The following is a 54,984-nucleotide window of genomic DNA, read 5'->3' as shown; positions in this document are numbered from 1 at the left end:
GCAGCACGCTGGCCAGGGTGGGGGCCGGTACGCCGCCGGGCGCGCGGCCGGCGGCCCGCTCCGCCTCGATCATCGCGGCGACCACGGGCACGAACGACTCGCGGTCGGCGTCCCACAGCTCGCGCACCGCCGGGCTGGAGGCGCGGGCCTCCAGGGTCGCGCGGCACAGGTGCTCGTGGCGGTCCCAGCTGGCGAAGAGGCCCCGGATGGTGGCCTCGATCCGCTCCTGGGGGGTGCCCTCGCCGGTGAGGTGCGCCGCGGCGGCCGCCGTGTCGTCGTACATCTGCTCCATCAGCGCCGCGACCGCGGCGGCCTTGTTCTCGAAGTAGAAGTAGAACGCCGAGCGGGTCACCCCGGCGCGCCGCGAGATCTCCGAGATGTTGATGGCCTCGAGCGTGGAGTCCTGCAGCAGCGCGTCGAGGGCCCCGAGCAGCGCCGTACGCCGCTGGTCGCCGCGCGAGGTCGCGGTGTCCAGGGCGTTCACCGGGCTCCCGCCAGTACGCTGCCGCCGAGACGCTCGGCGCGCCGCAGGCCCGCCGGGATCTCCTTGGTGCGCATGTCGTGCTCGTAGATGAAGTAGTCGAGCTGCTGGGTGTGGCGGGGCCGGTCGAGCACGTGGCCGGTGTACTTCTGCTGGTCGGCGTCGATGACCTGCTCCATCGTGGCGACGTCGGGCAGGCGGTAGCGGCCCACGGCGTACGCGCCGAGCAGGCGGGCCTGGCACTCCACGAAGGGGAACAGCGTCGGCGTGGACTGCGCGAGACCCATGAAGACCAGGTCGTCGCGACCGGGCAGGAACATCCGCTTGAAGAGGCGGATCTGGTTGCCGGGGGCGCTGACCACGTCGGGGTCGAAGAACGGGAAGGTGATGTTGTAGCCGGTGGCGTAGACGATGACGTCGAACTCCCCCGACGTGCCGTCCTCGAAGTGCACGGTGGAGCCGTCGAGGCGCGAGACGTCGGGCCTGGGGGTGACGTCGCCGGAGCCCAGCCGCAGCGGCAGCTCGACCGACTGGGTCGGGTGCGCCTCGAAGAACTTGTGGTTGGGCTTGGGCAGCCCGTAGAGCTCGGGGTTGGACCCGGCCATGAACTGCATCTTCTGCAGCACCTTGCGCTGCCACGACAGCGGCAGGTACGGCGTGGTCACGTAGTACTTGTCGGCCGGCAGCCCGCCGGTGTACTTCGGCACGATCCAGGCGCTGGAGCGGGTGGAGAGGGTGACCTCGTTCTGCAGGCTGCGGCTGGAGAGCTCGACGGTGATGTCGGCGGCGCTGTTGCCCAGGCCGACCACGAGGATGCGCTTGCCGGTGAAGTCGAGCGGGTCGTGCGGGTCGACGTAGTGGTGGGAGTGGATCTCGGTGCCGGTGAACTCGCCGGGGAAGTCGGCCATCCGTGGATCCCAGTGGTGGCCGTTGGCCACCACCAGCAGGTCGACGTGGCGCTCCTCGCCCGACTGCAGGCGCAGGTCCCACCCACCACCGGGGGCGGGGTCGGCGTGCTCGACGCCGTTGCGGAACTCGATCGGGTCCAGCAGGCCGAACGCCTCCGCGTAGGAGTCGAGGTAGGCCTTGACCTGCGTGTGGTGCGGGAAGTCGGGGTAGTCCTCGGGCATCGGGAAGTCCTTGAAGGACAGCCGGTGCTTGGAGGTGTCGATGTGCAGCGAGCGGTATGCGCTGCTGTGCCCGTTGGGGTTGCCGAAGGCCCAGTTGCCGCCGATCCGGTCGGAGCTCTCGTAGCAGGTGTAGGGCACCCCGTAGTCGCCGAGCATCTTGCCGGCGGTCAGCCCGCTGATGCCGGCGCCGATGACGGCGGTGGTCGGCAGGGTGGATGCAGGCACGGGGCCTCCCGGGCTAGGAGCGGAGCCGGCCGGACTGACCGGCCGGTGTGACGCGGGCCACGTTAGGGCGGTGAGTTGACACGCGTCAACAGAATCGTGCGACCCCCCTGCTCGCCCGCCCGGCCGTACGCTTCGCCCGTGCCCACCTCCCCGCGCCGGCGCGCGCGCCTGGCCTCGTCGCTCGCCCTCGCACTCGGGACGGCCGTGGCGCTGCTGCCGGCCGCACCGGCCGGGGCGCGGCCCGCCGGCGACACGCTCTTCACCGACCAGGGCAACAGCGGCTACCAGGTGCGGGTCTACGACGTGACGATGGACTACCAGCCGCTGACCAACCGGGCCACGGCGCGGGTGCTGGTGCGGGCGCGCGCCGCACGGACCCTCGACTCCTTCCACCTCGACTTCTCGGGGCCGCGCGTCACCGAGGTGCTCGTCGACGGCGTCGCGGCACGGCACCGGCGCACGGGCGCGCACGAGCTGGTCGTCACCCCCGCCGAGCCGGTGCGCCGGGGCCGGTTCACCGTCGCGGTGTCGTGGCGGGGCGAGCCACCCGAGCACACCGACGCCGACGGGAGCACCGAGGGCTGGGTGCGCACCTCCGACGGGGCGGTGGCCCTGGGCGAGCCGGTGGGCGCGATGACCTGGCTGCCCTCCAACAACACCCCCGGCGACAAGGCCCGCTTCCGCTACGCGATCACGGTGCCGACCGGCTACGAGGTGGCCGCCAACGGCGACCTCGTCGGCCGCGACGAGAGCGCCACCTCGACGACCTGGCGCTGGGACGCGCGCGACCCGATGGCCACCTACCTGGCGATGGTCGCGATCGGGCAGTTCGACGTGCACGAGTCGACGACGACCTCGCTCGACGGGCGCACCATCCCCATCTGGTCCTTCACCGACCCCACCACCGGGTCGGCGGCCGAGGCCCGCGCGGCGCTGCCCGAGATCATCGCCTTCAACGAGCGGCTCTTCGGGCCCTACCCCTTCACCTCGGCCGGCCTGGTGGTCGACGACGCCCGCGTGGGCTACGCGCTCGAGACCCAGACCCGCGCCTTCTACCCGCCGGGTGCGGCGACCACCTCGACGGTGGTCCACGAGGTCGCCCACCAGTGGGTCGGCAACGCCGTGACCCTCACCGACTGGCACGACATCTGGCTCGCCGAGGGCTTCGCGGTGTACGCCGAGTGGCTCTACGCCGCCGAGCACGGCGGCCCCCGCCCCGGGCAGCGCTTCGACGCGCTCTACGCGCGCCCGGCCTCCGACGACCTCTGGAGCCCCGCCCCGACCCGGTTCACCGACAGCGCCGACCTCTTCGGGGAGCCGGTCTACCTGCGCGGCGCGATGACCCTGCACGCGCTGCGCCAGCGGGTCGGCGACGACGACTTCTTCGCGATCCTGCGCGCCTGGGTGCGCCGCCACGACGACGCCAACGTGCGCACCCGCGACCTGGTGCGCCTCTCCGAGCGGGTCTCGGGCGAGGAGCTGAGCGGGCTGTTCCGCGAGTGGCTGGTGCGCGACGGCAAGCCGCGGGGCTACTGACCGGGCGCGTCCCTCGTGCGCGGGGCGCGACCGTGGCGCCTCGTCAGCAAGCAGGTCGTAGTCGAACGGGCACAACGACCCTTGGCGCCGCGCGCTCCCGCGGAGCGCCGGGGTCCGGACGGCCGGACACGGGCGTTGTGCCCGTTCGGCTACGACAGCGCGACGCCGCCACGGTAGACCGCGCGCACCAGCGGCACCCCGGGCCGGTAGGCCAGGTGCACGTGGCTGGGGGCGTCGAGCACGACCAGGTCGGCGCGCCGGCCGGGCACCAGCGCGCCGACGTCGTCGCGGTCGAGGGCCCGGGCGCCGCCGAGCGTGACCGCGCGCACCGCCTCGGCGGGCGTCATCCCCATCTCGCGCACCGCCAGCGCGACGCAGAACGGGATCGAGCTGGTGAAGCACGAGCCGGGGTTGCAGTCGGAGGCCAGCGCCACCTCGACGCCGGCGTCGAGCAGCCGGCGCGCATCGGGGTAGGGCTGGCGCGTCGAGAACTCCACCCCGGGCAGCAGGGTCGCGATGGTGCCGCTGTCGCGCAGCGCGTCGACGTCGGCGTCGTCGAGGTGGGTGCAGTGGTCGACGGCGACCAGCCCGAGCTCGCAGGCCAGCTGCACGCCCGGGCCGGGGCCGAGCTGGTTGGCGTGCAGCCGCCCGCGCAGGCCCGCGGCCGCGCCCGCCGCCAGCACCGCGCGCGCCTGGTCGGCGTCGAAGGCGCCCCGCTCGCAGAAGGCGTCGATCCAGCGGGCGTGCGGCGCGGCCGCCTCGAGCATCGGACCGGTGACCAGGTCGACGTACGCCGCCGGGTCGTCCGCGTGCTCGGGCGGCACCACGTGGGCGCCGAGGAAGGTGGTCTCGTCGGTGAGCTCGCGCGCGACCGCGAGCGAGCGCGCCTCGTCGTGCACGCTCAGGCCGTAGCCGCTCTTGATCTCGACGGTGGTGGTGCCCTGGCGCCGCATCTCGGCGACCAGCCCGGCGGCGTGGGCCAGCAGGTGCTCGTCGGTGGCGGCGCGCGTGGCGGCCACGGTGGTGCGGATGCCGCCGGCGGAGTAGCTCTCGCCGGCCATCCGGGCCGCGAACTCCGCCGACCGGTCGCCGGCGAAGACGAGGTGGCTGTGGCTGTCGACGAAGCCGGGCAGCACCGCGCGCCCGCCCAGGTCGACCGCGGCGTCGGCGGCCGGCGCGGCGGCGGCCGCCCCGACCCAGGCGACGCGGCCGCCCTCGATGACGACGGCCGCCGCGGGCACCAGGCCGAGCGGGTCGGCCGCGGTGGTGCGGGCCGGGTCGTTGGTGGCCAGCTCGGCGATGCCGGTGAGCAGCAGGGAGGTCATCAGGCGTCCTTCCACAGACGGTCGATGGCGGCGGCGAGGTCGCGCCCCACGTCGGGAGCCCGGTCACGGGTGTGCACGAGCCGGCCGTCGGCGACCACGCGGGTGACGTCGGCGCCGGTCGCGGCGAAGACGGCCGTGTGCTCGTCGGCGCCGGTGCCGGCGGTGCGGGGGCTGCTGGTGTCGAGCGTGACCAGGTCGGCGCGGGCCCCGACGGCGATCCGGCCGGCGTCGGCGAAGCCGAGCGCGTCGTGGCGCAGCCCCGCCTCGAGCAGCTCGGCGGCGGCCCAGTGGCCCCGGCTCTCGGCGACGAGCCGCTCGTCGAGCTCGACGGCACGCATCTCCTCGAGCAGGTCGACCACGGCGTGGCTGTCGGAGCCGAGGGTCAGCGCGCTGCCGGCCTCGTGCAGCGCGCGGCTCCGGCCCACGCCGTCGCCGAGGTCGCGCTCGGTGGTGGGGCAGAAGCAGGCGTGCGTGCGGCTGGCGCCGAGGGCCAGCACGTCGGCGTCATCGAGGTGGGTCGCGTGCACGGCGCTGGTCAGCGGGCCGAGCACCCCGGCGTCGGCGAGCACCTGCGTGGGCGAGGCGCCGTACGCCGCGTGGCAGGCGTCGTTCTCGGCGCGCTGCTCGCTGAGGTGCACGTGCAGCGGGCGCCCCCGGGCCGCCTCGACCACGGTCGCCAGCTGCTCGCGCGGCACCGCGCGCACCGAGTGCACCGCCGCCCCGACGACGACGTGGTCGGCGCCGGCCACCGCCGCGTCGAGCGCCTCGACGCGCTGCGCCCACCGCTCGGCGTCGCCGTCGCTGTAACGCTGCTGCGCACCCTCGACCGGCGCGCCGAAGCCCGAGGAGAGGTAGCAGGTGTCGAGCAGGGTGATCCGGATCCCCGCTCGCCGCGCCGCCTCGACCAGCACCAGCCCGGTCTCGTTGGGCTCGGCGTAGGCCCGCCCGCCGGGCGCGTGGTGCAGGTAGTGGAACTCCCCCACCGTCGTGATCCCCACCGCCGCCATCTCGCGGTAGAGCGCCGTCGCCAGCTGCAGGTAGTCGTCGGGGTCGAGCCGCTGCGCCAGGTCGTACATCTGCTCGCGCCAGGTCCAGAACGTGCCGCCGCCGCGCTGGGTGCGCCCGCGCAGCGCCCGGTGGAAGGCGTGGCTGTGGTTGTCCGCCAGGCCGGGGAGGGTCAGGCCGGGGACCCGCTCGACCCCCGGCACGCCATCGGCGGCGGGCTCGACCCGGGTGAACCGGCCGCCCTCGACCTCGACCAGCACGTCGTCCTGCACCCGGCCCGCGACCCACGCCCGCTCGAGCAGGTACGCCGTCACGTGCCCACTCATCGGCCCCGTCACGTGCACAGCCGCTCGAGGGTGTCGGCCAGCGCGTCGACGCTGGCCAGGCAGTCGGGCAGCTCGGCGTGCTCGGCCGGGGAGTGGGAGACGCCGGTGGGGTTGCGCACGAAGAGCATCAAGGTCGGGATGCCGGCGGCCGACAGCACGCCGGCATCGTGGCCGGCCTGGGTGGGCAGCACCGGCCAGTCGCCCCCGGAGTGGTCGGCGGCGACGCGGTGGGCGAGGTCGGGGTCGAAGAGCACGAGGCCCGAGACCGACTCGGCGACCACCCGCACGGTGGTGCCGTCGGTCTCGGCGCGCCGGGTCGCGGCCTGCTCCAGGGCGGCGACCAGGTCGCTCACGGCGTCCTCCGACTCGGCCCGGGCGTCGAGCCAGGCGGTGACCCGCGAGGGCACCGCGTTGGTGCCGTTGGGCACGACCTCGACCCGGCCGAAGGTGGCGCGCGAGCCGCGCAGGCGCGCCTGCTCGTCGGCGGCCAGCGCGGTCGCCGCGTAGGTCAGCATCGGGTCGGCGCGGTCCTGCATCCGGGTGGTGCCGGCGTGGTCGGCGGTGCCGGTCAGCTCGAAGCGGTAGCGCCCGTGCGGCCAGATCCCGCTGGCCACCCCGATGGCCCGGCCCAGGTCGACCAGGGCCCGGCCCTGCTCGACGTGCAGCTCGACGAAGGTGGTCACCCCGGCGAGCAGGTCGGGGTCGGCGGGCCCCGGCCCGGGCAGGCCGGCGGCCTCGAGGGCGTCGGGCAGCGCCACGCCGTCGCGGTCGCGCAGCTCGCGGGCCCGCTCCCACGACATCGACCCGGTCAGGAGCCGCGAGCCCAGGCAGGCCAGCCCGAAGCGCGAGCCCTCCTCCTCGACGAAGACCGAGACCCCGACCGGGCGGGCCGGCACGACGCCGCGCTCGCGCAGCCGGTCGATCGCCGCGAGCGCGGAGACGACGCCGAGGGGGCCGTCGTACGCCCCGCCGTCGAGCACGGAGTCGAGGTGCGAGCCGGTGAGCAGGCGCTCGTCGGGGCGGGTCGCGTGCTCCTCGCCCCACCAGCCGACGAGGTTGCCCAGGCCGTCGCCCACGACGCGCAGCCCGCGCTGGGCGCAGGCCTCGACGAACCAGGAGCGCAGCTCGCCCTCGGCGCTCGCCCACGGCTGGCGGAAGTAGCCACCGCTGGCGGCCGAGCGGCCCACCGGCGCCAGCGTGCTCCACATCGCCTCGAAGTCATCGGCCACCGGGCCACCCGCCTCTCGCCTCGCGCTGCTGGTGCCCCGACCGGTCGCCATACTCGACCCCATGGAGTTCCAGGACGTCGTACGCCGCCGCCGCATGGTCCGCGACTACGCCGACCGGCCGGTCGCGCGCGAGCAGGTCGACCGGATGCTCGACAACGCCACCCGCGCGCCCAGCGCCGGCTTCAGCCAGGGCTGGTCGTTCCTGGTGCTCGACACCCCCGACGACGTGCGCCGCTTCTGGCGCGCGACCTCCGACGACGTCGACGAGCCGGACCGCTGGCTGGCGGGGATGATGCGCGCGCCGGTGGTGGTCGTGCCGTGCAGCAGCCGCGCGGCCTACCTCGAGCGCTACGCCGAGCCCGACAAGGACGGCACCCGCCGGCGCAACGGCGCGCCCGCCGGCGACCCGTGGACGGTGCCCTACTGGCACATGGACGCGGCGATGGCGAGCCTGCTGATCCTGCAGACCGCGGTCGACGAGGGCCTGGGGGCGTGCTTCTTCGGGCTGCCGCCGCACCGGGAGCCCGAGGTCCGTGAGGAGTTCGCGGTGCCCGACGACGTCGACCCGGTCGGGGTGATCACGATCGGCCACCGCGCCGAGCGCACCGGCGCGAAGGGCTCGCCCGCGACCCGCCGGCGCCGTCCCGTGGACGAGGTCGTGCACCGGGGCGGCTGGGCCTGACCCGGCCGGGAGAGATGGGGTGTGGGGCACGCCCCCAGTCCAGCCAGCGCGGCCCCGCGGGTCAACGACCCGCACCGCCCCTGCTGTCTCGGATGCGAGACCTGACGTTCCGCCCCGGCGGGCCCGCCCGGACGCGTAGCCTGCGCCCGTGACCTTGAGGGAGGGCGCGGAGCACTCGCGCGCGGTGGGCAAGCTGCAGGCGCTGGTGCGGATCCCGACGGTGAGCCACCGCGACCCCGCCCTGGTCGACACCGCCGCCTTCGACGACTTCCTCGCCGAGCTCGAGCGGCAGTTCCCGCTGCTCCACCAGCACCTGGACCTGACCCGGGTGCACACCCACGGCCTGCTGCTGCACTGGCGCGGCGCCGACGACGCGCGGCCGGTGGTGCTGATGGCCCACCTCGACGTGGTGCCCGTCGAGGGCGAGTGGCAGCACCCGCCCTTCAGCGGCGCGATCGCCGACGGCAGCATCTGGGGCCGCGGCACCCTCGACGACAAGGGCTGCCTGGTCGGCATCTGCGAGGCCGTCGAGACCCTGCTCGAGGCCGGGCACACCCCGGCCCAGGACGTGTGGCTCTCGTTCGGGTGCGACGAGGAGGTCTTCGGCCACGCCGCCCCGCTCGCGGTCGACGAGCTGCGCCGGCGCGGCGTACGCCCGTGGTTCGTGCTCGACGAGGGCGGCGCGATCGCCTCGGAGGCCTTCCCCGGCGTCGGTGCGCCGATCGGCGTCATCGGGGTGACCGAGAAGGGCACCACGTCGGTCGAGCTGCGCGCCGAGGGCCGCGGCGGGCACGCCTCGACCCCGGCCCGCAACGGCCCGACCGCGCGGATCGCGCGCGCCATCACCCGGCTGGAGAAGGCGCCGCTGCCGGCGAGCCTGCCCGCACCCACGATCGAGCTGTTCCGCCGCCTGGCGCCGCACGCGCCGCTGCCGCTGCGCCCGCTGATGGCCAACGCCGAGCGGCTGCGCCCCGCGCTGACGCGGGTGCTGCTGGCCGCCGGGCCCGAGACGGCGGCGATGGCGCGCACCACCGCCGCGGTCACCACGCTGTCGGGCTCCCCCGCCCTCAACGTCATCGCCGGCACCGCCAAGGCCGGGGTCAACCTGCGGCTGATGGTCGGCGACACCGTCGAGGAGGTGCTGGCCCACGTGCGGCGCACCGTCGGCAAGGGCGTCGAGGTCGACGTGCTCGAGAGCGGCGAGGCCAGCCCGGTCTCGCCGTACTCCACCGTCGACGGGCGCGGCGGTCACGCCACGGTCGACGAGGCCTTCGCCCTGCTCGAGGAGACCATCACCGAGGTCTTCCCCGACGCCGTGCCGGCGCCGTACGTGATGATGGCCGCCACCGACTCGCGCCACTTCACCGCGATCTGCGAGCGGGTCTACCGCTTCGCGCCGTTCCGGATGACCAAGGCCCAGCGCGAGTCCATCCACTCCTACGACGAGCACATCGGGGTCGAGGCATTCCTCGACGGCGTCGACTGGTACCGCCGACTCATCGAGAGGCTCTCGTGAACCGCTCCCTGCCCCCCGCCGTCCGTGGCCTGGCCACGATCGTCGGCTTCCTGGTCGTCGTCGAGCTGGCCAGCGGCGTGCTGCAGGGCTACTACACCCCGATCTTCAGCGACATCGCCGACCACCTGGGCATCCAGGACGCCGACGTCAACTGGTTCGAGGCGGCCCAGCTGCTCGTCTCGGCGCTGTGCGTGCCGCCGCTGGCCCGCCTCGGCGACCTGGTGGGCCACAAGTTGGTGCTGCTGGTCTCGACCGCGGTCACCGCGCTCGCCTCGTGGGGCGTCGCCTTCGCGCCGTCCTTCGAGACCTTCCTGGTCGCCTGGGCGCTGCAGGGCTTCTACGTCGTCTGGCTGCCGCTCGAGGTCGCGATCATCTACCGCCGCACCGCCGGCTCGGGGCGCCAGGGCGTGCTGACCCGCCGCTCGGCCGCGGTGCTGGTCGGCGCCCTCGAGCTGGCCGTGATCATCGGCGCGCTCACCTCGGGGATGCTCGTGGAGCGCACCTCGATGACGGTGCTCCTGTCGCTGCCGGCCGTGGTGGTCACCGCCTGCCTGCTGATCATCTGGGTCGGCATCGACGACACCCCCGGCGAGGCCACCGGCGGCTTCGACTGGCCCGGCCTCGGGCTGGTCACCGCCGCGCTGCTGCTGGTGATGGGCGGGCTGATCGCGGTGCGCCTGCAGGGCCCGGCCAGCGTGCTGCCGTGGCTGCTGGTCGCCGCCGGCCTGGCCGTGCTGGTCCCCTTCCACCGCGTCGAGGCCGCCCGCGCGGACCCGATGATCGACGTGCGGCTGCTCGCCACCCGCGGCCAGTGGCCCGTGCAGCTGACGGCCTTCCTCTTCGGCATCTCGGTGCTCGGCGCGCAGATCCCGCTCTCGACCTTCGCCCGCACCGACCCCGACGTCGTCGGCTACGGCCTCGGCGCCGACGCCGCGTTCGTCTCCACCCTGGTCGGCGTGTACGTCGTCTTCCTCGCGGTCGGCGCCTTCACGCTGCCACTCAGCGCCCGCCTGCTCGGCCCCCGCGGCGCGCTGGTGGCCGGGGCGCTGCTGGTCGCCCTGGGCTACGGGCTCTTCCTGCCGCTGCACGACTCCACCACCCAGACCTTGGTGAACATGGCGATCGCGGGCGTCGGCTCCGGGGCCCTGGTCGCGGCGCTGCCGGCGACCGCGGCGGCCGCCGCCCCGCCCGACCGCACCGGCTTCGCGACGGGGATGACCAACGCGACCAAGACCGTGGGCGGTGCCTTCGCCAGCTCGGTCTTCGCGATCGCCCTGGCCTCCACCGGCTCCCTCGACGAGCCGGGCGCCGGCCAGGCCCCGCTGTCGGGCTACCTCACCGTGTGGGCCATCTGCTCGGTCTCGGCGGTCGTCGCGGCCGCGGTGCTGCTGATGATGCCGCGCACCTTCGAGGACGTTCCCGAGACGCCGGTCGAGGCCGTGCCGGTGCCCTGAGCACCGATCTGGGTACGCGGGCTCACGACTGGAGCCGTCGACGCGGGGCAGGCTGTGCCCATGAGCTCCCCCACCGGCCCCGCCCCGACGTCGTACGGCGCCACGGCGGCGGTCGCCACCTCGCCGCGGGTCGCCACGGGGTACCGGATCGCCGCCCGGGTCGTGCTGGGCCTCAGCGCCCTCGCGGCGGTCGGCGTGGTCGCCCTGTGCGTGGCCGGCGCCACCGACCCGGGCGGCTACGCCGGCTTCTGGTACCTCTTCGCCATCCTCCTGGCGGCGCCCGTGCTCGTGGCGCTGGCGCTGCTGTGGGCGGCGCGCTGGCTGCGGCCCCGCGCCCCGAGGGCCTCGCTGGCGCTGGCCTGCGTCGCGGCCGCGGGCATGACGTGGCTGGCGTTCGGCGCCCTGGCCGTGCTGTGGCCGTTCTGACCGATCTCCCGCAACGACCACGCCGGCGGAGCCCGGAGAGCAGGATGTGCCCATGACCACCGACCTCGCGCCCCGAGCGGTCGCGCCACGTCCCTCGGCCCTGATCTGGCTGGCGCGCGTCGTGCTGGCCCTCGACCTGCTGGCCCTGGTCGGCTGCCTGGTGCTGGCCACCCTCTCCTGGAACGACACGAGCTCCTCGACGGCCTCGCTGGGGGTCGCGGTCGCGGTCGTGCTGGCGGTCCCGGTCCTCGTCTCCGCGGCGCTGGTCGTCCGCGCCCGGCGGGTGCGGCTGCGCACCGACGCCTGGACGCTGGTGGTCCTCGGCTCGGTCATCACCTTCGGCCTCCTCGGCCTGGTCTGCCTGCAGCTGCTCTTCGGCTCCTGACCACCCGCCCGCCTCGGGCGGGCTGCCTATCATCGGGGCGAGGGAGGTGGCGACATGTCCGAGGAGCCCCGCCGCCGCGCCGACGCCGCGCGGCCCACCGACGAGTCCCAGGCCGCCGACGAGGTCGAGCGCCGCAAGCGCAGCGGCGAGAGCATCGCTGCCGCCCGGATCGCCAACCAGGCCACCTGGGTCGACCAGCAGGTGCGGGTGGCGATGGCCAAGGGCGAGTTCGACGACCTGCCCGGCAGCGGCCGCCCGATCAAGGACCTCGGCTCCGAGCACGACCCCGACTGGTGGGTCAAGCGCCTCGTCGAGCGCGAGCAGATCACCGGGGTGCTGCCCCCGAGCCTGCAGCTGCGCAAGGACGACGCCGAGCTCGACGCCCACCTCGACACCCTCGCCGTCGAGCGCGAGGCCCGCCGCGAGGTCGAGGACTTCAACGCCCGGGTCATCCGCGCCCGCTACACCCCCGCCGACGGCACGCCGCCGCTGATCACCATGCCCCGCGACGTCGAGGCCACCCTCGCCGCCTGGCGCGAGCGGCGTACGGCGCGCGCGGCCGCCGCCCGCGCCCAGGTGCAGGCGCAGGCCCCGGAACCCACCGCCCGCCGGCCCTGGTGGCGCCGCCGCTGACGCACGAACGGCAGCCTGGACCACTCGTTGCTGTCAGATCCGTCATACCCACGGGTAATGCTTCGCTGCTACTTTCGCGCGCATGCCCAGCTCGAGCCGCAGCGCCAAGGACTTCTTCCGCCCCCTCGCCGTGGGGGCACCGACCCCGCCGAGCGAGATCCCGGCCCGCCCCAGCAGGGCGATCCACTTCTTCGACCCCAGCAACGCCAAGATGGCGGCGAAGGTCCCGCAGATGGTCGGCACCGTCGACGTGCTGCTCGGCAACCTCGAGGACGCCGTCAAGGCCGACAACAAGGAGGCCGCCCGCGACGGGCTCGTGCAGATCGCGACTGACACGGACTTCGGGCCGACGCAGCTGTGGACCCGCATCAACTCCCTCGACAGCCCGTGGGTGCTCGACGACCTGACCACGCTGGTGCCGGCGATCGGGCACAAGCTCGACGTGATCATGGTGCCCAAGGTGCAGGGCGCCGAGGACATCCACTACGTCGACCGCCTGCTGGCCCAGCTCGAGGCCAAGGCGGGGCTCGAGAAGCCGATCCTGGTGCACGCGATCCTCGAGACCGCGCGCGGCGTGGCCAACGTCGAGGAGATCTGCGGCGCCAGCCCCCGCATGCAGGGCCTCTCGCTGGGTCCGGCCGACCTGGCCGCCGACCGCCGGATGAAGACCACCCGCGTCGGCGGGGGCCACCCCGGCTACCTGGTGCGCCAGGACCCCGACGGCTCCGGCGAGGAGGCGGTCAACGCCGCCCGCACGACGTACCAGCAGGACCTGTGGCACTACACGATCGCCCGCATGGTCGACGCGTGCGCGATGCACGGCATCTACCCCTACTACGGCCCCTTCGGCGACATCGCCGACGTGGTGGCCTGCGAGGACCAGTTCCGCAACGCCTTCCTGCTCGGCTGCGTCGGAACCTGGAGCCTGCACCCCAAGCAGATCGCGATCGCCAACCGCGTCTTCAGCCCCAGCGTCGAGGACGTCACCCACGCCCGGCGGGTCGTCGCCGCGATGGGCGACGGCACCGGCGCGGTGATGCTCGACGGCAAGATGGAGGACGACGCCTCCCTCAAGCAGTGCCTGGTGATGGTCGAGCTCGCCGAGGAGCTGGCCGCGATCGACCCCGACCTCAAGAAGCAGTACGACGCGATCACCCTGGGCGACCAGCCCGGAGAGAAGGCCTGACATGACCGACGTGACCCCGCTGCGCAGCGTCCTCTACATGCCCGGCTCCAACGAGCGCGCGCTCGAGAAGGCCAGGTCGATCGCCTGTGACGGGCTGATCCTCGACCTCGAGGACTCCGTCGCCCCCGACGCGAAGACCGCGGCGCGCGAGCAGGTGGCCGCGGCCGCCTCCTCCGGCGCCTACGGCCGACGCACCGTGGCCATCCGGGTCAACTCCATCGGCACCGAGTGGCACGACGACGACATCGTCGCCGCCGCCCAGGCCGGCCCCGACGGCGTCGTGGTGCCCAAGGTCAACAGCGCCGACGAGGTGCGCGCGCTCGTCGCGAGCCTCGAGAAGGCCGGCGCCCCCGACCGCACCCGGCTCTGGGCGATGGTCGAGACCCCCGAGGCGATCTTCGACGTGCGGGAGATCGCGGCCGCCTCCGAGCGCCTCGCGGTGCTGGTGATGGGCACCAACGACCTGGTCAAGGAGCTGTACGCCGAGCACGTGCCGGGCCGCGCGCCGCTGCTGACCTCGCTGTCGCTGAGCCTGCTGGCCGCCCGCGCCGCGGGCGTGCAGATCCTCGACGGCGTCTACAACGACGTCAAGGACGCCGAGGGCTTCCTCGCCGAGTGCGCCCAGGGCCGCCAGATGGGCTTCGACGGCAAGACCCTGATCCACCCCGGCCAGGTCGCGCCGGCCAACGAGCAGTTCGCACCCTCGGCCGAGGCGGTCGAGGACGCCCGCGGCCTGATCCGGGCGTGGGAGGACGGCCAGGGCACCGGCGTGGTGACCTACAAGAACAAGATGGTCGAGAACCTGCACGTCGAGTCGGCCCAGCGAACCCTGGCCATCCACGACGCCGTGCAGGCGCTCGAGGCCTGAGCCGGGCTGAGCGGGGCTGAGCCGGGGCTGGGTACGCCCTCACCCGCCGTCGAGGCGCGCCACCCGGCGCGCCCCGGCGGTGCGCCGGTAGGACGCGTCGAGCAGCTCGGCGACCTCGTCCCAGTCGCTGCGCTCGAGGTCGAGGTCGAGGCCCAGCCAGCCGGAGGGTCCCAGGTAGGCCGGCACGAAGACCCGTGGGTCGTCGACGAGCGCCGCCCGGTCGTCGGGGTCGGCGAGCACCATCACCGACCGCGGGTGCTGCACCCACTCGCCGCCGGCCTTGAGCGCGCCGCCGTAGTAGGCGAAGACCTTGGTGGTGAAGAACGCCGGGCGCCCGTGGCTGACCTTCTCGGCCGCGTCGGGCAGCGCCAGCGCGAGGGCGCGCACCCGCGCCAGGACCGGGTCGTCGTCGTCGAACATCCGCGGGTGGGCCACGGGCACAGACTGCTCGACGCGCGGGGTGGCGTCCAGGCTCCGGCGCTCGCGGGGGCCACCATGGGCGCGTGCGAGCCGTCATCCAGCGAACCCTGCATGCGCGCGTCGTCGTCGACGGGGAGGTGGTGGGCCACACCGACCGGCCCGGGCTGCTGGTCTACCTCGGCGTCACCCACGACGACGGCCCCGCCGACGTGACCTGGACCGCCCGCAAGATCTGGGAGCTGCGGGTGCTGCGCGAGGAGCGCTCGGCCGTCGACGTCGACGCACCGGTGCTGGTGGTCAGCCAGTTCACGCTCTACGGCGACACCCGCAAGGGCCGGCGCCCCTCCTGGTCGGCGGCCGCCCCCGGCCCGGTGAGCGAGCCGCTCTACGAGGCGCTCTGCGCCGAGCTGGAGCGCCTGGGCGCCCACGTCGAGCGCGGCCGCTTCGGCGCCGACATGCAGGTCGAGAGCGTCAACGACGGCCCCGTCACGATGCTGCTCGACAGCCCCCGCTGAGGCGCGGTCAGCCCCAGAGCTCGCGCACCCGGTCGACGTACGCCGCCGCCTGGGCGTGCCCGGCGCGCGCCGAGCCGGGCCGGGCGGCGGGGTCGAGCACGTTCTTGCCGATGGCGGCACGGGAGGCGTCGTCGGGGGTGATCACCAGGTGCGGCACACCGAGCTCCTCGAGCTGCTGCCGGGCGCTGCGGATCGGGCCGAGCGAGCGGTCCAGCGGCGAGAGCACCACCACGCGGTCGCAGCCGGCCGCGAGGTCGGCGTTGGCTCCCGAGCGCATCCCGCCGTCGACGTAGGTGCGTGGGCCGATCGGGATCGCGGGGTAGACGCACGGCACCGCGCAGCTGGCGTTGACGGCGTCCTCGAGGCCCACCTCGCCGCCGGGGCGGAAGGCGGCCAGCTCGCCGGTCTCGGCGTCGACGGCCGTGACGACCAGGTCGCGCTCCGGCCACTGCGTGGTCGTCAGCCGCTGGCGCACCTGGTCGTAGCGCTCGGCGATGCTCGGGGTCCGCCCGCGCGCGGCCGCCCGCACCGCACGGGCGCCCAGCAGCCGACCGAACCGCTCGACGTCGCCGCGGGCGCGCAGCATGGCGAGGGCGTACGTCGCCAGCACCCGCGGGCCGATCGCCGCCAAGGGCGCCTCCGTCGGTCCCTCGGGGTCGCCGGGCTCGAGGAGCTGTCGTCGGTAGAGCTCGTCGAGCGGGGTGTCGCTGGTGACCTGCGAGCCCACGATCGAGCCGGCCGAGGTCCCGATGACCCGGTCGGCCCCGGCCAGGTCGGCGCCGGCCGCGGCCAGCCCGGTGAGCAGTCCGGTCTCCCAGGCGATGCCGGTGATGCCGCCGCCGCCGAGCACGAGTGCCTTCATGGGCGTCAGTGTGTCGTACGGCTGGGCGGCGCGAGACTTGACCGACCGGGTGAGGGAAAACGCCACGCGCGGCGCCGAGGATCGGCACACTGGTACGTACCAGCACCATCCCCACCCCTCGTGCACCGCCCCCCACCGACCACGCGGAGTCCTTTCTCGGGACCGGGCTCCCGCGTCGAAGGAGTCTCATGTCCCTCAGCAAGCCCGTCCCCCTGGTGGCCAGCCTGGCCACGTCTGCGGCCCTGGCGTTGAGCCTGGCCCTGGCCCCGACCGCCGGCGCTGCCGAACCGGCCCCGCGCGAGGAGTCCACCGCAGCCACGGCGTCTGCCCCCACCGTGCTCGAGAAGCGCACCCGCACCCCCTTCGTCTTCAAGGGCAACGGCTACGGCACCTCCGTCGAGGGCGGCGAGCTGCCCGTCGACTCCGGCCGCCTGGCCCTGAGCTCGATGGCCTGCACCACCATCGCCGGCAAGCAGAACCGCAACTTCGTCGAGGAGAGCGAGATCCCCGGCCTGGGCACCGTGCGCGGGGTCTCCTCCAAGGTGGTGAGCCGGAAGAAGGGCAGCACCACCTTCCAGAGGTCCAAGCACAAGGTCGCCGAGGTCGTGCTCGCCGAGTCCCCGCTGGGCAAGCTGGCCATCGACGGCATCGTGTCGACCACCAAGGCCTCCTTCGACACGAAGACGGGCTGGAAGGCCAGCGCCGACACCAAGCTCGCCGGCATCACCTTCACCCCGCCGGTGGGCCCCCCGCAGACCATCCCGATCCCCTCGCCCGGGCAGACCGTCCCGGTGCCGGGCCTGGCCAACATCACCCTGGGCCGGATGATCTAGAAACCCGAGCCCGGCAAGAACCGCTCGCGCGCCTACGCCGTCGGCGTCGTGGTCGAGGTGATCCCGACCGGCACCACGGTCAAGCTCGCGCGCAGCATGTCCAAGCTCGAGAAGGGCTTCAAGACCGGCATCTTCGGCGGCAGCGCCATCCCGGTGAAGGCCAAGGTGCTCGGCGAGCTGGTCCAGGTCGGCCGGGTCGTGCGGCAGGTGATGCCCTGCCTGGGCACCGACGGCGAGCTCGTCGCCACCGACGCCGCCGACGTCAACCTGGGCGACCAGGTCGTCGTCCAGGCCGCCAGCGCCCGCCAGAAGGGCAAGCAGACCAACCGCCGGGCCGTCGGCACCGAGGTCGCCCGCATCGCGAAGCTCGACCTCGGCGACGGCGCCCTGGTGCTCGACGCGATCGAGTCGAGGGCGAAGGTGACCCGCCTCAAGAGCGGGAAGCTCAAGCGCAGCGCCTCGGCCAAGGTCGGCGCCATCACCGCCGGCGGTGGCGACGCGCAGAGCCTCGAGGAGCTCGACGGCCTCGAGATCCCCGGCCTGCTCAAGATCGAGACCGGTCTGAGGAAGAAGATCAAGGACGGCATCCGGATGATCGGGCTGCGCATCACGCTGCTCGACGGCACCGGAGCGGTCATCGACCTGGCCACGTCGAAGATGACGATCGCCGACCGCTGAGCCAGCCCCCGCACCCGGCACCGGCCCGGGGCGACGACCCGCAGCACGCGGGGCGTCGTCCCGGGCCGTCTGGTTTCTCACACCGCCGAGGCGTGGGACGAGGTGGCCGCCCCGCCCCCGGAGGGCGTCAGATGGGTCGGTGACCACCCGCGCGCCCACGACCCCGCCCGCGCGCCGGCCCACCAGCCGGCACCGCTGGGCGATGCTGGCCGCCTCCACGCTGGCCCAGGGCGCGGCGGCGGTGACGATCCACGGCCCGGCGTTCCTGATCCCGGTGCTGCGCGACGAGGGCCTGAGCCTGCCGCAGGCCGGGCTGGTCGCCGCCGCGCCGACGATCGGCGTGATGCTCACCCTGGTGGCCTGGGGCCTGCTCACCGACCGGCGCGGCGAGCGCTTCGTGCTCGTCACCGGCCTCGCGCTGACGGCCGTCGCGGGCCTGGTCGCCATGGCCGTGCGCGGTCCGGTCGCGCTGTTCGTGGCCCTGCTGGTGGCCGGCGCGGCCGCGGCGAGCACCGGCTCGGCCAGCGGCCGTGTCGTGGTCGGCTGGTTCCCGCCGCACCGCCGCGGCCTGGCGATGGGGGTGCGCCAGATGGCGCAGCCCACCGGGGTGGCGGTGGCTGCCGTCAGCATCGCCGTCGTCGCCGAGTCGTACGGCGTCGCGACCGCGCTGGGCGTCCCGGTCGCCGTCGCGGCCGCGGCGGCACTCGTGGTCGCGCTCGTGGTCGTCGACCCGCCCCGTCCGGCTCTCGGGGCCGGCGAGCGGGCACCCAACCCCTACCGCCGCGACTCCTACCTGGCGCGCATCCACGGAGTCTCGGTGCTGCTGGTGGTGCCGCAGTTCCTGGTGTGGACCTTCGCGCTGGTGTGGCTGGTCAGCGACCGCGGCTGGTCGGCCGCGGCGGCCGGCAGCCTGGTCGCCGGCGCCCAGCTCGCCGGTGCCCTCGGCCGGATCGCGGCCGGTCAGCTCAGCGACGTGGTGGCCAGCCGGCTGCGGCCGCTGCGCTGGGTGGCGGTCGCCGCGGGAGCCACGATGGTGGCGCTCGGCCTGGCCGCGGGCCAGGACGCGGCGGTGGCGGTGCCGCTGGTGGTGCTGGCCACCGTGCTGACCGTCGCCGACAACGGCCTGGCCTTCACCGCCGTCGCCGAGCGCGCCGGCCCGCACTGGTCGGGGCGGGCGCTGGGCGCCCAGAACACCGCGCAGTACCTCACCGCCTCGGCCGTGCCGCCGCTCGCCGGGCTGCTGGTCGACCGGGCCGGGTACGCCGCCGCCTTCGCGCTGGCCGGTCTCTTCCCGCTGCTGGCCGTGGGCCTGGTGCCGGTGCGCGACGAGCACGACCTGGGATGAGGCCGCCGACCCGTCCGGGTGAACGGGTTCGAGAAGGCCCCGATCGGGGTAGGGGGTCCCCATGTCCACCACCAGCCTGGTCCTCCTCGTCATCGCCGTCCTGGTCGTCGCCGCTCTCGTCGCCGTCGCCGTGGTGGTGCTGCTGCAGCGCAACGCCCGCCTGCGCGCCGCCCGGGTCGAGCAGGCCGGCCAGCTGCGCACCCAGGCGGCCGCCCACGACGAGCCGATCGCGGCCTCGCGCAACCGGGTCGAGGAGGCGCAGGTGCGCGCCGACGAGGCGCACGCCCGCGCCGACGAGGCCGACCGCGAGGTGGACCTGGCCGAGCAGGTGCTGGCCCAGGACGAGGCGCAGCAGGAGGACCGGCTGCGCGCCGCCGACGAGCTCGACCCGCACCGGGAGACCGAGGCCGGCACCGCCCCCGCCACTGACCAGGTGACCGACCCCGAGGGCCGACACCGCGCCTGAGCCGCCCGGCGGGTCTGGGAGGCTGCGCTCATGCAGCCCGCCCCGACCCCGCCGCGCCGCCCCGGCACCCAGGTGCCGGCGGCGACCCGCACGCTGCGGGTGCTGCGCTTCCTGGCCGGCCAGCCCGACCCGGTGCCGGTCGACCGGATCGCCCGGGCCTGCGACCTGCCCCGCTCCACGGCGTACCACCTGCTCGGCGTGATGGTCGAGGAGGGCTTCGTGACCCACCTGCCCGAGGAGCACCTCTACGGCCTGGGCGTGGCCGCCTTCGAGGTCGGCTCGGGCTACGCCCGCCAGGTGCCGCTGCAGCGCATCGCCCGCCGGGCCCTGGCCACGCTGGTCGACCGCACCGGCCACAACGCCCACCTCGCGGTGCTGCACGGTCGTGACGTGCTCTACGTGCTCGAGGAGCGGGCCCCCGGCCGCCCGCCCCTGGTCACCGACGTGGGGGTGCGCCTCCCGGCCCACCTGACCGCCAGCGGCCGCGCCCTGCTGGCCGGGCTCTCGGCGGCCCAGGTGCGTGCGATCTTCCCGGGCCCCGAGGCGATGGTCGAGCGCACCGGCCTGGGCCCGCGCACCCCCCGGGCCCTCAAGGAGCTGCTCGTCGAGACCCGGCAGCGCGGCCACGCCACCGAGGACGGCGAGGTGAGCGAGGGCATGGCCAGCGTCGCCGCCGCGGTGCGCGACCACAACGAGCACCCCGTGGCGGGCGTGGCGCTGACCTACCCGGTCGCCGAGGTCGCCGAGGCGGGTGGCGTCGACGGGCCGACCACGGTCGAGAGGCTGGCCGGCGAGGTGCGCCGCACCGCCGACCAGCTGACCCGCCGCCTGGGCGGCGGGCGGGCCCGGTGAAGGCAGGCGCGATGGTGACGAGCCCGGCCGCGGCCCGGTGGGGCGTGGCGCAGATCGCCCTCGCCGCGTTCCTGTGGGGCACCGGCGGCCTGGTGGTCCAGCTGGTGCGCGAGCGGGTGCCGATGACGGTGCCCACCATCAGCGCGTGGCGCCTGGCGCTCGCCCTGGCCGCCCTGCTCGCGATCGTGCTGGCCCAGCGTGCCGGGGGCCGCCTGGTCGCGCTGCTGCGCGCGCGCCCGCGCCGGGTGCTGGCCGTCGGGCTCGCGACGGCCGGCTACCAGCTGCTGTACTTCCTCGCCGTCACCTGGGCCGGCGTCACGGTGGCGACCGTGGTGAGCCTGGGCCTGGCGCCGGTGCTGCTCGGGGTCGGCGAGGCCATCACCTCCCGCCGGGCGCCGAGCCCGACCCGGCTCCTCGTGGTCGCGGCGGCCCTGGCGGGCCTCGTCCTGGTCTCCACCGCCACCGGGCACGGCGCCGGCGCGGTCGGGCCCCGGCCGGCCGCCGGTCTCGCCGTCGCCGTCGCCGCCGGTGTGCTCTACGCGCTGGCGACCGGCTGGGGCGGCGACCTGGCCCGCGGCACCCCGCCCCTGGTGCTGACCGCGGCCACCACCGGCGTCGGGGTGCTGGTCCTGGCTCCCCTGGCCCTGCTCGGCGGCGGCCCCCTGCTCACCACCGACACCGAGGCGCTGGCGCTGCTGGCCTACCTCGGCGTCTTCACCATGGCCGCCGCGTACGCCGCCTTCTACGCGGGCCTGCGCACCACCCGCGGCTCGACCGCCACCCTGGTCACCCTCGTCGAGCCGCTGTCGGCCGCGCTGCTGGCCGCGGTCGTGCTGGGCGAGCGGCTGGGCCCTGCCGGACTGGTCGGCGCGGCGCTGATCCTGGCCGCCGTCGCCGGGCTGGCCCGCGACGAGGAGGACGCCGTGGCCGTGGCCGCCGGACCGACGGCGGCGCTGCCGGGCGTGCCGCGCCCCGACCACGACTGACCCGCAGGAGCCCGACCTCCGCGAAAGCCCGGCGCGACGACGACGCGGTGCCCACACTGTGACGAGCGTCTCGACAGTTCAGTGAACATGTGTCACTTTCTTGTCACGTTCCCTCCGGAGGTCCCCATGCGTCGCAGCCCGTCCCCCACCCGTCCCCCGCGCGAGCCGGGCACCACCCGGCGCCTGGCCTGGACCGCGATCGGCGCCGCGCTGGTGGTCGGTGCGGCCGTGGTGGTGCCCGGCGTGGTCGGGGAGCCCGCCGGCCCGACGGGCGCACAGGGCGAGCGCGCCCGCGGAGGCCTGCGGGCGGCCCACGAGGCGGCCAGCGGCCAGGGCACCCTGCCCTTCACCGACGCCCACGGCCACGAGGTGCGCCTCGACGTCGACCCGGCGACCAAGAACGCGGTCTCGCGCGCCGGCGAGGAGGTCGGCGCCGAGACCCGCGACCCCACGACCGCGGCCGAGCGCGCCGCGGCGGCGGCGTACGTCGCCAGCGAACGTGCGCGCCGCGACCCCCGCCTCGGCTCGACCAGGGCCTACCCCGAGCGCAGCACCCACCCGCGCACCCGCTACGCCATGGCCCGCGGCTGCTACACGCTCGTGCCCGGCGGCGAGCCGACGTACTTCCAGGCCACCGACCTGGGCGAGTACCTCCTGCTCACCCCCGACGAGCAGCTCGTCGCCGCCGGGGGCGGCCGGGCCGCCGAGCCCAGCGACGCCACCGTCTGGCGGGCCTCGAAGAAGGGCCGGCTGGTCTCGCTGGCCAACGCCGGCGAGCGCCTCGAGGTGGACGGCCGGACCGCGTTCCGGCTGACCACCGCGAAGGGCTGCGCGACCTGGCCCGAGGCGCAGGTCGACGTCTCCGGGCGCCCGCACACCGGCGTCACGCCCTTCCAGGAGGTGCGCGGCTACGTCGACGCGCACACCCACCACATGGCCTACGAGTTCCTGGGCGGCGAGGTGCACTGCGGCAAGCCGTGGGACCGCTTCGGCGCCGAGGTCGCGCTGACCGACTGCGAGGACCACACGATCACCGGCGGCTACGGCGCGCTGCTCGAGACCGCGCTGTCGGGCGAGGTCGGCCACGACCCGGTCGGCTGGCCGACCTTCACGGACTGGCCGGCGCCGGCCTCGCTGACCCACGAGGGCACCTACTACCGCTGGATGGAGCGCGCCTGGCGCGGCGGGCAGCGGCTGTTCACCAACCTGCTGGTCGAGAACAACCAGCTGTGCCAGCTCTACCCGCTCAAGCGGAACTCCTGCGACGACATGGACTCGGTGCGCCTGCAGATCCAGCGCACCTTCGAGTTCCAGGACTATGTCGACGCCCAGTTCGGCGGCCCGGGCAAGGGCTTCTACCGGATCGTGACCAGTCCCTTCGAGGCCCGCCGGGTCATCAACGAGGGCAAGATGGCCGTGATCCTCGGCATCGAGACCTCCGTGCCCTTCGGCTGCACGTTCAAGAAGCTGCCCGGCGGCGACCTCGCGCAGTGCGACGCCGAGACCATCGACCAGCAGATGGACGAGATGCACGACCTGGGCGTGCGCCAGATGGAGCTGGTCAACAAGTTCGACAACGCCCTGTCGGGCATCGCGGGCGACGCCGGCGAGACCGGCGTGGCCGTCAACGCCGCCAACTTCCTCGAGACCGGCACCTTCTGGGACATGCGCACCTGCACCCCCGCCGACACCGAGAACCACGACAAGAACCAGACGCTGGCGGCGCCCGAGATCTCCGCCGACCAGCAGGACGCGCTCTTCGGCGCCATCGGGCAGCTCTTCGGGTCGCTGAACCTGCCGGCGCTCTCGCTCTACCCGCGCACCAACCACTGCAACGCACGCGGGCTGACCACGCTGGGTGAGCACACCATCGACGGCCTCGCGAAGCGCAAGATCGTCTTCGACCCCGACCACATGAGCGTCAAGGCCCGCAACCAGGCCCTCGACCAGGTCGAGGAGCTCGGCTACCAGGGGCTGCTCTCGAGCCACTCCTGGTCGACCCCCGACGCCTACCCGCGCATCTACGAGCTGGGCGGCTTCATCACCCCCTACGCCGGCGACTCCACCGGCTTCGTCGAGAAGTGGCGCACGCACGTCGGCTGGGCCGACGAGCGCTACTACTTCGCGATGGGCTACGGCGCCGACATCAACGGCCTCGGCGCCCAGGGCGACCCCCGCGGCGCCGACGTGCCCAACCCGGTGACCTACCCGTTCAAGGGACTCGGCGGCGTCACCGTGCGCCAGCAGCGTGCCGGCGAGCGGGTCTACGACGTCAACGCCGACGGCGTCGCGCAGTACGGCCTCTACCCCGACTGGATCGAGGACCTCGGCAAGGTCGCCGACGCCCAGCAGGGCGACGGGTCAGCGGTGCTCGACGACATGGCGCGCGGCGCCGAGGGCTACCTGCAGATGTGGGAGCGGGCCTACGGCATCGCCCCCGACTCCTGCCGCAACCCCGAGCGGCAGCTGCCGGTCGCCCAGGTGCAGCGCCGTCTCGACCGGGGCATGAGCACGCGGCAGGTGATGAAGGTCGTGGGCCAGCCCTACACCCGGCTCGGGCGCACCTTCGGCTTCTGCTCCACGCGGGGCGGCGCCGAGGTCGAGATGACCGCGACCTTCACCAAGCGCGGCAGGCTGCGCGGCGTACGCCGCTCGTGAGCGGCCGGTCGTGGCCTGACCGTCGTGGCCCGGCGGGCGGCTCGCGGTGCAGACGGTCGCTGGCATTGAAGTTACCGCCCGGTAGGCTGCATCTCACCCCCGCCGACGCCTGACGGCGTCGACACAGGGGCCTAGGCTCACGCAGGCGCGCAGGAAGCCGCGCGCCAACAGAACCCGAGGAGCACGTCCGCATGCAGACCTTCGCCATCGTGGTGTCCCTGGCGTTCACGGCGGTCGCCGTGGCGATGACGGTGCGGGCGGTGCGCTCGATCGTCGCCACCGTCCGCGTGGGCACGCCGATCAGCCGCACCGACAACCCCGCGCGGCGCACGGTGACGCTGCTCAAGGAGTCGATGCTGCACACCCGGATGCTCCAGTGGCACTGGATCGGGGCGATGCACTGGTTCGTGTACGCCGCCTTCATCGTGCTCTCCGCGGCCGTGGCCACCGGCTACGTGCAGCTGTTCAACCCCGACTTCGCGCTGCCGGTCATCGGCCACTTCTTCCTCTTCGAGTGGGTCAGCGAGGGGCTGGGCCTGCTCGGCACGATCGGCATCATCTTCCTGGCGGTGCACCGCCAGCTCAACCACCCGCGCGACAAGGGCCGCCGCAGCCGCTTCTTCGGCTCCAACCAGTGGCAGGCCTACTTCGTCGAGACCTTCGTGCTCGTGGAGAGCGCCGCGATCCTGTTCATCCGCGGCGCGGAGTACAACCTCGGCCAGATCGACTCCACCCACGCCGAGGACTTCACGCCCTTCCACTTCCCGCTCTCCAGCGTCGTCGGCGAGGCCCTCTTCCCCGCCGGGGTCGCCGGCAACGAGGCCGCCCTCGAGACGACCATCGTGGTCATCGCGATGATCAAGGTCGTCCTGGCGATGATCTGGCTGATGGTCATCTCCTCCAACCTGACCATGGGCGTCGCCTGGCACCGCTTCACCGCCTGGTTCAACATCTTCTTCAAGCGCGAGTCGACCGGTCGCGACACCGACGGCGCGACCACCGCCCTGGGCGCGGTCAAGCCGCTGACCAACAACGGCGAGCGGGTCAGCCTCGACGACATCGAGGACCTCGACGAGGACGCCAAGCTGGGCGTCGGCGCCGTCGAGGACTTCTCCTGGAAGGGCCTGCTCGACTTCACCACCTGCACCGAGTGCGGCCGCTGCCAGAGCCAGTGCCCGGCCTGGAACACCGACAAGCCGCTCTCGCCCAAGCTGCTGATCACCGCGCTGCGCGACGCGACGTACGCCAAGGCTCCCTACCTGCGCGCGGGCGAGGACGAGCGCGCGGCGCTGCTCGAGGGCGACACCGCCCTGGCCACCGAGGTCGAGCGTCCCCTGGTCGGCGAGACCGGCGGCCGCATGGACGGCCTCGACGACGGCGAGTGGTTCTACAACCCGACCAACGGCTCCGCGGTCATCGACCCCGAGGTGCTGTGGAACTGCACCTCCTGCGGCGCCTGCGTGCAGCAGTGCCCCGTCGACATCGAGCACGTCGACCACATCGTCGACATGCGCCGCTACCAGGTGCTGGTCGAGTCGAACTTCCCCGCCGAGCTCAACGGCCTCTTCAAGGGCCTGGAGAACAAGGGCAACCCCTGGAACATGTCGGCCTCGGCCCGCATGGACTGGGCCAAGGGCCTCGACTTCGACGTCAAGGTCGTCGGCGAGGACATCGAGTCCCTCGACGAGGTCGACTGGCTGTTCTGGGTCGGCTGCGCCGGCGCCTACGAGGACCGCGCCAAGAAGACCACCCGCGCGGTCGCCGAGCTGCTCGACATGGCCGGGGTCTCCTTCGGCGTGCTCGGCAACGGCGAGACCTGCACCGGCGACCCGGCCCGCCGGGCCGGCAACGAGTTCGTCTTCCAGGGCCTGGCCGCGCAGAACGTCGAGACGCTGACCGAGTACAAGGTCAAGAAGGTCGTCTCGACCTGCGCCCACTGCTTCAACACCCTCAAGAACGAGTACAAGGAGTTCGGCATCGAGCTGGAGGTGGTCCACCACACCCAGCTGCTGAACCGCCTGGTCCGCGAGGGCAAGCTCACCCCGGTCCAGGAGGGCGCGGGCGCCCACAAGCGCTCGATCACCTACCACGACCCCTGCTACATCGGTCGCCACAACGGCGTCTACACCCCGCCCCGCGAGCTGCTGCAGATCCTCCCCGGCGCCGAGGTCGTCGAGATGGAGCGCAACTCCGAGCGGTCCTTCTGCTGCGGCGCCGGTGGCGCGCGCATGTGGATGGAGGAGAACACCGGCGAGCGGATCAACATGAACCGCACCAACGAGGCCGTCGGCACCGGCGCCGACCAGATCGCCGTCGGCTGCCCCTTCTGCCGCGTGATGCTCTCTGACGGGCTGACCATGAAGCAGTCGAAGGGCGAGGCCCGCGAGGAGGTCGAGGTCCTCGACGTCGCGCAGATGCTGCTCGCCTCGGTCAAGGGCGAGATGGCCACCAAGGCCGCGCCCGGCTCGGCCGCCGCCCCCGCCAAGGCGGCCCCGGCCGCCAAGGCCGCTCCCGCTGCTGCTCCCGCCGAGGACGTCGCGACCAAGGCGGAGCCCGAGGCCGGCGACGAGACGATCACCGACGACACCGTCGTCGAGACCCAGGACGCCGGTCCGCTGGCGAAGGCCAGCGGCGGCTCCAGCCTCTTCGACTCCCCCGACGCCGCCGCGGCCGACGACAAGCCGGCCGGGGCCACCTCGGGCGGCTCGCTCTTCGACACCCCCGAGACCGCGGCCGACGACAAGCCGGTCGCCGAGGAGGCCCAGGCTGCCAAGCCCGAGTCCTCCGGCGGCTCGCTCTTCGACCTGGGTGGCGACGAGCCCGCACAGGCGGAGACGAAGCCCGAGGCGAAGGCCGAGCCGGCGCCCGAGGCCGAGGCAGCGCCCGCCGCGCCGGCCGACGACCTCGGCTCCGGTGGCTCGCTCTTCGACCTCGGCGGTGACGAGCCCGAGGCCGCGGCCACCGAGACCGAGCCGAAGCCGGCGGCCGAGGCGGAGCCGAAGGCTGCTCCGACCGAGGCCGCCCCGGCGGCCGAGGCCGACCTGGGCTCGGGCGGCTCGCTCTTCGACATCAGCGCCGACGAGCCGGCGGCCCCCGCCGCCAAGACCGAGCCCGCGACGACCGAGGCAGCGCCCGCTGCCGAGGCCCCGAAGGCGGAGACCCCAAAGGCGGAGACCCCGGACCTCTCCAGCGGCGGGTCGCTCTTCGACATCGCCGCCCCCGCGCCCGCGGAGCCGCAGGCCAAGGCCGAGGCCAAGGCCGAGCCGGAGCCCGAGCCGCAGGCGAAGGCCGAGCCCGAGCCCGAGCCCGCAGCCGAGCCCAGCCCGGCAGCGGAGGCCACCCCTGCTCCGGCAGCAGCCCCGGCCGCGTCCGGGTCGGCGACCGCGCCGAAGACCGACGTCGACCTCGACGCGATGGGCTCGCTCTTCGACATCGAGGCCCCCGAGGCCACGACGGTCGAGCGTCCCGCCGCCCCGGCCCAGCCGGAGCCGCAGGCCGCCCAGCCTGAGGAGCCCACCGAGACCGAGGCCACGGCCGCCTCGGCTGCCTCGGCTGCCTCGACCGACGTCCCGGACGGCGCCGCGCTCAGCGCGGCCGCCACCCAGGCCGCCGGCACCGCCGAGGAGACGCCGGCCCCCGAGCCGGCCGCGGCCGAGACCGTCGTCGAGGAGGCACCGGCTGAGGAGGCACCGGCTGAGGAGGCAGAGCCGGAGCCGGCCGAGGCGCAGGCCGAGGAGCCCGCGCAGGAGGAGAAGCCGAAGCCGGCCTCCAGCGGCGCGACGCACACGCCGAGGACGGACGTCGACATCGACGGGTCCGGGTCGCTCTTCGACCTCTGAGCAGGTCGGCAGAGCAGCCGACGAGAAGTGTGGAGCCCCGGATCAACCTGGTTGGTCCGGGGCTCCACACTTTGCGCAGGGCTGGAGCTGCCCGGTCCAGCCGCGACGGGTCAGCACCGCCGCCACCGCACGGGCCGTGGCGCAGGGCCGGTCGACCGCCTGGCCCCAGCCGATGCGCAGCGTCTCGCCGCCGGCGCTCGCCACGGCGTGGGCCAGGTCGCGGTCGAGGTCGCGGTCGCGCTGGCGCACCGAGGAGTGGTGCAGGCGCCCGTCGAGCTCGACGGCCACGCCCTGCTCGGCGTACACCACGTCCTGCCAGGTGGTGCGTCCCTCGTGGTGGGCCCGGGCCTGCCGGCTGCCGACCGGCAGCCCGTGGGCACGCTCGACCCGGGTGAGGTACTCGTGCTCGAGCACCGAGCAGGTGCCCTCGGCCACGTCGAGGAGCACCCCGCCGACCCAGGCGCGGCGCCGGGCCCAGGGCCGGGCGTCGAGGGCGGCGACCAGCCGCTGGGCGGTGGTGCGCCGCGAGCCGCAGGCGTCGGCCAGTGCCGCGATCGAGGCCAGCTCGTCGTCGCAGGCGAGCGCGACGTCGAGAGCCGCCTCCTCGTAGCGCACCCGTGGCGGTCCGGCGTTCCAGCGCACCCGCGCCGCGTAGCCGTCGACCCGGTGCACGACCACCCCGCGGGGCGGGTCGAGGCGCCGGCCGCGGTCGACGGTGACGTGCAGGAGGTCGGTCTCGCGGCCACGGCGGCCCGGCCCCTCGGCGGCGCGCAGTGCGCTCTCGTGCGACAGCGCGGCGGGCGCCGCCCACAGCACCGCCGCCCACGCGCGCTGGGCCCAGTCCAGCGGCCCGGTGTGGTCGACGTACACCCCGCGGTGCACCTCGCTCAGGTCGCGGCGGCGCAGCATCCGTGCCACGCCCACCCGGTCGACGCCCTCGAGGTCGAGCAGCTGTCGGCGCGCCACGACGCCGCCCTGGTCGCGCAGCAGGCGGGAGATCTCGTCCATGGCCCGACCCTGCCCGGGGCGGGCCTCCCGCGCCGGGCGCGCGGGGCCGCCTGTGGAGAGGCCGGCGCCGGCGGGCCGCTGTGGACGTCAGTCGTCGTCGGCGGCCCCGTCGGGCACGTAGACCGGGCGCAGCCGGGCCCAGCCCAGGAAGACCGCGGAGACCACGAGCATCGCGATCCCGGCCCACAGGTTGGCGTTGACGCCGCCCGTCTTGTCGGTCTCGGGGTCGGCGAAGGCCCCCATCAGCACCAGGATCACGCCGTACGCGCCGATCAGCCACCCGATGATGTTGCGGATGTCGAAGGCTCCGGCCTGGTGGCGCCGGGTCCCGCCGGTGCTGGACCCGGCGCTGGACTCAGGGGTGGTCTCGGGGGTGGTGTTCTCAGGCATCGGGGTCTCCTCAGAAGGCCACGTTGAGTGCGATGACGATGACGAGCGCGATGCTCGCCAGCGGGACCGTGCGGCGGTACCAGGGGTACGACGCCTCGTCGGGGTCGGTGCGCTCCTCGCGCGGGGTCTCCGAGTAGACCAGCCCGCGCAGCGAGCCCTCGGGCTTGGGGGCGGTGACCAGCGAGACCGCGACGCTGACGACGATGTCGACGGCGAACGCCGCTCCGGCGGCCACGAAGGCGGCGCCCTGGCCGCTGAGCGCCAGCACCCCGATGCTCAGCCCGCCGAGGGTGCCCTCGGCGAGGAAGCCCACCAGGACCGCGGCCGACGTGCCGGCGACCAGGCCGGCCCAGCCCGCCGTGGCGGTCATCCGCTTCCAGAACATGCCGAGGATGAACGTCGCGAAGAGCGGGGCGTTGAAGAAGCCGAACAGCGTCTGGAGGTAGTCCATGATGTTCGAGAAGCTGGAGGCCAGGTAGGCGGTGCCGATCGCGGCCACGGTGGCGCCGACGGTCGCCAGACGACCCACCTGCAGGTAGTAGCGGTCGGGCCGGTCCTGCACGCCGTAGCGCTGCCACAGGTCGAAGCTGAAGACCGTGTTGAACGCCGAGATGTTGGCCGCCATGCCGGCCATGAACGCCGCGAGCAGGCCGGCGACGGCCACACCGAGCAGGCCGTTGGGCAGCAGGTCGCGCATCAGGTAGATCAGCGCGTCGTTGTACTGCACCGTGCCCTCGGCCCCGCCGGTGACCTGCTCGCCGGCCTTGGTGCGCGCGATCTCGCTGACCAGCACGGCGGCGATCATGCCGGGCAGGATGGTGATGAACGGGATGAAGATCTTGGGGAAGGCACCGATGATCGGGGTCTTGCGGGCCGCGGAGATCGAGTCGGTGGCCATCGCGCGCTGGACCTCCACGAAGTTCGTGGTCCAGTAGCCGAAGGAGAGCACGAAGCCCAGGCCGAGCACGATGCCGACCACCGACAGGATGTCGGAGGAGAAGCCCGTCAGGGCGGTGCCGGGCCAGGAGTTGAGCTGCTCGGCGGCCGAGGGCACGCCGGGGCCGCCCGCGTCGGCGGCGATGCGCTCCTTGAGCCCGTCCCAGCCACCGACCCGGGAGAGGCCCAGCAGGGTCAGCGGGAGCAGGCCGGCCACGATGACGAAGAACTGCAGCACCTCGTTGTAGATCGCGGCGCTCAGGCCGCCGAGGGTGATGTAGCTGAGCACCACGGCCGCGGCCACGACCAGGGCGATGATCAGGTCGATTCCGATCAGCGCCTGGATGATGCTGCCGAGCAGGTAGAGGTTGATGCCGGCGATCAGCAGCTGGGCCACGGCGAAGGAGATCGCGTTGACCAGGTGGGCCCCGGTGCCGAAGCGGCGGTACATGAACTCGGGCACCGAGCGCACCTGCGAGCCGTAGTAGAACGGCATCATCACCACGCCGAGGAACAGCATCGCGGGGATCGCGCCGATCCAGAAGTAGTGCACCGCGGGCAGCCCGAACTGCGCGCCGTTGGCGCTCATCCCCATGATCTCGACGGCGCCGAGGTTGGCGGAGATGAAGGCCAGCCCGGTGACCCAGGCCGGCAGCGAGCGCCCGGACAGGAAGAAGTCGACCGAGTCGGAGACCTGGCGGCGCGCCACCACCCCGATCGTCAGCACGAAGCCGAAGTAGATGGCGATGATCAGGTAGTCGACGGGGTGCGCCGAGATGATCGTGTCGCCGGCCCAGACCGTGGTCATCGAACAGCCGTCCTTCCGAGAGACTCGCGTGGCGCCCGCGGACAGCGGTCGTTGTCCGGTCGTTGTGCTGCGCAACCAGTGGAGGCTAGTGCCGGACGCGGCACGACGAGCCACCCCTCCGGGGGAGGGTCGCGGACCCGAGTGACGCCACTGTGACATCAGAAATGACGTCACTACCTCTTGCAGTGGCGTCACCATGGCGTCATAGTGGTGCGCATGGACATCTCCCCGTACGTCGAGCGCCTGCGCCACGACCTGCTCGCCGCCGCGGAGGCCGGCGGCCCCGAGGTGCGCTCCGCGACGGAGCGGCTGACCTACGCCCTGGACCCGGCTGTGCGCCTGGCCCTGATGGAGGCCGTCTCTCACGCAGCGGCCGAGATCACCTCAGCGCTGCCGACCGGCAGCGTCGACGTCCGGCTCGACGGCCGCGACCTCGACTTCGTCGTCGACACCACTCCGCCCCCGGCGCCCGCCCCTCCTCCGCCCCCGCCCCCGTCGACCGAGGAGGGTGACGACGGCGTCGTCGCCCGGGTCACGCTGCGCCTGCCCGAGCCGGTCAAGGCCCGCGCCGAGGAGCTGGCGGCCCGCGCGGGCACGTCGCTGAACAACTGGCTGGTGGGCGTCGTGCGCGACGCGACCAGCGAGAGCGGCGACCGGGCCGTGCGCGTCGACGTCGACCTGTCCTCCCTCCCCTTCGGCGGCGGTCGCGGGCGCCGGCTCAACGGCTGGATCTGACCGGCACCGACACCTCCCCGACCACCAGCGCACCCGCAGGGACGGCCCTCCGGCCGGTCCCGCGGACGAGCACACCCTCATCCCAGTCGTCCCCGGCATCCCAGGAGCCACCATGACCCACCACGAGCTCACCACCCCCGACCCCGTCGACCTGCACGTCGAGATCGGCAGCGGGCTGGTCCACCTCGACCTCACCGACCGGACCGGCACCACCACGGTCCGCGTCGAGGGCCGCGACGCGGCGCAGGTCGCGGTCGACCACGACGGCGGCACCGTCAGCGTCGTCGCGCCGCGCCGCGGCCTGCTCGGCGCCGGCACCAGCCCCCTGCAGGTGCACGTCAGCGCCCCGCCGAGCAGCCGACCGGCGATCCGCACCGGCAGCGCCGGCGTCGTGGTCGAGGGCGTGGCGGGCGCCACCCGGGTGCGCACCGGCTCCGGCGACGTACGCCTCGACGTCCTGGAGGGCGAGTCGAGCGTCGAGACCGGGTCGGGCGACCTGGGCGTCGAGCACGCGCGGGCCGGGCTGCGGGTCAAGACCGGGTCGGGGCAGGTGCTGCTCGGGGACCTCGGCGCCGACGCGACGGTCTCCACGGGGTCCGGCGACGTGCGGGTGCGCCGCAGCGCCGGCGCGTTCACCCTCAAGACCGGCTCGGGCGACCTGCGCGTCGACGAGGCCGGCGGCGACGTCTCCATGAGCTCGGGCAGCGGCGACCTGCTCCTGGGCCGCATCACCCGCGGCCGCGTCGACGTCAAGGGTGCCTCGGGTGCACTGCGCGTCGGGGTGGCGCCGGGGACCCCCGTCTGGGCCGACGTGCGCACCCTCTCGGGCCGCATCCACTCGGCGCTGCCGCCCACCGGGGCGCCCGCCGACGGGCAGGACCACGTCGAGGTGCACGGCGTCCTGGTCAGCGGCGACGTCACCCTGCACGAGGCCTGACCCCTGCCCTGCCCCCTCCGCACCATCCACCACACATCGACCCAGGGAGAGCCCCATGAACGAGCAGCACACGATGATCGAGGCCGAGGCCCGCGCGCTGGTCAGCGACCGCCTGGTGCGCGCCCGCGCGCCCCGGATGCCCGCCACCACGCTGCCGCGGCACCGGCTGGCGCGCGGCCTGCGGCGCGTCGCCGACCGCCTCGACCCCTGAGGCCGGCGCCCCCGCCGGGGGCTACGGCTCAGCGCGACGCGCAGGCGACGCAGGTGCGGGCGCCCGGTCGGACCTCGAGCCGCGCGGCGGGGATGTCGCGCCCGCACCGCTCGCACACGCCGTACGTGCCGGCGGCCTCGCGCTCCAGCGCCGCGTCGAGGTCGCCGAGGCGCCGCTCACCCTCGCGCAGCAGCGCGGCGACCTGGGAGCGCTCGAAGGCGATGGTGGCGCCCTCCGGGTCGTGCTCGTCGTCGGCGTTGTCGCGCTCGGAGGCGGCACGGAAGCCCTCGAGGTCGGCACGCAGCAGCGCGAGCCGCTCGAGCACCTCGGCGCGCTCGGCCTCGAGCCGGGCCCGGGCGCCCGCGGGCCCGCTCACAGGAAGCGGGCCGAGGCCCACCGCGACCCGACGTCGAGGTGGGGGTAGGCCTGGTCGATGCCCGCGTAGACGTCGCGGTAGTGCCGCGCCACCTGGGCCACCAGCTCGTCGGGCAGCACCTCGGTGGTGCGCGGGGTCTGGTTGGGCCGGGACTCGGTGTCGGGCTCGATCGGGGAGAGCCCCAGGTCGGCGGTCAGGGCGGCCAGCGAGGCGGGCTCGAAGAGCGTCTCGTAGAGCACCACGTGCACCTGGTCGGCGGGCAGCGCCTCGCGCACCCGCGCCAGCGTCAGGTCGTAGCGGGTGCGCGCCGCGACCTCGTCGCCGGTGTGCAGGCGCCGCACCCAGTCGGCCGAGCCGCCGGGGTAGCGGGAGGGCTGGCGCATCTGCATCATCCGCACCGCCGACCAGATCCGCTCGACGGGGTCGCGCAGCGACATCAGCACCCGCATCTGCAGCCCGCGCCGCTCGACGCCCTCGCGCAGCATCGCCAGGCGCGGCGCGCCGAGGCCGCCGTACGCCGGCGTCAGGTCGCCGGTCAGCCGGGCCCGGCCGGGCCCGACCAGCGAGGCGAAGTAGTCGAAGTAGGAGTCCGGGTCGAGCATGAACGTGGCCTGGCGCAGCGCGCGCACGTCGGCGCTGCGTCCGCCCGTGGCCAGCGTGTCCAGGGCGGTGCGGCCGCGCTTGAGCACCCGCTTGAGCCCGGGCAGGTCCTCGTCGAGGTCGAGCCGGTCCCAGACGTGGTACTCCTTCATGAAGCCCAGGTCGGTCTCGGCGGAGGAGCCGAGGTAGTCGTGCAGCCAGGCCGTGCCGCCCTTCTGGCAGCCCGTGCCGAGCAGGAAGACCGGGCGGTCCTCGTCGGGGCGCAGGTCGTCGGCCGGAGCCATCAGATCGTGGTGCGGTGGAAGCTCTGGAACGAGCGCGAGGGCGTCGGGCCGCGCTGACCCTGGTAGCGGCTGCCGTACTTCTCCGAGCCGTAGGGGTGCTCCGAGGGCGAGGTGAGCCGGAAGAAGCAGAACTGCCCGATCTTCATGCCGGGGTAGAGCTTGATCGGCAGCGTGGCGACGTTGGCCAGCTCGAGGGTGACGTGCCCGCTGAAACCGGGGTCGACGAAGCCGGCGGTCGCGTGGGTGAGCAGGCCCAGCCGGCCCAGGGACGACTTGCCCTCGACGCGCGCGGCGATGTCGTCGGGCAGCGAGACGACCTCGTAGGTCGAGCCGAGCACGAACTCGCCGGGGTGCAGGATGAACGCCTCGTCGCCCTCGGGCTCGATCATCCGGGTCAGGTCGGACTGGTCGGCCGCCGGGTCGATGTGCGGGTACTTGTGGTTCTCGAAGACCCGGAAGAACCGGTCGAGGCGCACGTCGATCGACGACGGCTGCAGCATCGTGGGGTCGAACGGGTCGAGGGCGACCCGCCCGGCGTCGATCTCGGCCATGATGTCGCGGTCGCTGAGGAGCACGGGCGCCAACCTACCGCCCGCGACCCGCCCGCGGGAGCAGCCGGGCACCGGGGAGAATGGTGGCCATGAGCTCGAGCCCCCGCTTCGCCCGCTACGTCGCCCTCGGCGACTCCTTCACCGAGGGGGTCGGCGACCACGACCCCGCGCGTCCCAACGGGGTGCGCGGCTGGGCCGACCGGGTCGCCGAGGTCCTGGGCGCGCACGACCCCGGCTTCGCCTACGCCAACCTCGCCATCCGCGGTCGCAAGCTCGCGCCGATCCTCGACGAGCAGCTCGAGCCGGCGCTGGCGCTCGGGCCCGACCTCGTCACCGTCTACGCCGGTGCCAACGACATCATGCGGCCCTCGGTCGACCTCGACACGCTGCTGGCGTCGTACGAGGAGATGATCGCGCGGCTGCGCGCCACCGGGGCGGAGGTGCTCGTGTGGACCTCGGCCGACCCGGGCGGCTCGGCGACGTACAAGCTGGTGCGCGACCGGTTCCGCCGCTACAGCGAGGGCGTGCGCGAGATCGCCGCCCGCCAGGGCGCGCGGGTGCTCGACTACTGGCACCTCGGCGAGTACGCCGACTGGCGGATGTGGGACGCCGACCGGATGCACATGGGCCCGGCCGGCCACCAGCGGATGGCGATCGAGGTGCTCGACACCCTCGGGGTCGCCCACGACCTGGAGCCGCTGGTGCTGGCCGACCCCGGCCCGACGTCGTGGGCGCAGCGGCTGCGCACCGACGCCACCTGGGTGCGCAGCTTCCTGGTGCCGTGGGTGCACCGCCGGGTCACCGGACGCTCGTCGGGCGACGGGATGGCACCGCGCTACCCCGAGTACACCCGGATCGCACCGGCCGGCGCGTGATCGTCTAGCATGGCCGCGCACCACCTCGGTGGTGCGTGCGGACGTAGCTCAGTTGGTAGAGCGCGACCTTCCCAAGGTCGATGTCGCGAGTTCGAGTCTCGTCGTCCGCTCCACGAATGCCTCCCCCGCCCCCTCGGGCGTACTCTCGAGGCGAATGACCGTCCGCTCGAGCCCGCCGGGCCGCTGCGCGGACGGTCGAGAGGCACACGTCATGACGACGGCCACCGCACCCTCCTCCCCCGCCTCCTCGCCGGCCGGACCGCCCGACGCCGGCCACCTGCGGCTCCGGCTCACCGAGCACCAGGGCCACGACCACCTCGACGGCGGGTGGTGGCCGCGCAGCCGCGACCTCAGCGTCGAGCTGCGCGAGCTGGTCGACGGCTTCCCGCCCGACCGGGGCCGCATCGTGCGGGTCCTCTACTCCCCGCCGGCCTGGGAGAACCGCCCCACCCGCTCCCTGCCGGTCGCCGCCGGCCAGGTCAAGGTCGGGTTCTTCCCCCACGACGACACCCACCTGGTGCACCTGACGATGACGGACCGCAGCGTGTGGCTGCTGGCCGTCGTGCCGCCGGAGTTCAGCGACGGGCACGGCGAGGAGGCGCTCCTGGCCGCCGCCACCCCCGGCAACCACCACGACGCGAGCGACCTCCTGCACACCGTCGAGGGCGAGGCCGCGAGCATCGTCGCCGACCACTGGGCCGCCGGCGTCTGAGGTCACCCGCCCGGTGGGCTCGCGGCGTCCTAGGCTCGGGGCATGACTCCACCAGCGACCAGCGGCGCGGGCGGGGCCCCCGGTGAGTTCACCGGCTTCCCGTCCGCCGCCCTGGACTTCTACGACGACCTCGAGGTCGACAACACGAAGTCGTACTGGGAGGCCCACAAGCACGTCTACGCCGCGTCGGTGAAGGCGCCGATGACGGCGCTGTGCCAGGCCCTGGAGCCGGAGTTCGGGCAGGCCAAGATCTTCCGGCCCTACCGCGACGTGCGCTTCGCGAAGGACAAGACGCCGTACAAGACCCACCAGGGGGCGTTCGTCGCGGTGGGCCCGGCGACCGGCTGGTACGTCGAGATCTCGCCGCGCGGCCTGCGCACGGGGGCCGGGTTCTACGAGGCCGCGGGCACCCGGCTGGCCTCGTTCCGCGAGGCGGTGGCCCACGAGCGGTTCGGCCCCGAGCTGGAGTCGCTGGTCGCCGCCGCGGTCGCCGAGGGCTTCGAGCTGGGCGGCGAGCGCCTCAAGACCTCGCCGCGCGGCTTCGACGCCGACCACCCGCGCATCGAGCTGCTGCGCCACAAGTCGCTCACGCTGGGCCGATCCCACGGCTTCGAGCCGGTCATCCACACCCCCGCCGCCCTCGACCTGGTGCGCGACGACTGGCGGACCCTGCGTCCCCTCGTGGAGTGGCTGGCGCGGCACTGCCAGGACTGAGGTCCGCCGCCGGGTCAGGGGGCGCGGTAGGTGGCCATCGTGCGCTCGGGCTCCCAGAAGGCGCGCATGGAGCGCACCCGGCCGTCGTCGCCGACGGTGTAGACCATGACGAGGTCGGTGTGGGTGGAGCCGCCGTCGGCGAAGGCGGTGTGGATGGTGCCGACGTTGGCGCAGGTCGAGCCGTTGGCGAAGGACTCCCTGATCTCGAACCGGAAGGTCGCGATCGGCTCGATCGCCAGGCGCCAGAACGCGGCGATGCCCTCGTGGCCGTGGTGGCCGCGCCCCTCGGGGTCGAACATCGAGGGACCGACGGGGTCCTCCAGCACCGCGTCCTCGGCGTAGACGCCGAGCCACTCCTCGAGGTCGCCCTTGGCCACCGCGGAGTACGAGCGCATCGACGCCGTCCGGGCCGGGTGCTCGTCGAGCGTGGCGTGCCACTCCACGGCGGGTGAGCTGATGGCAGGCGGGAGCGAGGTGGTCATGCGAGGCATCGTAGGACCGAAGTGGAACATGTTCTAGCGCCAGGACGGGAGCGAGGCCAGGGCGTCGACGAGCCGTGACGGCGACGACACCCGCAGTTCACCCGCCCGCCGCGAGGCGCTGCGAGCGTGAGCACCATGAGCAAGCGCAGGTTCGTCCTCCACATCGGGCTCGAGCACTCCGGCGCCGACGGCGTCGCGGCCGGGCTGGCCGAGCACCGCGAGCGGCTCCTGGAGCTGGGCGTACGCAGCCCCGCCCGCACCCCCGACGACTCGCTGCGCGCCGCGATCGAGATGCGGCGGCTGCACAAGGCCTGGGGCTTCAAGCGGCGCGAGGTCGAGGGCGCCTGGGCCGACCTGGTCCGGCGCGCCCGCAAGCAGGGCGCCACCGCACACGCTGCGGTGGTCGTGAGCGAGGAGCTGCTCGCGGGCGCGTCGCCCGACCAGGTAGCGCTGCTCCTGGACTCCCTGGGCGGCTTCGACGTGCACGTCGTGGCGACGCTGCGCGACCCCGCCTCCCAGCTGGTCGACGGCTGGGCGGGGGCGGTGCGCGCCGGCGGGTCGCTCTCGCTGCGCCGCTACTCGCGCCGCGTGCTCGACAGCGGCCGCGAGACCGAGGAGGCCCGCGACTTCTGGGCCGGCCAGGACGTGGCCGCGGTCCTGCAGCGCTGGCGCTCCGAGCTGCGCAGCCCCGACCGCCTGCACGTCGTCGTGCCCGCCCCCGGCCAGGACCGCACCGAGGCCACCTGGCGCACCATCGCCGAGCTGGTCGGGGTCCAGGCCGAGGGCCTGCCGATGCGCGAGCCCGAGCGCAGCCCGCTCGGCCCGGTCGGCCTGGGCGTGCTGCGCCACGTCAACCGTGCGGTCGACGGCCGCGCCCAGGTCCGCGAGTCGCGCGCCGCGCTCGACGAGCAGCTGCGCGTCCACGAGCCCGACGGGCTGGGCCAGAGCACCACGGGCGGCCTCTCGCCCGAGCTGCACGACGAGCTCTGCGACCTGGCCGACGCCTGGGCCAAGGCGGTCGCCGAGGGCGGCTACAGCCTGGTGGGCGACACCGCCCACCTGCAGCCGGCCTCCCCGCTGGCGCTGGGAGCGGCGTACGCCGCCGACACCAGCACCACCGACCAGCGCCTGGCCTCGGCCACCGACGCCCTGGCCGACCTGCTCGTGGAGACGACGCGGCTGCGCGAGCACAACGACGAGCTCGAGGCGCGGGTGGCCAAGCTGGCCCGCAAGAAGGCCACGCTCAAGGCCCGGCTCGCCGCTGCCATGGGCTAGTCACCCGGTCGAGCGACGCCGGGCGTCAGTGCGGCTGCCAGGCGTCCTCGTCGGCGGTGCGCTCGGTGACCTGTGCCGGCAGGTCGCGGTCGGCGAGCTGCCGGATCGAGACCTGCTCGAAGACGTCGCGCAGCGAGCGGCGGGCCGCGATCCACACGTGCTGGAGCACCTCGGCGGACTCGTTGTACTCCACCGCCTCGGGACGCAGCCCGTAGACCGAGACCAGCGGCCCGTCGACGGCGCGGATCACGTCGGCCACCGAGACGCCCTCGGGCTCGCGCGCCATCCGCCAGCCACCGGACTGCCCGCGCTGCGACATCACGATGCCCGCGCGGCGCAGGTCGGCGAGGATCGCCTGCAGGAAGCCGTGCGGGATGTCCTGGACCCGGCCGAGCTCCTCGGCGCTGACGGCCTTGCGGTCGGTGCGGCCCGCCATCTCGATCAGCGCCCGCAGGGCGTAGTCGGACTTCGCGGAAACTCGCACGAGTCCAGTGTCTCAGACGAGTCGATCAAGCAACTCGACTATCAGGGTCCGCGACCCGGCCGGGTGATCCTGTTGCGAGTCAAGTTACTGGCCCGTACCATTCAAGTTACCGACCAGTATGACCTGCGTCTGCCGGCCGGCCGTAGACCTGACGACGAAGAAGGTGGGGGCCGTGAGCCACTACAAGAGCAACCTGCGCGACATCGAGTTCAACCTGTTCGAGGTCCTGGGCCGTGACGAGGTGCTGGGCACCGGTCCCTTCGGCGAGGTCGACAGCGACACCGCGCGCGAGATCCTGGCCGAGGTCGACCGGATGGCCCGCGAGGAGCTGGCGGCCTCCTACGAGGACAGCGACCGCAACCCGCCGGTCTTCGACCCCGAGACCAGCACCGCGCCGATCCCCGAGTCCTTCAAGAAGAGCTACCAGGCCTGGATGGACTCCGAGTTCTGGCGCCTGCAGATCAACGAGGAGCTCGGCGGCACCCCCGCCCCCTCGAGCCTGGTCTGGGCGCTCGGCGAGCTCGTCCTCGGCTCCAACGCCCCCGTGTGGATGTACGGCGCCGGCGCGCCGTTCGCCGGGGTCGTGCACCGCAACGGCAACGAGCGCGACAAGCGCATCGCCGAGATCATGGTCGAGCGCCAGTGGGGCGCCACGATGGTGCTGACCGAGCCCGACGCGGGCTCCGACGTGGGTGCCGGCCGGGCCAAGGCCACGATGAACGACGACGGCTCGTGGAACATCGAGGGCGTCAAGCGCTTCATCACCTCGGCCGAGCACGACATGAGCGAGAACATCATGCACCTCGTGCTCGCGCGCCCCGTGGGCGTCGAGGGCGCGGGCGGGCCCGGCACCAAGGGCCTCTCGCTCTTCCTGCTGCCCAAGCACCACTTCGACCACGAGACCGGCGAGCTGACCGGTGAGCGCAACGGCGTCTACGTCACCAACGTCGAGCACAAGATGGGCATCAAGGTCTCCAACACCTGCGAGGTCACCTTCGGTGAGAAGGAGCCTGCCAAGGGCTGGCTGCTCGGCGAGGTGCACAACGGCATCGCCCAGATGTTCCAGGTCATCGAGAACGCCCGGATGATGGTCGGCACCAAGGCCATCGCCACCCTGTCCACCGGCTACCTCAACGCGCTGGAGTTCGCGAAGTCGCGCCAGCAGGGCGCCGACCTGACCCAGTCGGGCGACAAGACCGCCCCCCGCGTGGCGATCACCGCCCACCCCGACGTCCGTCGCTCGCTGATGGTGCAGAAGTCGTTCTCGGAGGCGATGCGCTCCCTGGTCTTCTACACCGCGGCGTGGCAGGACAAGATCATGGTCGCCGAGCACGAGGGCACCATGGACACCGAGGAGACCAAGCTCGCCGAGGCCGTCAACGACCTGCTCCTGCCGATCGTCAAGGGCTACGGCTCCGAGCGCTCGTGGGTGCTGCTGGGCACCGAGTCGCTGCAGACCTTCGGCGGCTCCGGCTTCCTGCAGGAGTACCCGATCGAGCAGTACGTCCGCGACGCCAAGATCGACACCCTCTACGAGGGCACGACCGCGATCCAGGGCCAGGACTTCTTCTTCCGCAAGATCGTCAAGGACCAGGGCAGGGCGCTGGGCCACCTCGCCGCGCAGATCCAGGGCTTCATCGACAGCGAGGCCGGCAACGGTCGCCTGAAGAACGAGCGCCAGCTGCTGGCCACCGCCCTCGACGACGCCAACGCGATGGTCGGACACCTCATCAACGACCTGATGAGCGCCCAGGACGAGATCCGCAACATCTACAAGGTCGGGCTCAACACCTCGCGCCTGCTGATGGTGCTCGGCGACGTCGTCTGCGCCTGGCTGCTGCTGCGCGGCGCCGAGGTCGCGCTGGAGAAGCTCGGCGGCGACGTGTCGGCCAAGGACAAGTCGTTCTACGAGGGCAAGGTCGCGGCCGCGCAGTTCTTCGCGTCCTACAACCTGCCCAAGATCAGCAGCGAGCGGGCGATCGCCGAGACGGTCGACCTGTCGCTGATGGACCTCGACGAGGCCGCGTTCTGACCTGAGGCACAGCACGACCACGGGCCGCCGTCGGCTCCGCGCGAGCGGGTGCCGGCGGCGGCTCGGTGGTTGACGACCGTCCCGCTGTACCGACCGTGCCTTCGGTTGGCGAGGCCAGACAGCCGACTGCGGCGGTGTCGCCGTCGGAAGGACCGACGACCTCCCCGAACCATCCGCTCGTGCCGAGGTCCGTGCAGCCCGGGGACTCCGCTCCGGGCCCGTAGCCGAACGGGCACAACGCTTCGCCAGGCAGCCCCGACACCGGCTCTCCGCAGGGGCGCACGGCGCGACGGGCTGTTGTGCCCGTTCGACTACGACCTGCTCGAGCGGAACTGACGCGGGGGCTGGCATCCGACTCTGCCGAGCAGCGGTCGCGTCGGCTTGATGGATCTCGGGGCGGGCTGCGCGCAGAGACAAGGATCAGCAAAGATCCGGGAATGGACCTCGATCGCATTGCTCGACTCTTCGCCGACGGCCCGATGCCGCTCATCCGCACCGACTTTTCTGCGGACGCTGCATGGCACAGAGTGGTTGAGGAGGTGTCGCGGGAAGTCGACCTCGTCGGTGACGGTGATGCGTACACCCCAAACTTGGAGGCAATCTCAGACACTGGCTTCGACTCAATCTCTGCTGAGATCCTCGCGAGCGCTTGGCCGCGGGAGCACCACGGCTACGTCATCTTCGCGGACCACCGCTCGATGCGAGAGGCGAGATCCGGCGGCGAGTTGACGGTGGTGTTCGTAGACCTGAGCGCTGATGAAGAGGATGAGGAGGAGTTCGGGTGGGTCTTCGGCCAGGCGTTCAGGTGCATAGCGAGCGAAGTCGCTTCAATCGAAGCCAACCTGTCGATCGCGAACATGGACTTCCCTGATTTCGCCGGTGCCGTCCATGACGACGGGGTCTTCCGAGGTTTCTAGTTCCGCGCGCTCGTCTAGCAGCCGCGATGAGCGCGGTCGCGCCGATGTCCAGATGCGGGTCGGCATGCTCGATGGCGGTGGATACTGGCTCGATGCCCATCGTCCAGAACCTCGCACGTCTCGATGAGGCGACCCTCGTCGCCTGCTCGTCGTCCGTCGCAGTGCTCGACGACGTCTGTTCGTTTCGCGCGCTGGACCGCGACGAGTATCTGGACCTCGACTGGGCACCAGCACCTTTGGAGCAAGCAGCCAGAATCGCGCAAGTCCCCGCATCCCTGCTCGAGGGACTGGCCCGCGCCACCGCAGGGGGCGAGGAGGCCAACGCGGCGTACCGGGAGATGCCTGACAGCATCTGGGAACATCCCGTGACGTCGCTCAACCCGACCGAGGTGCGACGCGTGCACGAGCAGTTGCAGGAGCTGAGACGCGTTGACTTCCTCTCTTCGGCCACAGCGACTGAGGCTTTCGTCCGAGCTGGCGCAGAGTTCTCGCCACCCGAGGCTGATCCTCTCGAGAACCTCCGCCCACACTTTCAAGCGCTTTGCGACTTCTATGCGACAGCGGTCGAGCGGAGACTGGGCGTTCTGATGTGGTGGGACTGAATGTCCGGATCTGCTCCGTCTGGCCGGAACCGAGTGAGCGTCCGTACCGTCGGAGCACTATGCGAATGACGCCGACACTGGCGGTAATGGCGCTGCTTTGCGCCTGCACTGCTCCCGCTACGGACAACGAGCCGTCGGCTCAACGCCAGGAAAGCGCGACGCCTGCCGATGCCCCAGCAGGGCTCACCTGCGCTCGCCAGAAGCGAGCGCAGGCGTACCCGGGACGCTCGTTTGCGACAGTGAGCAAGGCAGCGAGGTGGGGAGTCCCAGCAAACGGGGAGGTCGGGGACGTTCTGAAGAGGAACAGGTACACGGTGGTCTTTGCCATCCTCGACGACTCGGGGGATGTTGTGGCGGAGTTGGGCATCGAGCGCCTCAACGGAGGCTGGGCGCGAGCCAGCCGTACGACCTGCGCGTAGTGCATTCATCTGCCGCGTCGAGGGCGCCCGCGGCCATCCCGTTCGCCCGTTGGGCGGCGCAGCGACCGCCCTCCTCCAGCCCCGGCGTCCTTGGGGTGCGCACCGGACGGATCGCCTGAGCGCTGTAGCGGGCCGGTTGCGCAGGTCGCTACGCCACCACCCCGCGCGGCGTCGAGGGCCATCCACAGCCGCGCGTAGACCCTGGACACGGCCGGCCGACCCCCCTAGAATAGAACACATGTTCGAAGCCGTCGTCGACCCACTTCCCGGTACGCCGGGCGAGTGTGTCGCGATGCTGGAGGAGCTCGAGGCGCTGAAGTCCCACCTGGCTGCGCGCCAGGCCAGACTCGCCGCGCACCTCGACGACCTCCAGGGCGACGCCTCGGCCCGCTCGGTCGGCGCCCAGGTCGCGCTCGCTCGCCACGAGTCGCCCCACCGCGGCACCCGGCTGCTGGCGATGGCCTGCACCCTGGTCGACGACCTGCCCCACGTGCTGGCGGCCCTCGACGACGGACTGATCAACGAGCACCGCGCCGAGATCCTCGCCAGCGAGGCCGAGCACGTCCACTCCGCCCTGCGCCCCGACTACGACACCGCCCTGGGCGAGCTGCTGGGCACCGGGGTCCCCCTGGGCGACCGGTCGCTGCGCCTGGCCGCGCAACGCATCGCGATGCGCCTCGACGACCAGGCCGCCGCCCGCCGCCGCGAACGCGCGCACCGCAACCGCCACGTCACCTCCCGGCGACGCGAGGACGGCACCACCCAGATCACCGCGGTCGTCTCCGACGTCCACGCCGCCGCGATCATGCAGTCCCTGCACCAACGCGCCGCCCAGCTCAAGAACCAGCCCGACGAGGACCGATCCCACTCCCAGATCGTCGCCGACCTGTTCGTCTCCCGCCTCACCGGCCAGATCACCGCCACCCACACCCCCGTCGCGCTCAACATCGTGATCTCCGCCGAAGCGCTGCTCGGCGACGGTGACGAGCCCGCCGAGGTCGTGCCCATGTACGGCGGCGCCGGCGGACCCATCCCCGCCTCCGTCGCTCGGCGCCTGGTCACCTGTGCCCCCGAGATGGGCACCCGCGTCCGGCGCCTCTTCGCCGACACCGACCAGCTCGTCGCCATGGAATCGACCTCGCGGACCTTCGACGGCCTCCTGCGCCAGTTCATCACCCTCAGGGACCGGACCTGTCGCACCCCCTGGTGCAACGCCCCCCTCCGCCAGCACGACCACATCACCCCCGACCACGCCGGCGGCCCCACCAGCGCCCCCAACGGCCAAGGCCTCTGCACCGCCTGCAACCAGCTCAAGGAAGAACCCGGCTGGCACCACCGCCTCCTGCACCACTACGACCTCGACCCCCACGACGTCGAGACCACCTCACCCGCCGGCCAAACCACCCGCACCCGCGCCCCCGACCCACCCGGCCTCATCCCACCCGACCCCACCTGGACCGAGGAATCACCCGGCCACTGGGTCCTCAGCGCCTGAAGTCTGCGGCGGTCGACGAAGGCTCAGGCCCGCAGGTGCCGCCGCGCCGCGCCGCGCACGGCGTCGCTGAGCCGGTCGAGGACCTCGGAGCCCAGCCGCCAGCGCTGCCAGTGCAGCGCCACGTCGAGGTGCTCCTCACCCGCCAGCGCGACGAGCGCCCCGGCCTGCAGGGCGGGCACGAGCTGGGGCTCGGGCACCATCCCCCAGCCGAGCCCGGCCTCGATCGCGGCCACGAAGTCGGCCGAGGTCGGCACCCGGTGCACCACGCGGGGCGGGGCCGCGCCGCGTCGCGCCAGCCACTGGTCCTGCAGGGCGTCCTTGTCGTTGAAGACGACCATCGGCAGCCGCGACCAGTCGGGACGCACCGCCTCCCCCGGCCCGACCAGGGCGGGGGCCGCCGCGGGCCGGTAGCGCAGCGTCCCCAGCGGCTCGACCCGGCAGCCCTGCACCGCCACCGGGTCGCTGGTCACCGCACCCAGCACCCGGCCCTCGCGCAGCAGGTCGTGCGACCACGCCTGGTCCTCGACGTGCAGGCCCAGCGCCACCCCCGGCCACTGCGCCACGACCGCCAGCACCTCGCGGAACCAGGTCGCGAGCGAGTCGGCGTTGACCGCCACGCCCAGGTCGAGCCGCGGGACAGCCCCGTCGGCGTCCTCCGGGTCGAGGCCCAGCTCGGCCCGGGCCTCGGCCGCGAGCAGCGCCTGGGCCCGCCCGAGCCGCACCAGCACGGCGCCGGCGTCGGTGGGGGTGCACGGCGTCGCCCGCCGCACGAGCACCTGGCCGACCTCGGACTCCAGGGCGCGGACCCGCTGGCTCACCGCACTGGGCGTCACGTGCAGCGTGCGGGCGGCGGCCTCGAAGGTGCCGGTGTCGCAGACCGCGACCAGGGCGGCGAGCTGGGGTGCGGCGTACGTCATGAAGCAACGCTAAGGCATGCGCAGGAACATTCGCTGTCCTTCACGCACAGCGGCGCCTAGCCTCGTCGCATGACCTCCACCGCCCTCGCCGGGCTGCTCGCCGGGCTCGGCCTGATCGTCGCGATCGGCAGCCAGAACGCCTTCGTGCTGCGCCAGGGCCTGACCCGCCAGCAGGTCGGGCCCGTGGTCGCGGTCTGCGCGCTCTCCGACGCGGTGCTCATCGTCGCCGGCGTGGCCGGCATCGGCACCCTCGTCGAGCAGGCGCCCGGGGTGCTGGTGGTGGTGCGCTGGGCCGGCGCGCTCTTCCTGGCGACGTACGCCGCCCTGTCGCTGCGGCGGGCAGCTCGCGGTGGCGAGACGCTCGAGGCCGCGGCGCAGGGCGTGACCCGGCTGGTGCCGGCGGTGCTGACCACGCTGGCGCTGACCTGGCTCAACCCGCACGTCTACCTCGACACGGTGCTGCTGCTCGGCTCGCTGGCCAGCGGCTACGGCGCCGACGGGCGCTGGGCCTTCGCCGCCGGCGCCGCGCTGGGCTCGGTGGTCTGGTTCGTCGGGCTGGGCTACGGCGCCCGGCTGGCCTCGGGGCTCTTCGCCCGCCCCGGCGCCTGGCGGGTGCTCGACCTGCTGATCGGCATCGTGATGCTCGCCCTGGCCGTCTCGCTCGCGCTGGGCTGACTCCTGGGCTGACCGCTGGGCTGGACCTCAGCGCACCGGCCGGATCGGCCCCGCCCCCGGCTCCACGGCCTCGAGCACCTCGACCGCGTCGCCCTCGCGGATCGTGACCGGGCGCCCGTCGGGCAGGTCGGGCACCAGGTTGGTGCCGAACCAGGTGGCGCCGTCCCAGCGCCGGATCCTGGCCAGCGAGGCGATCGGCTCCTTGCCGCCCTCGGCGGTGCCGGGGTCGAGCGTGGTGATCACGCAGCGCGCGCAGCCCTTGACGGCGCGGAAGTCGACGCCGCCGATGCGGACCCGGCGCCAGTCGTCCTCGGCCCAGGCCGTCACGCCGTCGACGACGACGTTGGGGCGGAAGCGCGTCATCGGCAACGGCTCGTGGGCGCCCTGGCTGCGCTCGAGCACCACGTCGTTGAGGGCCGCGAGCGAGGCCGTGGTGGTGACCAGCAGCGGGTAGCCGTCGGCGAAGGAGACCCGGTCGTCGGGGGCGGCGTACTCGGCCGAGACGGGCCTGCGGGTCGGGTCGTCGAGGTGCACCAGGCGTGCGGGGCGCCCGAGCACCTCGCCGAGCCAGGCGTCGGCCTCCTCGGCGTGGGCGGCGGTCAGCTCGGAGCGCCACAGCCGCACCGGCACCTGGCGGCCCGGGTCGGGGTCGGCCACGTCGAGCGGCTCGGCACCCGGCGCCCGCACGCGCAGCCCGGCGGCGGTGATCTCGGGGTCCAGCAGCAGCAGCGGGTGCACCTCGCGCGCGGTGAGCGCCAGGCCGTCGGGGTCGACGACCATCCAGCGCCGGTCGCCGGCCAGGCCCCACGGCTCCACCGACGCCGCGTCGAGCCGCTCGCCGCGCGCCGACTTCAGCGGGTAGCGGTGGACGGAGCCGAGCCGGGCGCTCACCCGGCACCGCCCAGCGGCAGCGTGAGCACCGCGGGCGCCCCGTCGACGACGCGCACCGGCACGCCCCAGTCCTGCTGGTGCATCCGGCAGGCGGCGCCCTCACCGCCCTCGACGTCGCAGGAGGCGGCGCGGGCCGCGACGTGCAGGACGCCCTCGCCGGCGTGCGGGTCGAGCACCAGCGAGCGGGTCAGGGCGGTGCCGCGGCCGCCTCCCTCGCGCAGCAGCCCCGGCGGGGTGGCCTCGACGACCAGCTGGGAGGGCGGGCCGAACCTGTCGTCGACCTTCTGCCCCGGCGGCGGCTCGAAGGTGACGACCAGCTCGACCGCGCCGGAGACCTCGGTCACCGGGCGCTGCGTGGAGTGCGCGAACCCGTCGACGGTCGCCACCGAGCCGAGCGGCACCCGGGCCAGGCGGTGCGCGGCCGACTCGACGACCACGAGCACCGTGGGGTCCTCGGGGTCGAGGTGGGCGCCGCTGGGCTCGGCCAGGCCGGTGGCCAGCGTGCTCAGCGTCGCGGTCGCCGGGTCGAAGCGGCGTACGGCGCCGTTGTAGGTGTCGCACACCGCCACCGAGCCGTCGGGCAGGACGGTGACGCCCAGCGGGTGCTGCAGCAGCGCCTGGTCGGCGTCACCGTCGCGGAAGCCGAAGTCGAAGAGGCCGCTGCCCACGGCCGTGCCCACCTGGGCGTCGGCGTCGACCCAGCGCAGCGACGAGGTCTCGCTGTCGGCCAGCCAGAGCCGGTCGCCGGCCGGCGCGAGGCCGGAGGTCTGCGCGAACCACGCCTCGGCGGCGGGGCCGTCGAGCAGCCCCTCGTGGGCGGTGCCGGCCGCGACCGCCACCTCGCCGGTGCGCGGGTCGAGGGTCCACAGCTGGTGGATGCCCGCCATCGCCACCCACACCCGCTCGCCCCACCAGGCCACGTCCCACGGCGACGAGAGCCGGCTGGTGCCGTCGCCGCTCATCCACTGGGTGCCGTCGCCGGCCAGGGTGCGCACCTCGCCGGTCGCGAGCTCGAGCCCCGCGAGCCGGTGCCCGACGGTGTCGGCGACCACGACGTCGTACCCGACCTCGGCCGCCACGTCGGGCGGCAGCAGGCACAGCCCGTTGGGCTCGCGGAAGCCGCCGGTGCGGCGCACCACGGCTCCCCCGGCGTCGAGCTCGACGACCTCGTCGTGGCCGGCGTCGGCGACCAGCACGCCGCCGCCGGGCAGCGGCACCGCCTTGGCCGGGAAGCGCAGGTCGGTCGGCTCCACCACCGGCGGCACGTACGGCGACCCGGCGGGCTGCAGCGTGCCGCGCTCGCGGTGCTGGGGCACCAGGTCGGCCAACAGCGCCTCGATCGCGTGGGCGTGGCCCTCGCCGGCGTACTGCGCCACCACGTAGCCCTCGGGGTCGACCAGCACCAGGGTCGGCCAGGCCCGGGCGGTGTAGGCCTGCCAGGTCACCAGCTCGGGGTCGTCGAGCACCGGGTGGTGCACGCCGTAGCGCTCGACCGCCGCGGCCAGCGCGACCGGGTCGGCCTCGTGGGCGAACTTCGGGCTGTGCACGCCGACCACCACGAGCTCCTCGGCGTACGCCGCCTCGAGGGGGCGCAGCTCGTCGAGGACGTGCAGGCAGTTGACGCAGCAGAACGTCCAGAAGTCCAGCAGCAGGAAGCGCCCGCGCAGGTCGCTCAGGGACAGGGGGCCGTCGGTGTTCAGCCAGCCACGACCGACCAGCTCAGGGGCTCGTACGCGCACCCCGCCATTGTGGCGGGCTCACCCGAACGCGTCCGGGCCGGGCCCGGCCTGCGATACCGTGGCCCCCTGAGACGACGGAGGTCGCACGCCATGCCCCACCCCGACCTCCGGGCAGGTCCCGAGGCCGACCTGCACGTGACCTACGACCGCTACGCGCGGATGGTGCGCCGCTCGCTGGGCTCCGACATCGCGCTGGTCAGCCTCGTGGAGGAGCACCGCCAGGTCTTCGTCGGCGCCGACGGGCTGCACGTCGAGACGGCCGGCGAGGTGGCGGACTCGCGCGAGACCCCGCTGACGCACTCCTTCTGCCAGTGGGTGGTGGCCGACCAGGCCCCGCTGGTGATCTCCGACGCGCGGCTCGACGACCGGCTGCACACCAACCTGGCGATCCCCGACCTCGGCGTCATCGGCTACGCCGGCTACCCCATCCGCGACCACCGCGGCACCATCGTCGGCTCGCTCTGCGCGATCACCCACGAGCCGCGCGAGTGGACCGGCGAGGACCTCGCGTCGCTGCAGGACCTCGCCGCGGCCTGCTCGAGCGAGCTGGCCCAGCGCGGGCTGCGCGAGGAGGCCGCGCTGGCCGCGGAGTCGGCGGCCACCCTGACCCGGCGCAGCAGGGTGCTGCTGGCGCTGAGCGAGGGCCTGGCCAGCACCCGCACCCTCGGCGACGTCGCCGTGGCCGTCGAGCAGGTCTCGATCGACCAGCTGGGCTGCTCGCGCGCCGGCATCTGGATCGACGACCCCAGCCTGCTGGCGGGCACCTCGGAGCCGGCGCGCGCCGACGCCACCCTGCACTACGTGCCCCGCACCGGCGACGACTGGCGCTCAGCGCGGCTCAACCAGCAGCTGGGCCTGGACCACTCCAACCCGCTGGGCAGCGCGATGGTGCGCCACCGGCCGGTGTGGTTCCGCGACCGTGCCGCCCAGAACGAGCAGTACCCCGATCTCGACCTGTCCGCGCAGATCGGCGAGGCCCGTGCCTTCCTGCCGCTCTACGACACCGACGGTCTCGCACTGGGGGCGATGGCGCTGCTGTGGGACGAGGCACGCGACCAGACCGCCGAGGACCTGACCACGATGACCGCGCTGGCGTCGTACACCGCGCAGGCGCTGAGCCGCGCGCTGCTGGTCCAGGAGCGGCTCGACGCCCTGGTGACGCTGCAGAGCGCGCTGCTGCCGGCGCTGCCGCGCAGCACCGCCCACGAGATCGCCGCGCGCTACCGGCCCGCGGCGGCGCGCGACCAGGTCGGCGGCGACTGGTACGACGCCGTGGTGATGCCCGGTGGCGACACCTCGCTGATGATCGGCGACATCGTCGGGCACGACCTCGGCGCGGCCGCGACGATGGGCCAGGTGCGCAACATGCTGCGCGCCATCACCTGGGCCGTCGACGACCGCCCGGCCGCCAACGTGCGGCTGCTCGACCACGCCCTGCACGACCTCGAGGTCGAGGGCCTGGCCACGCTGGTGCACGCCCGCATCGAGACCGACGCCGACTCCGAGGGCAGCTGGCTGGCCTGGACCAACGCCGGCCACCCGCCGCCGCTGCTGCTGTGCCCCGACGGGCGGGGCCGCTACCTGCAGGACGGCCCGCCCGACCTGATGATCGGCGTGCTGCCCGACGTCGAGCGCGCCGACCAGCGCACCCTCGTCGACGACGGGTCCACCCTGCTGCTCTACACCGACGGGCTGGTGGAGCGGCGCGGCGAGCACCTCGACGAGGGCCTCGAGCGGCTGCGCGAGGCGGGCTCGCGCCACGCGCACCTGCCGGTGGAGAAGTTCCTCGACGCGGTGCTGCGCGACCTCGTCGACGCCGACCTCGACGACGACATCGCCGTGATGGCGGTGCGCTTCACCCCCACCGGCTGAGGCGGACCGCCCCGGACAGGGGATCAGCCCTGGTCGCGGCGCTCGTGCAGGCGCTGCTGGGCGGCCTCGAGGTAGGCCAGGCAGGGGGCGTCCTCGTCCGGGTGCCGCTCGGTGAGGTGGAAGGTCCAGCGGTCCATCGCGGCCAGGTAGCCGTTGTCGGCCCCGGGCCGGTACGTCGACCAGGGGCGGCGCTCGGTGCGGCCGGTGGCCCGCGCAGACGCGGCGGTGGTGCACTGGGCGCAGGCGATCCGGTAGACGAAGGAGTCGTCGGCGCCCACGTCGATCGTCACCGTGGACAGTGCGCCCGCCTCGGCCGCGGCCTTGCGGGCCCGTGCCGATCGTGTCGCCGCCATGGGCACCCCTTCCCTCGACGCGCGAGCCTACGGGGGCCTTAGGCTGCGGGCCATGAGCGCCCCCGACGACAGCGACCTCCTCGCCGGCTGGACCCAGACCTGGTGGCAGGCCATCGACGACTTCACCACCCTGCTCGAGGACCTCGACGAGGCCGAGTGGGACACCCCGACCGACCTGGCCGGCTGGGACGTGCGGGCGGTGGCCTCCCACGTGGCCCACCTCGAGCAGGTGCTGGCCAGCGGCGTCGAGGAGCACGCCGAGGTCGGCGAGCCGCCGCACGCCACGGGCCTGATGAACCTCTACACCGAGATCGGCGTCGTGAACCGCCGCGAGGCCTCGCCCGACGCGATCATCAACGAGATCCGCTCGGCCGCGACCACGCGGCGTACGGCGCTGCTGGCCGACCCGCCGAGCGACGCCGCCGCCGCGCCGGAACGCTCCTTCGGCGGGGTGCCGTGGAGCTGGGGCACGCTGCTGCGCAACCGGCCCCTCGACGTGTGGATGCACGAGCAGGACGTGCGGCGCGCCACCGGTCGGCCCGGCGGGCTCGACAGCGCCGCGGCGCAGCACACGATCGAGTACCTCTCGGAGTCGATGGGCTACGTGCTGGCCAAGAAGGCGGGCGCGCCGGCGGGGACGACGCTGGTGCTCGAGGTGGAGGGCTGCGAGCCGACCGCCTTCGCGGTCGGCGACGACGGTCGCGGGCGCCCGGTGGCTGCGCCGGCGACCCCGACCCTGGCCCTGGGCATGGACCGCGACACGTTCGTGCGGCTGGTCGGCGGGCGCTGCGCGGCCGAGCCGGGCGCCGTACGCGTCGAGGGCGACCAGGAGCTCGCCGCCCGCGTGCTCGACCAGATGGCCACGACCCCGTGAGCCGCGAGGTCACCACCGACACCTGGCGGCTCGCCGACATCCCCGACCAGGCCGGGCGCACCATCGTGGTCACCGGGCCGTCGGTGGGCGGGCTGGGCCACGCCACGGCGCTCGAGCTGGCCCGCCGCGGCGCCCGCGTGGTGCTCGCCGGGCGCACCGGGGCCAAGCTCGACGAGGCCCGCGACGTGATCGAGGCCGAGGTGCCGGGAGCGGACCTCGAGGAGATGCTGGTCGACGTCTCCGACCTCTCGTCGGTACGCCGCGCGGCGGCCGCCGCCGGCCGGCTGGGCCCGATCCACGTGCTGGTCAACAACGCCGGCGTGATGGCCACGCCGTACTCGCGCACCGCCGACGGCCTCGAGCTGCAGATGGCCACCAACCACTTCGGGCCGTTCCTGCTGACCGGGCTGCTGCTGCCCCAGCTGGTCGCCAGCGAGGGCGGGCGGGTGGTGGCGGTGTCGTCGCAGTTCCACCGCGCCGCGCGCAGCGCCCCGCTGGAGGACCCCCGCGACACGGGGCGCCGCTACTCGCGGTGGCCGGCGTACGCACGCTCCAAGCTGGCCAACCTGCTCTTCACCCACGAGCTCGACCGGCGCTGCCGGGCCGCCGAGGTGCCGGTGCTCGCCACCGCCGCGCACCCCGGCTTCGCCGGCAGCCACCTCGCGGTCAACGGCCAGTACGGCCGCACCAGCGGCGGCGTCGCCTCGATCCTCGACGCCGCCATCAAGGCGGTCTCGCAGCCGGTGGCCCACGGCGCCTGGCCGACGCTGATGGCCGCCACCGCCGACCTGCCGGGCGGCACCTACTGCGGCCCGGGTGGGCTGGGCGAGATGTCCGGCGCCCCGCAGGTGGTCACCTCGCGGAGCCTGGCCCACGACGAGGACGCGCAGCGGCGGCTGTGGGAGATCAGCGAGCAGGTCACCGGCGTCCAGTACCCCTGACCGGCCCTCAGCGCTGCTCGTCACGCACCCGGACGAGCCCGGCGAGGGTGGCGGCGTACGCCGCACCGTCGGGGCCGAGGGCGAGCGCCGAGCGGTGGGTGTCGTGCAGGACGCCGCGGCCGGTGCGCACGGAGAAGGCGGGGCGTCCGGTGCGCACGTCGAGGGCGGAGAGGTACCACGCGTCGACGCCCCACCAGCTGCGCCGCTTGGTCCAGGCGTAGAGCAGTCCCGCGGCCGGCGCGAGCGCGGGGGTGGCGGAGGGGGCCACCGCCTCGGAGGTCCAGGCCGGCACGCACTCGCGGCCCACCACGTCGACGCGGGCCAGGCCGCCGGCGGGCACCCGGCCGAGCAGGGTGCGCAGCGGGCCGTCGTAGCCGTGGGTGTTGGCGACCACGACCCCGCGCCCGACCGCCACCAGGGCCCCCTCGGCGGCCGAGGCGTCGTCGTCGAAGAGCTCGCTCTGGCAGACCCGGGCGCCGTCGGCGGCGTCGTGGACCACGACGTGCATCCGCGGGTTGGCGTTGTCGGTGATCGCCACCAGTCCGTCGGCCAGCACCGTCGCGGGCGAGCCGCTGCCCTGGCTGCGCTGGCCGGGCTTGCGGCCGCTGCCGCGCTCGTAGGCGCTGCGCCAGGTGGCGACCGGGTCGCCGCGGCGTACGTCGAGGCGGTGCAGCGCGGCCTGGGTGACGACGTAGACGCCGCCGTCGGGGCCGGCGGTCAGCGGCTGGTCGACCTCCTCGCCGAGCTCGAGCAGCCGCGGCGGGCCGCCGAGGGGGTCGACGAAGCCGGCGCGGCCCTGGCGGGTGACGAACCAGGTGCGGTCGTCGCTGTCGGGCCGCACCGCCAGCAGGCAGTCGTCCTCGGGCAGCACCCCGGTCAGGTCGTGGGTCTCCTCGGTGGTCAGGTCGGCCTCGCCGGCGCCGTCGGCGGTGGCGACCACGAGGATCCGCCGGTCGGCGGTCGGCACCACCACCCGGTCGAGCCCGTCGAGGTGGAACGAGACCTCGGCGCAGGCGTCCCCCGCCTCGGCGGGCGGGTCGGGCAGGTCCTTGCTCGCCAGCGGCCGCAGGGAGTCGGCGTCGACGACCCGCAGGCGCTGGTCGTCACCCTCGCCGCACAGCACCACCAGCCGCCCGCCGGAGGTGAAGACCAGGCCGCCGCACTGGTCGGTGCCGTAGAGCGCCGAGTCGACCTCGGGGCTCAGCCCGAGCGGCCCGTCGCCGGCGGCCGCGTCGGCGTCGGGGGCCACCACGCTCAGCGGCTGCGGGGTGAAGGGCCGCCCGGTGTAGCCGGGGGTGACCAGGGCGCCCGACCCGCTGGGCAGCGGCAGCAGCCCGTCGGGGGCGACGACGACCAGCCCGGTCAGCACCACGGCCGCCAGCGCCCAGGCGGCCACGACGCGGGAGCCGGGCCGCCACGCGCGGCGTACGCGCGGGTGGGCCAGCGACGCGAGCGCCAGCAGCGGCACCAGCGGGCCCAGCCAGAACCACAGCAGGCCCAGGCCGAGCAGGACCGCCGTGCGCCAGAGCCTCACCCGCTCAGCGCTGGCGCGAGCCGAACTCGGGGGTGATCCGGGCGAAGGCGGCCTCGCGGGCGACCTTGGTGTTGCGCGCGAAGAGCAGCCACGCCTGCTCGACCCGTTCGCGGGCGAAGGTGTGGCGGGCCGAGGAGGTCCAGGTGTCGTCGAAGAGCCGCTTGGCGGCGGCGAGCTGGTCGGGCGAGCGGGCCTTGAGCTGCTCGGCGAGCTCGAGGGCGGCGGCGACCGGGTCGCTGTCGACCTCGGTGACCAGGCCCAGGTCGTGGGCCTCCTTGCCGGCCAGCGTCTCGGCGGTCATCGTCAGCCGCTTGGCCACGTCGATGCCCACCAGCTCCTTGAGCGAGCGGACCCCCGACATGTCGGGGATGATCCCCCACTTGCCCTCGAGCACCGACCACCTGGAGTCGGGCGTGGCGATGCGGAAGTCGGCGGCCAGGGCGATCTGCAGCCCGCCGCCCAGGCAGTGCCCGTGCACCGCCGC

54 protein-coding genes and 1 tRNA gene (2 of these 55 cut by a window edge) are annotated in these 54,984 nt (G+C 74.0%); 34 read left to right on the top strand and 21 right to left on the bottom strand.

The window, feature by feature from the left end; translation table 11 throughout:
• Together JOE61_RS12155 and JOE61_RS12150 are read right to left on the bottom strand one after the other, a co-directional pair.
• Positions 1-484, bottom strand: partial view of a TetR/AcrR family transcriptional regulator gene (locus JOE61_RS12155; RefSeq protein ID WP_193668318.1) — the 5' portion only. Its footprint begins 119 nt before the window's first position; the window shows 484 of its 603 coding nt (coding positions 1-484); the start codon lies at positions 482-484; its stop codon lies beyond the left edge, outside the window.
• A complete protein-coding gene (locus tag JOE61_RS12150) occupies positions 481-1,836 on the bottom strand; it encodes a flavin-containing monooxygenase (protein ID WP_307822973.1) in 1,356 nt (451 codons plus the stop codon). The genes JOE61_RS12155 and JOE61_RS12150 overlap by 4 nt, the downstream gene beginning before the upstream one ends.
• A gap of 138 nt (positions 1,837-1,974) precedes the next feature.
• On the opposite strand from JOE61_RS12150, the gene JOE61_RS22540 reads away from it, so the two are divergent.
• Positions 1,975-3,372 carry a M1 family metallopeptidase gene (locus JOE61_RS22540; protein ID WP_193668320.1) on the top strand — a complete coding sequence of 466 codons (1,398 nt, stop codon included), beginning with the start codon at positions 1,975-1,977 and terminating at the stop codon, positions 3,370-3,372.
• 149 nt (positions 3,373-3,521) lie between these two features.
• Here the strand turns inward: JOE61_RS22540 and hutI are convergent, their stop codons facing one another.
• The 3 genes from hutI to JOE61_RS12130 are packed head-to-tail and all read right to left on the bottom strand — an operon-like array spanning position 3,522 to position 7,257.
• Positions 3,522-4,697 carry an imidazolonepropionase gene (gene hutI, locus JOE61_RS12140; protein ID WP_193668322.1) on the bottom strand — a complete coding sequence of 392 codons (1,176 nt, stop codon included), beginning with the start codon at positions 4,695-4,697 and terminating at the stop codon, positions 3,522-3,524.
• Entirely contained in the window at positions 4,697-6,028 is a 1,332-nt protein-coding gene (locus JOE61_RS12135; protein ID WP_193668324.1) for a formimidoylglutamate deiminase, read from the bottom strand. The genes hutI and JOE61_RS12135 overlap by 1 nt, the downstream gene beginning before the upstream one ends.
• Before the next feature lie 8 nt (positions 6,029-6,036).
• Entirely contained in the window at positions 6,037-7,257 is a 1,221-nt protein-coding gene (locus JOE61_RS12130) for an allantoate amidohydrolase (RefSeq protein WP_307822972.1), read from the bottom strand.
• A 61-nt stretch (positions 7,258-7,318) separates the two neighbouring features.
• Between JOE61_RS12130 and JOE61_RS12125 the strand changes: the two genes are divergently transcribed.
• From JOE61_RS12125 to JOE61_RS12090, 8 genes are all read left to right on the top strand, one after another.
• Positions 7,319-7,939: a nitroreductase family protein gene (locus tag JOE61_RS12125; protein WP_193668326.1), complete on the top strand. Its 621-nt coding sequence runs from the start codon at positions 7,319-7,321 to the stop codon at positions 7,937-7,939.
• A gap of 148 nt (positions 7,940-8,087) precedes the next feature.
• Positions 8,088-9,455, top strand: coding sequence for a M20/M25/M40 family metallo-hydrolase (locus tag JOE61_RS12120; RefSeq protein WP_307822970.1), 1,368 nt, complete (start codon positions 8,088-8,090; stop codon positions 9,453-9,455).
• Positions 9,452-10,909 carry an MFS transporter gene (locus JOE61_RS12115; protein WP_204797228.1) on the top strand — a complete coding sequence of 486 codons (1,458 nt, stop codon included), beginning with the start codon at positions 9,452-9,454 and terminating at the stop codon, positions 10,907-10,909. Before JOE61_RS12120 ends, JOE61_RS12115 begins: the two co-directional genes overlap by 4 nt.
• 60 nt (positions 10,910-10,969) lie before the next feature.
• Complete coding sequence (locus JOE61_RS12110) at positions 10,970-11,335, top strand: hypothetical protein (protein ID WP_193668328.1); 366 nt, start codon at positions 10,970-10,972, stop codon at positions 11,333-11,335.
• 52 nt (positions 11,336-11,387) lie between these two features.
• Positions 11,388-11,720, top strand: a complete 333-nt coding sequence (locus tag JOE61_RS12105) for a hypothetical protein (RefSeq protein WP_193668330.1) — start codon at positions 11,388-11,390, stop codon at positions 11,718-11,720.
• A 54-nt stretch (positions 11,721-11,774) separates the two neighbouring features.
• Entirely contained in the window at positions 11,775-12,353 is a 579-nt protein-coding gene (locus tag JOE61_RS12100) for a DnaJ family domain-containing protein (RefSeq protein ID WP_193668332.1), read from the top strand.
• A gap of 82 nt (positions 12,354-12,435) precedes the next feature.
• Positions 12,436-13,539 (top strand): HpcH/HpaI aldolase/citrate lyase family protein, encoded by a 1,104-nt coding sequence (locus JOE61_RS12095; protein WP_193668334.1) that lies wholly within the window; start codon positions 12,436-12,438, stop codon positions 13,537-13,539.
• A gap of 1 nt (position 13,540) precedes the next feature.
• A complete protein-coding gene (locus tag JOE61_RS12090) occupies positions 13,541-14,407 on the top strand; it encodes an HpcH/HpaI aldolase/citrate lyase family protein (protein WP_193668336.1) in 867 nt (288 codons plus the stop codon).
• A 39-nt stretch (positions 14,408-14,446) separates the two neighbouring features.
• Here the strand turns inward: JOE61_RS12090 and JOE61_RS12085 are convergent, their stop codons facing one another.
• A complete protein-coding gene (locus JOE61_RS12085) occupies positions 14,447-14,842 on the bottom strand; it encodes an MmcQ/YjbR family DNA-binding protein (protein ID WP_204797227.1) in 396 nt (131 codons plus the stop codon).
• 68 nt (positions 14,843-14,910) lie between these two features.
• On the opposite strand from JOE61_RS12085, the gene dtd reads away from it, so the two are divergent.
• Positions 14,911-15,342 (top strand): D-aminoacyl-tRNA deacylase, encoded by a 432-nt coding sequence (dtd, locus tag JOE61_RS12080; protein ID WP_193668338.1) that lies wholly within the window; start codon positions 14,911-14,913, stop codon positions 15,340-15,342.
• Positions 15,343-15,349: 7 nt separating this feature from the next.
• On the opposite strand, the gene JOE61_RS12075 is transcribed toward dtd, so the two are convergent.
• Positions 15,350-16,204, bottom strand: a complete 855-nt coding sequence (locus JOE61_RS12075; protein ID WP_193668340.1) for a patatin-like phospholipase family protein — start codon at positions 16,202-16,204, stop codon at positions 15,350-15,352.
• Between the two features lie 188 nt (positions 16,205-16,392).
• Here JOE61_RS12075 and JOE61_RS12070 point away from each other — a divergent pair, with 188 nt between their 5' ends.
• From JOE61_RS12070 to JOE61_RS12035, 8 genes are all read left to right on the top strand, one after another.
• Complete coding sequence (locus JOE61_RS12070; RefSeq protein ID WP_193668342.1) at positions 16,393-17,037, top strand: choice-of-anchor P family protein; 645 nt, start codon at positions 16,393-16,395, stop codon at positions 17,035-17,037.
• 48 nt (positions 17,038-17,085) lie between these two features.
• Complete coding sequence (locus JOE61_RS12065) at positions 17,086-17,715, top strand: choice-of-anchor P family protein (RefSeq protein WP_193668344.1); 630 nt, start codon at positions 17,086-17,088, stop codon at positions 17,713-17,715.
• A 139-nt stretch (positions 17,716-17,854) separates the two neighbouring features.
• The gene (locus tag JOE61_RS12060; protein ID WP_307822969.1) at positions 17,855-19,060 is read left to right on the top strand and encodes an MFS transporter; all 1,206 of its coding nucleotides are present in this window, start codon (positions 17,855-17,857) and stop codon (positions 19,058-19,060) included.
• Positions 19,061-19,121: 61 nt separating this feature from the next.
• Entirely contained in the window at positions 19,122-19,526 is a 405-nt protein-coding gene (locus JOE61_RS12055) for a hypothetical protein (RefSeq protein ID WP_193668346.1), read from the top strand.
• Between the two features lie 30 nt (positions 19,527-19,556).
• The gene (locus JOE61_RS12050; RefSeq protein WP_193668347.1) at positions 19,557-20,378 is read left to right on the top strand and encodes an IclR family transcriptional regulator; all 822 of its coding nucleotides are present in this window, start codon (positions 19,557-19,559) and stop codon (positions 20,376-20,378) included.
• 11 nt (positions 20,379-20,389) lie between these two features.
• Positions 20,390-21,364, top strand: coding sequence for a DMT family transporter (locus JOE61_RS12045; RefSeq protein WP_193668348.1), 975 nt, complete (start codon positions 20,390-20,392; stop codon positions 21,362-21,364).
• A gap of 126 nt (positions 21,365-21,490) precedes the next feature.
• Positions 21,491-24,022 (top strand): amidohydrolase family protein, encoded by a 2,532-nt coding sequence (locus JOE61_RS12040; RefSeq protein ID WP_193668350.1) that lies wholly within the window; start codon positions 21,491-21,493, stop codon positions 24,020-24,022.
• 191 nt (positions 24,023-24,213) lie between these two features.
• Positions 24,214-27,861 carry a (Fe-S)-binding protein gene (locus JOE61_RS12035; protein WP_193668352.1) on the top strand — a complete coding sequence of 1,216 codons (3,648 nt, stop codon included), beginning with the start codon at positions 24,214-24,216 and terminating at the stop codon, positions 27,859-27,861.
• A gap of 42 nt (positions 27,862-27,903) precedes the next feature.
• Here the strand turns inward: JOE61_RS12035 and JOE61_RS12030 are convergent, their stop codons facing one another.
• The 3 genes from JOE61_RS12030 to JOE61_RS12020 all read right to left on the bottom strand — a co-directional run bounded on the left by JOE61_RS12030 (position 27,904) and on the right by JOE61_RS12020 (position 31,003).
• The gene (locus tag JOE61_RS12030) at positions 27,904-28,869 is read right to left on the bottom strand and encodes a type IV toxin-antitoxin system AbiEi family antitoxin domain-containing protein (RefSeq protein WP_193668354.1); all 966 of its coding nucleotides are present in this window, start codon (positions 28,867-28,869) and stop codon (positions 27,904-27,906) included.
• 87 nt (positions 28,870-28,956) lie between these two features.
• Positions 28,957-29,259 (bottom strand): hypothetical protein, encoded by a 303-nt coding sequence (locus tag JOE61_RS12025; RefSeq protein WP_193668356.1) that lies wholly within the window; start codon positions 29,257-29,259, stop codon positions 28,957-28,959.
• A gap of 10 nt (positions 29,260-29,269) precedes the next feature.
• Positions 29,270-31,003: a sodium:solute symporter family protein gene (locus JOE61_RS12020; protein WP_193668358.1), complete on the bottom strand. Its 1,734-nt coding sequence runs from the start codon at positions 31,001-31,003 to the stop codon at positions 29,270-29,272.
• A gap of 216 nt (positions 31,004-31,219) precedes the next feature.
• Between JOE61_RS12020 and JOE61_RS12015 the strand changes: the two genes are divergently transcribed.
• The 3 genes from JOE61_RS12015 to JOE61_RS12005 all read left to right on the top strand — a co-directional run bounded on the left by JOE61_RS12015 (position 31,220) and on the right by JOE61_RS12005 (position 32,886).
• Positions 31,220-31,738 carry a pilus assembly protein HicB gene (locus tag JOE61_RS12015; RefSeq protein WP_193668360.1) on the top strand — a complete coding sequence of 173 codons (519 nt, stop codon included), beginning with the start codon at positions 31,220-31,222 and terminating at the stop codon, positions 31,736-31,738.
• 112 nt (positions 31,739-31,850) lie between these two features.
• Positions 31,851-32,675 (top strand): DUF4097 family beta strand repeat-containing protein, encoded by an 825-nt coding sequence (locus tag JOE61_RS12010; RefSeq protein ID WP_193668362.1) that lies wholly within the window; start codon positions 31,851-31,853, stop codon positions 32,673-32,675.
• A 55-nt stretch (positions 32,676-32,730) separates the two neighbouring features.
• A complete protein-coding gene (locus tag JOE61_RS12005; protein WP_193668364.1) occupies positions 32,731-32,886 on the top strand; it encodes a hypothetical protein in 156 nt (51 codons plus the stop codon).
• A gap of 28 nt (positions 32,887-32,914) precedes the next feature.
• On the opposite strand, the gene JOE61_RS12000 is transcribed toward JOE61_RS12005, so the two are convergent.
• Genes JOE61_RS12000 through dcd form a run of 3 tightly spaced genes read right to left on the bottom strand, consistent with a single transcriptional unit; the run spans position 32,915 to position 34,721 of the window.
• The gene (locus JOE61_RS12000; RefSeq protein ID WP_193668366.1) at positions 32,915-33,262 is read right to left on the bottom strand and encodes a TraR/DksA family transcriptional regulator; all 348 of its coding nucleotides are present in this window, start codon (positions 33,260-33,262) and stop codon (positions 32,915-32,917) included.
• On the bottom strand, positions 33,259-34,146 hold the full coding sequence (locus tag JOE61_RS11995; RefSeq protein ID WP_193668368.1) for a sulfotransferase: 888 nt from the start codon (positions 34,144-34,146) through the stop codon (positions 33,259-33,261). Before JOE61_RS11995 ends, JOE61_RS12000 begins: the two co-directional genes overlap by 4 nt.
• Positions 34,146-34,721 carry a dCTP deaminase gene (gene dcd / locus JOE61_RS11990; RefSeq protein ID WP_193668370.1) on the bottom strand — a complete coding sequence of 192 codons (576 nt, stop codon included), beginning with the start codon at positions 34,719-34,721 and terminating at the stop codon, positions 34,146-34,148. The genes JOE61_RS11995 and dcd overlap by 1 nt, the downstream gene beginning before the upstream one ends.
• 65 nt (positions 34,722-34,786) lie before the next feature.
• Here dcd and JOE61_RS11985 point away from each other — a divergent pair, with 65 nt between their 5' ends.
• The 4 genes from JOE61_RS11985 (at position 34,787) to JOE61_RS11970 (ending at position 36,998) form a co-directional block, all read left to right on the top strand.
• Entirely contained in the window at positions 34,787-35,572 is a 786-nt protein-coding gene (locus JOE61_RS11985; protein WP_193668372.1) for an SGNH/GDSL hydrolase family protein, read from the top strand.
• Positions 35,573-35,609: 37 nt separating this feature from the next.
• Positions 35,610-35,685, top strand: a tRNA-Gly gene (locus JOE61_RS11980).
• Between the two features lie 98 nt (positions 35,686-35,783).
• Positions 35,784-36,284, top strand: a complete 501-nt coding sequence (locus JOE61_RS11975; RefSeq protein WP_193668374.1) for a DUF5994 family protein — start codon at positions 35,784-35,786, stop codon at positions 36,282-36,284.
• Positions 36,285-36,326: 42 nt separating this feature from the next.
• Positions 36,327-36,998 (top strand): DUF2461 domain-containing protein, encoded by a 672-nt coding sequence (locus JOE61_RS11970; protein ID WP_193668377.1) that lies wholly within the window; start codon positions 36,327-36,329, stop codon positions 36,996-36,998.
• Between the two features lie 14 nt (positions 36,999-37,012).
• Here the strand turns inward: JOE61_RS11970 and JOE61_RS11965 are convergent, their stop codons facing one another.
• A complete protein-coding gene (locus JOE61_RS11965; protein ID WP_193668378.1) occupies positions 37,013-37,480 on the bottom strand; it encodes a nuclear transport factor 2 family protein in 468 nt (155 codons plus the stop codon).
• 135 nt (positions 37,481-37,615) lie between these two features.
• Here JOE61_RS11965 and JOE61_RS11960 point away from each other — a divergent pair, with 135 nt between their 5' ends.
• Entirely contained in the window at positions 37,616-38,755 is a 1,140-nt protein-coding gene (locus JOE61_RS11960) for a hypothetical protein (RefSeq protein WP_193668379.1), read from the top strand.
• Positions 38,756-38,780: 25 nt separating this feature from the next.
• On the opposite strand, the gene JOE61_RS11955 is transcribed toward JOE61_RS11960, so the two are convergent.
• Positions 38,781-39,239, bottom strand: coding sequence for an RrF2 family transcriptional regulator (locus JOE61_RS11955; protein ID WP_193668380.1), 459 nt, complete (start codon positions 39,237-39,239; stop codon positions 38,781-38,783).
• A 172-nt stretch (positions 39,240-39,411) separates the two neighbouring features.
• Between JOE61_RS11955 and JOE61_RS11950 the strand changes: the two genes are divergently transcribed.
• The 4 genes from JOE61_RS11950 to JOE61_RS11935 all read left to right on the top strand — a co-directional run bounded on the left by JOE61_RS11950 (position 39,412) and on the right by JOE61_RS11935 (position 44,704).
• Positions 39,412-41,271, top strand: coding sequence for an acyl-CoA dehydrogenase (locus JOE61_RS11950; protein WP_193668381.1), 1,860 nt, complete (start codon positions 39,412-39,414; stop codon positions 41,269-41,271).
• A 437-nt stretch (positions 41,272-41,708) separates the two neighbouring features.
• Entirely contained in the window at positions 41,709-42,188 is a 480-nt protein-coding gene (locus JOE61_RS11945; protein WP_193668382.1) for a DUF6924 domain-containing protein, read from the top strand.
• A gap of 92 nt (positions 42,189-42,280) precedes the next feature.
• Entirely contained in the window at positions 42,281-42,790 is a 510-nt protein-coding gene (locus tag JOE61_RS11940) for a DUF1877 family protein (protein WP_193668383.1), read from the top strand.
• Positions 42,791-43,447: 657 nt separating this feature from the next.
• A complete protein-coding gene (locus JOE61_RS11935) occupies positions 43,448-44,704 on the top strand; it encodes an HNH endonuclease (RefSeq protein WP_193668384.1) in 1,257 nt (418 codons plus the stop codon).
• A gap of 23 nt (positions 44,705-44,727) precedes the next feature.
• Here the strand turns inward: JOE61_RS11935 and JOE61_RS11930 are convergent, their stop codons facing one another.
• A complete protein-coding gene (locus tag JOE61_RS11930; protein WP_193668385.1) occupies positions 44,728-45,621 on the bottom strand; it encodes a LysR family transcriptional regulator ArgP in 894 nt (297 codons plus the stop codon).
• 69 nt (positions 45,622-45,690) lie between these two features.
• On the opposite strand from JOE61_RS11930, the gene JOE61_RS11925 reads away from it, so the two are divergent.
• Positions 45,691-46,296, top strand: a complete 606-nt coding sequence (locus JOE61_RS11925; RefSeq protein ID WP_193668386.1) for a LysE/ArgO family amino acid transporter — start codon at positions 45,691-45,693, stop codon at positions 46,294-46,296.
• 27 nt (positions 46,297-46,323) lie between these two features.
• On the opposite strand, the gene JOE61_RS11920 is transcribed toward JOE61_RS11925, so the two are convergent.
• Together JOE61_RS11920 and JOE61_RS11915 are read right to left on the bottom strand one after the other, a co-directional pair.
• Positions 46,324-47,187, bottom strand: coding sequence for an MOSC domain-containing protein (locus tag JOE61_RS11920; RefSeq protein ID WP_193668387.1), 864 nt, complete (start codon positions 47,185-47,187; stop codon positions 46,324-46,326).
• Positions 47,184-48,926, bottom strand: coding sequence for an NHL domain-containing thioredoxin family protein (locus tag JOE61_RS11915; RefSeq protein ID WP_193668388.1), 1,743 nt, complete (start codon positions 48,924-48,926; stop codon positions 47,184-47,186). The genes JOE61_RS11920 and JOE61_RS11915 overlap by 4 nt, the downstream gene beginning before the upstream one ends.
• A gap of 90 nt (positions 48,927-49,016) precedes the next feature.
• Here JOE61_RS11915 and JOE61_RS11910 point away from each other — a divergent pair, with 90 nt between their 5' ends.
• Positions 49,017-50,798, top strand: coding sequence for a GAF domain-containing SpoIIE family protein phosphatase (locus JOE61_RS11910; RefSeq protein ID WP_193668389.1), 1,782 nt, complete (start codon positions 49,017-49,019; stop codon positions 50,796-50,798).
• A 23-nt stretch (positions 50,799-50,821) separates the two neighbouring features.
• Here the strand turns inward: JOE61_RS11910 and JOE61_RS11905 are convergent, their stop codons facing one another.
• On the bottom strand, positions 50,822-51,151 hold the full coding sequence (locus tag JOE61_RS11905; RefSeq protein WP_193668390.1) for a hypothetical protein: 330 nt from the start codon (positions 51,149-51,151) through the stop codon (positions 50,822-50,824).
• A gap of 52 nt (positions 51,152-51,203) precedes the next feature.
• On the opposite strand from JOE61_RS11905, the gene JOE61_RS11900 reads away from it, so the two are divergent.
• The gene (locus JOE61_RS11900) at positions 51,204-52,025 is read left to right on the top strand and encodes a maleylpyruvate isomerase family mycothiol-dependent enzyme (RefSeq protein WP_193668391.1); all 822 of its coding nucleotides are present in this window, start codon (positions 51,204-51,206) and stop codon (positions 52,023-52,025) included.
• Complete coding sequence (locus tag JOE61_RS11895) at positions 52,022-52,966, top strand: oxidoreductase (RefSeq protein WP_193668392.1); 945 nt, start codon at positions 52,022-52,024, stop codon at positions 52,964-52,966. The genes JOE61_RS11900 and JOE61_RS11895 overlap by 4 nt, the downstream gene beginning before the upstream one ends.
• Before the next feature lie 7 nt (positions 52,967-52,973).
• Here JOE61_RS11895 and JOE61_RS11890 read toward each other — a convergent pair whose 3' ends face one another.
• Both JOE61_RS11890 and JOE61_RS11885 read right to left on the bottom strand, forming a co-directional pair.
• On the bottom strand, positions 52,974-54,500 hold the full coding sequence (locus JOE61_RS11890; RefSeq protein WP_193668393.1) for a hypothetical protein: 1,527 nt from the start codon (positions 54,498-54,500) through the stop codon (positions 52,974-52,976).
• 4 nt (positions 54,501-54,504) lie between these two features.
• Positions 54,505-54,984 carry the 3' portion of a crotonase/enoyl-CoA hydratase family protein gene (locus JOE61_RS11885; protein WP_193668394.1) on the bottom strand. Its footprint extends 327 nt past the window's final position, so only the last 480 of its 807 coding nucleotides appear in the window; the start codon falls outside the window, past its right edge; it ends in the stop codon at positions 54,505-54,507.

The organism is Nocardioides salarius (assembly GCF_016907435.1).
GTDB classification, from domain to species: domain Bacteria; phylum Actinomycetota; class Actinomycetes; order Propionibacteriales; family Nocardioidaceae; genus Nocardioides; species Nocardioides salarius.
The sequence above is the reverse complement of the archived record's forward strand: the minus strand, read 5'-3'. Positions and strand labels throughout refer to the sequence as shown.

Excerpts from the sequence above, each read along its gene's own strand:
- JOE61_RS12070 (WP_193668342.1), top strand. The coding sequence starts at position 16,393 with ATGTCCCTCAGCAAGCCCGTCCCCCTGGTGGCCAGCCTGGCCACGTCT.
- JOE61_RS12105 (WP_193668330.1), top strand. The coding sequence starts at position 11,388 with ATGACCACCGACCTCGCGCCCCGAGCGGTCGCGCCACGTCCCTCGGCC.
- JOE61_RS12135 (WP_193668324.1), bottom strand. The coding sequence starts at position 6,028 with ATGAGTGGGCACGTGACGGCGTACCTGCTCGAGCGGGCGTGGGTCGCG.
- JOE61_RS11970 (WP_193668377.1), top strand. The coding sequence starts at position 36,327 with ATGACTCCACCAGCGACCAGCGGCGCGGGCGGGGCCCCCGGTGAGTTC.
- JOE61_RS11995 (WP_193668368.1), bottom strand. The coding sequence starts at position 34,146 with ATGGCTCCGGCCGACGACCTGCGCCCCGACGAGGACCGCCCGGTCTTC.
- JOE61_RS12030 (WP_193668354.1), bottom strand. The coding sequence starts at position 28,869 with ATGGACGAGATCTCCCGCCTGCTGCGCGACCAGGGCGGCGTCGTGGCG.
- JOE61_RS11940 (WP_193668383.1), top strand. The coding sequence starts at position 42,281 with ATGCCCATCGTCCAGAACCTCGCACGTCTCGATGAGGCGACCCTCGTC.
- JOE61_RS12020 (WP_193668358.1), bottom strand. The coding sequence starts at position 31,003 with ATGACCACGGTCTGGGCCGGCGACACGATCATCTCGGCGCACCCCGTC.
- JOE61_RS11960 (WP_193668379.1), top strand. The coding sequence starts at position 37,616 with ATGAGCAAGCGCAGGTTCGTCCTCCACATCGGGCTCGAGCACTCCGGC.
- JOE61_RS12090 (WP_193668336.1), top strand. The coding sequence starts at position 13,541 with ATGACCGACGTGACCCCGCTGCGCAGCGTCCTCTACATGCCCGGCTCC.
- JOE61_RS11935 (WP_193668384.1), top strand. The coding sequence starts at position 43,448 with ATGTTCGAAGCCGTCGTCGACCCACTTCCCGGTACGCCGGGCGAGTGT.
- JOE61_RS12095 (WP_193668334.1), top strand. The coding sequence starts at position 12,436 with ATGCCCAGCTCGAGCCGCAGCGCCAAGGACTTCTTCCGCCCCCTCGCC.
- JOE61_RS12040 (WP_193668350.1), top strand. The coding sequence starts at position 21,491 with ATGCGTCGCAGCCCGTCCCCCACCCGTCCCCCGCGCGAGCCGGGCACC.
- JOE61_RS12015 (WP_193668360.1), top strand. The coding sequence starts at position 31,220 with ATGGACATCTCCCCGTACGTCGAGCGCCTGCGCCACGACCTGCTCGCC.
- JOE61_RS11975 (WP_193668374.1), top strand. The coding sequence starts at position 35,784 with ATGACGACGGCCACCGCACCCTCCTCCCCCGCCTCCTCGCCGGCCGGA.
- JOE61_RS12100 (WP_193668332.1), top strand. The coding sequence starts at position 11,775 with ATGTCCGAGGAGCCCCGCCGCCGCGCCGACGCCGCGCGGCCCACCGAC.
- JOE61_RS12010 (WP_193668362.1), top strand. The coding sequence starts at position 31,851 with ATGACCCACCACGAGCTCACCACCCCCGACCCCGTCGACCTGCACGTC.
- JOE61_RS12045 (WP_193668348.1), top strand. The coding sequence starts at position 20,390 with ATGGTGACGAGCCCGGCCGCGGCCCGGTGGGGCGTGGCGCAGATCGCC.
- JOE61_RS11925 (WP_193668386.1), top strand. The coding sequence starts at position 45,691 with ATGACCTCCACCGCCCTCGCCGGGCTGCTCGCCGGGCTCGGCCTGATC.
- JOE61_RS12075 (WP_193668340.1), bottom strand. The coding sequence starts at position 16,204 with ATGAAGGCACTCGTGCTCGGCGGCGGCGGCATCACCGGCATCGCCTGG.
- JOE61_RS12110 (WP_193668328.1), top strand. The coding sequence starts at position 10,970 with ATGAGCTCCCCCACCGGCCCCGCCCCGACGTCGTACGGCGCCACGGCG.
- JOE61_RS11910 (WP_193668389.1), top strand. The coding sequence starts at position 49,017 with ATGCCCCACCCCGACCTCCGGGCAGGTCCCGAGGCCGACCTGCACGTG.
- JOE61_RS11965 (WP_193668378.1), bottom strand. The coding sequence starts at position 37,480 with ATGACCACCTCGCTCCCGCCTGCCATCAGCTCACCCGCCGTGGAGTGG.
- JOE61_RS12035 (WP_193668352.1), top strand. The coding sequence starts at position 24,214 with ATGCAGACCTTCGCCATCGTGGTGTCCCTGGCGTTCACGGCGGTCGCC.
- hutI (WP_193668322.1), bottom strand. The coding sequence starts at position 4,697 with ATGACCTCCCTGCTGCTCACCGGCATCGCCGAGCTGGCCACCAACGAC.
- JOE61_RS11900 (WP_193668391.1), top strand. The coding sequence starts at position 51,204 with ATGAGCGCCCCCGACGACAGCGACCTCCTCGCCGGCTGGACCCAGACC.
- JOE61_RS11945 (WP_193668382.1), top strand. The coding sequence starts at position 41,709 with ATGGACCTCGATCGCATTGCTCGACTCTTCGCCGACGGCCCGATGCCG.
- JOE61_RS12050 (WP_193668347.1), top strand. The coding sequence starts at position 19,557 with ATGCAGCCCGCCCCGACCCCGCCGCGCCGCCCCGGCACCCAGGTGCCG.
- JOE61_RS11985 (WP_193668372.1), top strand. The coding sequence starts at position 34,787 with ATGAGCTCGAGCCCCCGCTTCGCCCGCTACGTCGCCCTCGGCGACTCC.
- JOE61_RS11905 (WP_193668390.1), bottom strand. The coding sequence starts at position 51,151 with ATGGCGGCGACACGATCGGCACGGGCCCGCAAGGCCGCGGCCGAGGCG.
- JOE61_RS12055 (WP_193668346.1), top strand. The coding sequence starts at position 19,122 with ATGTCCACCACCAGCCTGGTCCTCCTCGTCATCGCCGTCCTGGTCGTC.
- JOE61_RS11930 (WP_193668385.1), bottom strand. The coding sequence starts at position 45,621 with ATGACGTACGCCGCACCCCAGCTCGCCGCCCTGGTCGCGGTCTGCGAC.
- JOE61_RS12025 (WP_193668356.1), bottom strand. The coding sequence starts at position 29,259 with ATGCCTGAGAACACCACCCCCGAGACCACCCCTGAGTCCAGCGCCGGG.
- JOE61_RS12125 (WP_193668326.1), top strand. The coding sequence starts at position 7,319 with ATGGAGTTCCAGGACGTCGTACGCCGCCGCCGCATGGTCCGCGACTAC.
- JOE61_RS12005 (WP_193668364.1), top strand. The coding sequence starts at position 32,731 with ATGAACGAGCAGCACACGATGATCGAGGCCGAGGCCCGCGCGCTGGTC.